The organism is Peribacillus alkalitolerans (genome assembly GCF_010882125.1).
Taxonomy (GTDB): Bacteria; Bacillota; Bacilli; order Bacillales; family DSM-1321; genus Bacillus_BN; species Bacillus_BN alkalitolerans.
In genome coordinates this window covers 57,672-115,342 of the sequence record NZ_JAAGVZ010000002.1, presented here as the reverse complement: position 1 = coordinate 115,342, position 57,671 = coordinate 57,672, and the positions used below count along the sequence as shown (strand labels likewise).

The 57,671-nt window shown below is 35.6% G+C and carries 58 protein-coding genes, 3 pseudogenes and 3 riboswitches (2 of these 64 cut by a window edge); of the genes and pseudogenes, 46 read left to right on the top strand and 15 right to left on the bottom strand.

What is annotated here, in order from left to right:
• Nucleotides 1–183, top strand: the end of a protein-coding gene (gene glsA / locus G3O09_RS03010) for a glutaminase A (RefSeq protein ID WP_205439593.1). It extends 747 nt beyond the left edge of the window; only the last 183 of its 930 coding nucleotides appear in the window; its start codon lies beyond the left edge, outside the window; it ends in the stop codon at nucleotides 181–183.
• 169 nt (nucleotides 184–352) lie between these two features.
• The gene (locus G3O09_RS03005) at nucleotides 353–877 is read left to right on the top strand and encodes a tubby C-terminal domain-like protein (protein WP_163099957.1); all 525 of its coding nucleotides are present in this window, start codon (nucleotides 353–355) and stop codon (nucleotides 875–877) included.
• A 305-nt stretch (nucleotides 878–1,182) separates the two neighbouring features.
• On the opposite strand, the pseudogene G3O09_RS22940 reads toward G3O09_RS03005, so the two are convergent.
• From G3O09_RS22940 to hpt, 4 genes and pseudogenes are all read right to left on the bottom strand, one after another.
• Nucleotides 1,183–1,356: pseudogene (locus tag G3O09_RS22940) on the bottom strand (transposase); the annotation flags it as partial.
• Between the two features lie 188 nt (nucleotides 1,357–1,544).
• The gene (locus tag G3O09_RS22935) at nucleotides 1,545–1,667 is read right to left on the bottom strand and encodes a hypothetical protein (protein WP_420850320.1); all 123 of its coding nucleotides are present in this window, start codon (nucleotides 1,665–1,667) and stop codon (nucleotides 1,545–1,547) included.
• 171 nt (nucleotides 1,668–1,838) lie between these two features.
• Nucleotides 1,839–2,666, bottom strand: coding sequence for a protein-glutamine gamma-glutamyltransferase (locus G3O09_RS02995; RefSeq protein WP_163099955.1), 828 nt, complete (start codon nucleotides 2,664–2,666; stop codon nucleotides 1,839–1,841).
• Between the two features lie 145 nt (nucleotides 2,667–2,811).
• Nucleotides 2,812–3,339: a hypoxanthine phosphoribosyltransferase gene (gene hpt / locus G3O09_RS02990; RefSeq protein WP_163099953.1), complete on the bottom strand. Its 528-nt coding sequence runs from the start codon at nucleotides 3,337–3,339 to the stop codon at nucleotides 2,812–2,814.
• A 304-nt stretch (nucleotides 3,340–3,643) separates the two neighbouring features.
• On the opposite strand from hpt, the gene purT reads away from it, so the two are divergent.
• Nucleotides 3,644–4,798: a phosphoribosylglycinamide formyltransferase 2 gene (purT, locus tag G3O09_RS02985; RefSeq protein ID WP_163099951.1), complete on the top strand. Its 1,155-nt coding sequence runs from the start codon at nucleotides 3,644–3,646 to the stop codon at nucleotides 4,796–4,798.
• Between the two features lie 47 nt (nucleotides 4,799–4,845).
• Here purT and metC read toward each other — a convergent pair whose 3' ends face one another.
• Together metC and G3O09_RS02975 are read right to left on the bottom strand one after the other, a co-directional pair.
• Entirely contained in the window at nucleotides 4,846–6,015 is a 1,170-nt protein-coding gene (gene metC, locus G3O09_RS02980; protein ID WP_163099949.1) for a cystathionine beta-lyase, read from the bottom strand.
• On the bottom strand, nucleotides 6,012–7,124 hold the full coding sequence (locus G3O09_RS02975; protein WP_163099947.1) for a methionine biosynthesis PLP-dependent protein: 1,113 nt from the start codon (nucleotides 7,122–7,124) through the stop codon (nucleotides 6,012–6,014). The genes metC and G3O09_RS02975 overlap by 4 nt, the downstream gene beginning before the upstream one ends.
• Before the next feature lie 78 nt (nucleotides 7,125–7,202).
• Nucleotides 7,203–7,316, bottom strand: a riboswitch (SAM riboswitch).
• A gap of 169 nt (nucleotides 7,317–7,485) precedes the next feature.
• On the opposite strand from G3O09_RS02975, the gene pcp reads away from it, so the two are divergent.
• The 6 genes from pcp (at nucleotide 7,486) to G3O09_RS22325 (ending at nucleotide 12,298) form a co-directional block, all read left to right on the top strand.
• Complete coding sequence (gene pcp, locus G3O09_RS02970) at nucleotides 7,486–8,133, top strand: pyroglutamyl-peptidase I (RefSeq protein WP_163099945.1); 648 nt, start codon at nucleotides 7,486–7,488, stop codon at nucleotides 8,131–8,133.
• 184 nt (nucleotides 8,134–8,317) lie between these two features.
• Complete coding sequence (locus G3O09_RS22100) at nucleotides 8,318–8,470, top strand: hypothetical protein (protein WP_205439592.1); 153 nt, start codon at nucleotides 8,318–8,320, stop codon at nucleotides 8,468–8,470.
• A 149-nt stretch (nucleotides 8,471–8,619) separates the two neighbouring features.
• Nucleotides 8,620–8,704, top strand: a riboswitch (cyclic di-GMP riboswitch).
• A gap of 70 nt (nucleotides 8,705–8,774) precedes the next feature.
• Nucleotides 8,775–10,046 (top strand): sensor domain-containing diguanylate cyclase, encoded by a 1,272-nt coding sequence (locus G3O09_RS02965; RefSeq protein WP_163099943.1) that lies wholly within the window; start codon nucleotides 8,775–8,777, stop codon nucleotides 10,044–10,046.
• A gap of 27 nt (nucleotides 10,047–10,073) precedes the next feature.
• Nucleotides 10,074–11,414, top strand: a complete 1,341-nt coding sequence (locus G3O09_RS02960) for an MFS transporter (protein ID WP_163099941.1) — start codon at nucleotides 10,074–10,076, stop codon at nucleotides 11,412–11,414.
• Nucleotides 11,415–11,520: 106 nt separating this feature from the next.
• The gene (locus tag G3O09_RS02955; RefSeq protein ID WP_163099939.1) at nucleotides 11,521–11,751 is read left to right on the top strand and encodes a hypothetical protein; all 231 of its coding nucleotides are present in this window, start codon (nucleotides 11,521–11,523) and stop codon (nucleotides 11,749–11,751) included.
• A 277-nt stretch (nucleotides 11,752–12,028) separates the two neighbouring features.
• Nucleotides 12,029–12,298 (top strand): hypothetical protein, encoded by a 270-nt coding sequence (locus tag G3O09_RS22325; protein ID WP_240338315.1) that lies wholly within the window; start codon nucleotides 12,029–12,031, stop codon nucleotides 12,296–12,298.
• Here the strand turns inward: G3O09_RS22325 and G3O09_RS02950 are convergent.
• Complete coding sequence (locus G3O09_RS02950; protein WP_163099937.1) at nucleotides 12,229–12,642, bottom strand: GNAT family N-acetyltransferase; 414 nt, start codon at nucleotides 12,640–12,642, stop codon at nucleotides 12,229–12,231. The genes G3O09_RS22325 and G3O09_RS02950 overlap by 70 nt on opposite strands.
• 123 nt (nucleotides 12,643–12,765) lie before the next feature.
• Between G3O09_RS02950 and G3O09_RS02945 the strand changes: the two genes are divergently transcribed.
• A complete protein-coding gene (locus G3O09_RS02945; RefSeq protein ID WP_163099936.1) occupies nucleotides 12,766–13,134 on the top strand; it encodes a DUF2188 domain-containing protein in 369 nt (122 codons plus the stop codon).
• A gap of 209 nt (nucleotides 13,135–13,343) precedes the next feature.
• On the opposite strand, the gene G3O09_RS02940 is transcribed toward G3O09_RS02945, so the two are convergent.
• The gene (locus tag G3O09_RS02940) at nucleotides 13,344–13,853 is read right to left on the bottom strand and encodes a PPC domain-containing DNA-binding protein (RefSeq protein ID WP_163099935.1); all 510 of its coding nucleotides are present in this window, start codon (nucleotides 13,851–13,853) and stop codon (nucleotides 13,344–13,346) included.
• A gap of 160 nt (nucleotides 13,854–14,013) precedes the next feature.
• Nucleotides 14,014–14,125: riboswitch (SAM riboswitch) on the top strand.
• 115 nt (nucleotides 14,126–14,240) lie between these two features.
• Here G3O09_RS02940 and G3O09_RS02935 point away from each other — a divergent pair.
• The 12 genes from G3O09_RS02935 (at nucleotide 14,241) to G3O09_RS02880 (ending at nucleotide 26,283) form a co-directional block, all read left to right on the top strand.
• On the top strand, nucleotides 14,241–15,068 hold the full coding sequence (locus tag G3O09_RS02935) for a MetQ/NlpA family ABC transporter substrate-binding protein (RefSeq protein ID WP_163099933.1): 828 nt from the start codon (nucleotides 14,241–14,243) through the stop codon (nucleotides 15,066–15,068).
• Nucleotides 15,069–15,140: 72 nt separating this feature from the next.
• The gene (locus G3O09_RS02930) at nucleotides 15,141–16,154 is read left to right on the top strand and encodes a methionine ABC transporter ATP-binding protein (protein ID WP_163099932.1); all 1,014 of its coding nucleotides are present in this window, start codon (nucleotides 15,141–15,143) and stop codon (nucleotides 16,152–16,154) included.
• Nucleotides 16,155–16,157: 3 nt separating this feature from the next.
• Nucleotides 16,158–16,829, top strand: a complete 672-nt coding sequence (locus G3O09_RS02925) for a methionine ABC transporter permease (RefSeq protein WP_420850319.1) — start codon at nucleotides 16,158–16,160, stop codon at nucleotides 16,827–16,829.
• Between the two features lie 18 nt (nucleotides 16,830–16,847).
• Nucleotides 16,848–17,624 (top strand): enoyl-CoA hydratase/isomerase family protein, encoded by a 777-nt coding sequence (locus G3O09_RS02920; RefSeq protein WP_163099924.1) that lies wholly within the window; start codon nucleotides 16,848–16,850, stop codon nucleotides 17,622–17,624.
• Nucleotides 17,625–17,640: 16 nt separating this feature from the next.
• Nucleotides 17,641–18,783, top strand: a complete 1,143-nt coding sequence (locus G3O09_RS02915) for an alpha-hydroxy-acid oxidizing protein (RefSeq protein ID WP_205439591.1) — start codon at nucleotides 17,641–17,643, stop codon at nucleotides 18,781–18,783.
• Nucleotides 18,784–18,813: 30 nt separating this feature from the next.
• On the top strand, nucleotides 18,814–20,028 hold the full coding sequence (locus tag G3O09_RS02910; protein WP_163099922.1) for a CaiB/BaiF CoA transferase family protein: 1,215 nt from the start codon (nucleotides 18,814–18,816) through the stop codon (nucleotides 20,026–20,028).
• Between the two features lie 86 nt (nucleotides 20,029–20,114).
• Entirely contained in the window at nucleotides 20,115–20,900 is a 786-nt protein-coding gene (locus G3O09_RS02905) for an SDR family oxidoreductase (protein ID WP_163099921.1), read from the top strand.
• Nucleotides 20,901–20,958: 58 nt separating this feature from the next.
• The gene (locus tag G3O09_RS02900; RefSeq protein WP_163099919.1) at nucleotides 20,959–21,480 is read left to right on the top strand and encodes a YbaK/EbsC family protein; all 522 of its coding nucleotides are present in this window, start codon (nucleotides 20,959–20,961) and stop codon (nucleotides 21,478–21,480) included.
• A gap of 72 nt (nucleotides 21,481–21,552) precedes the next feature.
• Nucleotides 21,553–23,424: a squalene--hopene cyclase gene (gene shc / locus G3O09_RS02895; RefSeq protein ID WP_275898293.1), complete on the top strand. Its 1,872-nt coding sequence runs from the start codon at nucleotides 21,553–21,555 to the stop codon at nucleotides 23,422–23,424.
• Nucleotides 23,425–23,972: 548 nt separating this feature from the next.
• On the top strand, nucleotides 23,973–24,254 hold the full coding sequence (locus tag G3O09_RS02890) for a hypothetical protein (protein WP_163099910.1): 282 nt from the start codon (nucleotides 23,973–23,975) through the stop codon (nucleotides 24,252–24,254).
• A gap of 230 nt (nucleotides 24,255–24,484) precedes the next feature.
• Complete coding sequence (locus G3O09_RS02885; protein ID WP_163099908.1) at nucleotides 24,485–25,606, top strand: NAD(P)/FAD-dependent oxidoreductase; 1,122 nt, start codon at nucleotides 24,485–24,487, stop codon at nucleotides 25,604–25,606.
• Nucleotides 25,607–25,923: 317 nt separating this feature from the next.
• Nucleotides 25,924–26,283, top strand: a complete 360-nt coding sequence (locus G3O09_RS02880; protein WP_163099906.1) for a hypothetical protein — start codon at nucleotides 25,924–25,926, stop codon at nucleotides 26,281–26,283.
• Nucleotides 26,284–27,072: 789 nt separating this feature from the next.
• Here G3O09_RS02880 and G3O09_RS02875 read toward each other — a convergent pair.
• The gene (locus G3O09_RS02875; protein WP_163099904.1) at nucleotides 27,073–29,754 is read right to left on the bottom strand and encodes a tetratricopeptide repeat protein; all 2,682 of its coding nucleotides are present in this window, start codon (nucleotides 29,752–29,754) and stop codon (nucleotides 27,073–27,075) included.
• Between the two features lie 391 nt (nucleotides 29,755–30,145).
• Between G3O09_RS02875 and G3O09_RS02870 the strand changes: the two genes are divergently transcribed.
• Together G3O09_RS02870 and G3O09_RS02865 are read left to right on the top strand one after the other, a co-directional pair.
• Nucleotides 30,146–30,865, top strand: coding sequence for a YebC/PmpR family DNA-binding transcriptional regulator (locus G3O09_RS02870; RefSeq protein ID WP_163099902.1), 720 nt, complete (start codon nucleotides 30,146–30,148; stop codon nucleotides 30,863–30,865).
• Nucleotides 30,866–30,948: 83 nt separating this feature from the next.
• Entirely contained in the window at nucleotides 30,949–31,257 is a 309-nt protein-coding gene (locus tag G3O09_RS02865) for an MTH1187 family thiamine-binding protein (protein WP_163099900.1), read from the top strand.
• A gap of 42 nt (nucleotides 31,258–31,299) precedes the next feature.
• Here the strand turns inward: G3O09_RS02865 and G3O09_RS02860 are convergent, their stop codons facing one another.
• Nucleotides 31,300–32,496 (bottom strand): DHH family phosphoesterase, encoded by a 1,197-nt coding sequence (locus G3O09_RS02860; RefSeq protein WP_163099898.1) that lies wholly within the window; start codon nucleotides 32,494–32,496, stop codon nucleotides 31,300–31,302.
• Between the two features lie 139 nt (nucleotides 32,497–32,635).
• Between G3O09_RS02860 and G3O09_RS02855 the strand changes: the two genes are divergently transcribed.
• On the top strand, nucleotides 32,636–32,800 hold the full coding sequence (locus tag G3O09_RS02855; protein WP_163099896.1) for a YfhD family protein: 165 nt from the start codon (nucleotides 32,636–32,638) through the stop codon (nucleotides 32,798–32,800).
• Between the two features lie 195 nt (nucleotides 32,801–32,995).
• On the top strand, nucleotides 32,996–33,430 hold the full coding sequence (locus tag G3O09_RS02850) for a DMT family transporter (RefSeq protein ID WP_163099894.1): 435 nt from the start codon (nucleotides 32,996–32,998) through the stop codon (nucleotides 33,428–33,430).
• 179 nt (nucleotides 33,431–33,609) lie between these two features.
• On the opposite strand, the gene G3O09_RS02845 is transcribed toward G3O09_RS02850, so the two are convergent.
• A complete protein-coding gene (locus tag G3O09_RS02845) occupies nucleotides 33,610–34,878 on the bottom strand; it encodes an ATP-binding protein (RefSeq protein WP_163099893.1) in 1,269 nt (422 codons plus the stop codon).
• Nucleotides 34,879–35,117: 239 nt separating this feature from the next.
• On the opposite strand from G3O09_RS02845, the gene G3O09_RS02840 reads away from it, so the two are divergent.
• Together G3O09_RS02840 and G3O09_RS02835 are read left to right on the top strand one after the other, a co-directional pair.
• Entirely contained in the window at nucleotides 35,118–35,540 is a 423-nt protein-coding gene (locus G3O09_RS02840; RefSeq protein ID WP_163099892.1) for an Lrp/AsnC family transcriptional regulator, read from the top strand.
• Between the two features lie 144 nt (nucleotides 35,541–35,684).
• Nucleotides 35,685–36,224 (top strand): cysteine hydrolase family protein, encoded by a 540-nt coding sequence (locus G3O09_RS02835; protein ID WP_163100257.1) that lies wholly within the window; start codon nucleotides 35,685–35,687, stop codon nucleotides 36,222–36,224.
• A gap of 97 nt (nucleotides 36,225–36,321) precedes the next feature.
• On the opposite strand, the gene safA is transcribed toward G3O09_RS02835, so the two are convergent.
• Nucleotides 36,322–36,933, bottom strand: a complete 612-nt coding sequence (safA, locus tag G3O09_RS02830; RefSeq protein WP_163099891.1) for a SafA/ExsA family spore coat assembly protein — start codon at nucleotides 36,931–36,933, stop codon at nucleotides 36,322–36,324.
• A 263-nt stretch (nucleotides 36,934–37,196) separates the two neighbouring features.
• Here safA and G3O09_RS02825 point away from each other — a divergent pair, with 263 nt between their 5' ends.
• On the top strand, nucleotides 37,197–37,760 hold the full coding sequence (locus G3O09_RS02825) for a maltose acetyltransferase domain-containing protein (RefSeq protein WP_163099889.1): 564 nt from the start codon (nucleotides 37,197–37,199) through the stop codon (nucleotides 37,758–37,760).
• Nucleotides 37,761–37,825: 65 nt separating this feature from the next.
• Here G3O09_RS02825 and G3O09_RS02820 read toward each other — a convergent pair whose 3' ends face one another.
• Nucleotides 37,826–38,467: a Spo0E family sporulation regulatory protein-aspartic acid phosphatase gene (locus G3O09_RS02820; RefSeq protein WP_163099887.1), complete on the bottom strand. Its 642-nt coding sequence runs from the start codon at nucleotides 38,465–38,467 to the stop codon at nucleotides 37,826–37,828.
• 445 nt (nucleotides 38,468–38,912) lie between these two features.
• On the opposite strand from G3O09_RS02820, the gene G3O09_RS22930 reads away from it, so the two are divergent.
• The 12 genes and pseudogenes from G3O09_RS22930 to G3O09_RS22925 form a co-directional block, all read left to right on the top strand.
• Entirely contained in the window at nucleotides 38,913–39,143 is a 231-nt protein-coding gene (locus G3O09_RS22930) for a hypothetical protein (protein WP_205439590.1), read from the top strand.
• Nucleotides 39,144–39,279: 136 nt separating this feature from the next.
• The gene (locus G3O09_RS02810) at nucleotides 39,280–39,795 is read left to right on the top strand and encodes a DUF3189 family protein (RefSeq protein ID WP_163099885.1); all 516 of its coding nucleotides are present in this window, start codon (nucleotides 39,280–39,282) and stop codon (nucleotides 39,793–39,795) included.
• A gap of 263 nt (nucleotides 39,796–40,058) precedes the next feature.
• Entirely contained in the window at nucleotides 40,059–41,327 is a 1,269-nt protein-coding gene (locus G3O09_RS02805) for an ATP-binding protein (protein WP_163099883.1), read from the top strand.
• 873 nt (nucleotides 41,328–42,200) lie between these two features.
• Nucleotides 42,201–43,229 carry a Bug family tripartite tricarboxylate transporter substrate binding protein gene (locus G3O09_RS02800; protein WP_205439589.1) on the top strand — a complete coding sequence of 343 codons (1,029 nt, stop codon included), beginning with the start codon at nucleotides 42,201–42,203 and terminating at the stop codon, nucleotides 43,227–43,229.
• Nucleotides 43,230–43,316: 87 nt separating this feature from the next.
• Nucleotides 43,317–43,769: a tripartite tricarboxylate transporter TctB family protein gene (locus tag G3O09_RS02795; RefSeq protein WP_163099876.1), complete on the top strand. Its 453-nt coding sequence runs from the start codon at nucleotides 43,317–43,319 to the stop codon at nucleotides 43,767–43,769.
• A gap of 24 nt (nucleotides 43,770–43,793) precedes the next feature.
• The gene (locus G3O09_RS02790) at nucleotides 43,794–45,320 is read left to right on the top strand and encodes a tripartite tricarboxylate transporter permease (protein ID WP_163099874.1); all 1,527 of its coding nucleotides are present in this window, start codon (nucleotides 43,794–43,796) and stop codon (nucleotides 45,318–45,320) included.
• 81 nt (nucleotides 45,321–45,401) lie between these two features.
• Nucleotides 45,402–46,994 carry an ATP-binding protein gene (locus G3O09_RS02785; RefSeq protein ID WP_163099872.1) on the top strand — a complete coding sequence of 531 codons (1,593 nt, stop codon included), beginning with the start codon at nucleotides 45,402–45,404 and terminating at the stop codon, nucleotides 46,992–46,994.
• The gene (locus G3O09_RS02780) at nucleotides 46,991–47,698 is read left to right on the top strand and encodes a response regulator (RefSeq protein ID WP_163099870.1); all 708 of its coding nucleotides are present in this window, start codon (nucleotides 46,991–46,993) and stop codon (nucleotides 47,696–47,698) included. Before G3O09_RS02785 ends, G3O09_RS02780 begins: the two co-directional genes overlap by 4 nt.
• Nucleotides 47,699–48,144: 446 nt before the next feature.
• Nucleotides 48,145–49,059 (top strand): SDR family oxidoreductase, encoded by a 915-nt coding sequence (locus G3O09_RS02775; RefSeq protein WP_163099868.1) that lies wholly within the window; start codon nucleotides 48,145–48,147, stop codon nucleotides 49,057–49,059.
• 95 nt (nucleotides 49,060–49,154) lie between these two features.
• Entirely contained in the window at nucleotides 49,155–49,748 is a 594-nt protein-coding gene (locus tag G3O09_RS02770) for a TetR/AcrR family transcriptional regulator (protein WP_163099866.1), read from the top strand.
• 309 nt (nucleotides 49,749–50,057) lie between these two features.
• Nucleotides 50,058–50,237 (top strand): annotated as a pseudogene (locus tag G3O09_RS02765) (transposase); the annotation flags it as partial.
• Nucleotides 50,236–50,381: pseudogene (locus G3O09_RS22925) on the top strand (transposase); the annotation flags it as partial. The pseudogenes G3O09_RS02765 and G3O09_RS22925, both read left to right, overlap by 2 nt.
• 339 nt (nucleotides 50,382–50,720) lie before the next feature.
• Here the strand turns inward: G3O09_RS22925 and bioA are convergent.
• Nucleotides 50,721–52,076, bottom strand: a complete 1,356-nt coding sequence (gene bioA / locus G3O09_RS02760) for an adenosylmethionine--8-amino-7-oxononanoate transaminase (RefSeq protein WP_163099864.1) — start codon at nucleotides 52,074–52,076, stop codon at nucleotides 50,721–50,723.
• A 117-nt stretch (nucleotides 52,077–52,193) separates the two neighbouring features.
• On the opposite strand from bioA, the gene G3O09_RS02755 reads away from it, so the two are divergent.
• The 5 genes from G3O09_RS02755 (at nucleotide 52,194) to G3O09_RS02735 (ending at nucleotide 57,067) form a co-directional block, all read left to right on the top strand.
• Complete coding sequence (locus tag G3O09_RS02755) at nucleotides 52,194–52,766, top strand: biotin transporter BioY (protein WP_163099863.1); 573 nt, start codon at nucleotides 52,194–52,196, stop codon at nucleotides 52,764–52,766.
• The gene (gene bioD, locus G3O09_RS02750) at nucleotides 52,747–53,409 is read left to right on the top strand and encodes a dethiobiotin synthase (protein ID WP_163099861.1); all 663 of its coding nucleotides are present in this window, start codon (nucleotides 52,747–52,749) and stop codon (nucleotides 53,407–53,409) included. Before G3O09_RS02755 ends, bioD begins: the two co-directional genes overlap by 20 nt.
• A gap of 58 nt (nucleotides 53,410–53,467) precedes the next feature.
• A complete protein-coding gene (gene bioB, locus G3O09_RS02745; RefSeq protein WP_163099859.1) occupies nucleotides 53,468–54,463 on the top strand; it encodes a biotin synthase BioB in 996 nt (331 codons plus the stop codon).
• Nucleotides 54,464–54,653: 190 nt separating this feature from the next.
• Nucleotides 54,654–56,195: a tetratricopeptide repeat protein gene (locus G3O09_RS02740; protein ID WP_163099857.1), complete on the top strand. Its 1,542-nt coding sequence runs from the start codon at nucleotides 54,654–54,656 to the stop codon at nucleotides 56,193–56,195.
• A 149-nt stretch (nucleotides 56,196–56,344) separates the two neighbouring features.
• A complete protein-coding gene (locus G3O09_RS02735) occupies nucleotides 56,345–57,067 on the top strand; it encodes a YwaF family protein (RefSeq protein ID WP_163099855.1) in 723 nt (240 codons plus the stop codon).
• 62 nt (nucleotides 57,068–57,129) lie between these two features.
• On the opposite strand, the gene G3O09_RS02730 is transcribed toward G3O09_RS02735, so the two are convergent.
• Nucleotides 57,130–57,671: the 3' portion of a DmpA family aminopeptidase gene (locus G3O09_RS02730; RefSeq protein WP_163099851.1), read on the bottom strand. Its footprint extends 529 nt past the window's final position; only the last 542 of its 1,071 coding nucleotides appear in the window; its start codon lies beyond the right edge, outside the window — the gene reads right to left on this strand; its stop codon occupies nucleotides 57,130–57,132.

Below are 57,671 nucleotides of genomic sequence, written 5' to 3'. Positions count from 1 at the left end.
GAGTTTGCAATAAGAGTAGGTATACCAGCGAAAAGTGGAGTGTCAGGAGGAATCATGGGTGCGATTCCCCATCGATATGGCTTAGGGATTCTCGGTCCTGCCCTTGATGAAAGAGGGAATAGCGTTGCAGGGTTGAAGCTCTTGGAGATGCTGTCATCAAAATATTCATTAAGTATGTTTTAATTCAAAAATAGGTTTCCATGTTCACTTTTCGAACATAAAAAGCAGCATGACATCTTGTAACAGATTGCCATGCTTTTTTTGTCTTATTTGGAAAATTGACCCTATTTAGTAGATTTTCCTGTATAATATATTATGTTTCTAAACAAAGAACGAGTAATAGGAGACCTATATGCAGAAATACACCTACGCACCTCCAATGTTAAAGCCTTCGATTAAGATGATTGATGTAATTGATGATCAAGGTAATGTAGTATGTAATTTCAAAAGAACGTACAAAAACTTTATGACAAAGATTGGGAATTACATATTTGACATTGATTGGTCTACTCAGATTGATGTATATACAAATGATAGAGATATAGTTTATCAGTGTAAAAAATTATCGCCGTGGTTTGGGAAGCCAAGCTATATAGTAATCAATTGTAAGACAAATGAGGATTATAAAGTAAGTTATAAATCATGGCAAAAAGTTGCACCTGAATTTCGGATTACAAATAATTCGAGTGAATTTATCGTAAAAAAGGAACTCATGGATTGGGCGAGATTTTATCATCAAGGTAAAGAAGTTGCAAGATGGAAAATGAAATCAACTGAATTGTTCAAGACATATTTAGAAATTGAAAGGGAATGCCCTATTCAAGAACCAGAGTTTTTTGTTTGTTTATTTCAATGTATTTTCTTTGTCGGAGACTAAAGTACAAATTTACATAAAAAGGAGCATTTCTCATGCTCCTTTCAGATTGTCGACAAAAGGTATCGAGAGTACGCTCTCTCGATACCTTTTGTCATTTTTGATATGTATGGTAGGCGAAAAGGTTGATTTCCGCTCCAGGCGCTTGCTTTCCAGGGGCGTTCGCCGAGCCTCCTCGTCGCTACCGCTCCTGCGGGGTCTCGCCTGTAACGCTAATCCCCCAGGAGTCAAGCGCCTTCCGCTCCAATCAACCAGTGTCCAAAAAAAATCAACTTAAAAACCTGTTCATTAAGCTTTATAAATCATCCTCAAGCAACTTTCCATGTCCAAGTTGCCAGTTTCTTTAAATTTTTGGATGTAAACGTAAGCATCGCCTGCATGGACAATATTTTCAATCCTCTTAGGGTTGTCCAACGCATACCATGCTTTTCCTACGCATCCGTAAAGACCCGTTCAATCGTTTCCTTACGCTTTGCATATATTTGGAAGAACGAGTAACATGTGATGTTCCAAAAGAAAATTCGTAATCGCTGGTGTTTTATAAGAAGCATCCGCCGCCAATGCAATAGGTTTTTGAACCTTTTCTATAATCTGTTCGACTAATGGCTTCAGGATATGACTATAGTGTATATTTCCTGGTGTCACAATCCTTCACACTACAAATCGCTTTTCATCTGTCGCTGCGTGGAACGAATACACGTTGGACTAACGGATAGATGAAGGTAAAATCAATAGCTGCATCGAGTTTTCGGACTAAGTAGTCTTGTGGAACAAGTTGTTCAATAGCCAGCATTTCTTATTGTTCACGTTCATTGATTTGATTTTTCGTCATCATCGCATATCACCTCAAAATTATGTACAATCAACTTCTTTCATTCTAAAAGAAAGAAGACTGAAGGCAAACCCGAAATCCTTCGAGTTTGTCTTCAGTCTGAAAGGAGCATTTCTCATGCTTCTTTTTATGTTATAAAAGATATATTTTTGAACCGACTTTGGAAATAATGATATCTGCAAAAATATTATATTTTCTTTTCGTAATCGGATAAAGATTTACGTTTCTTAATTGACTAATATTATATGCATCTACTCGTATAATATTTTCTGTAAGATAGGCTGATATTTTTGCATCTTTTTTTCTTTTCCTATTTAATACCCTAATCATACCCTCTTCCGTTTTTATACCTATCCCATGCCCATAGAAAAGACCTTCCTCTAATAATATTGAATTTTCACCTTTCCACTCTGGTGTTTCGGGATTATAATCGGGGTTTTTAAAATATAAAATATCCCCAGGCAAATAATCAGTCCCAACGCTATCTTTTAAAACTAAGTCTGGATCATACTGCCAATCATATAATACGAGGTTGGCAAAGTTACGATTGAAGGTGTTCGTATCTATTGTATCTAGGACTGCCTTATATAGAACGATTACGACAGCTGTTGCACATTCAAAAGCATATTTATCACTGTTTATAAAAATATCTTCGATTCCGGTCTGCGGTGTAACACCTTTTTTTAGTTCAAATGCCCCTTTTTCTGTAAGCCTCCAATATTTTTCATTACATTTTGATGTGCTGAAGCTTGCAAATTTAGCTGCACTTTTATATAAATTTGTAGCTTCAAGTACGGTATGGAGCCTAATTGCTAAGTCCCATTCTAGCTCCCACAAATATTGAAATTCATATCTCTTGTTATTTTTTGCCATCAAATGAAGGATATCGTAGGCTTCCGGCGGGAATCTTTCAAGGGAGATCTGACTTACATCGGTTTCTTTACCATTTATGAAAATCATCCTTCATCATTCCTTTTGGAAATACATGTATGATAAATAATATGTTTATTGTAAAGGAATAAAACTAAAATATATTATTGGTATCACAATTTAAGGGAAGGATACATTTCTTATTCAAAAAGTATCCTTCCCTTTATTTCATAGCCTAATATTCTTCCACCGTAGCGATATAAGGCAGATTTCTGTATTTTTGTGCATAATCAATGCCATATCCAACAATGAATTCGTCAGGAATAACAAAGCCAACAAAATCGACCATTAAGTCAACTTTTCTTCTTTCGGGCTTGTCTAAAAGAGTACAAATTTTGATTTGCTTAGGTTTATGCATCTGTAAATGGTCTCGCAAAAAATGTAAGGTTAGTCCACTGTCAATAATATCTTCAATAACTACTACATTCTGATTCGTAATATTAGCATCCAGATCCTTTAATAGTTTTACTTTACCAGAAGTTTCAGTTTGGTCGTTATAACTCGAAACTGAGATAAAATCAACTTTAATATCGCCTTGCATCTCACGGATTAAGTCAGCTGCAAATACAAACGATCCTTTTAGAACAATAATCATCACAATTTCTTCATTATTAAAAGAGGTCACAATTTCCTCTGCAATTTTCTTCACTCTTTCCTTAATTTCCGCTTCCGAAATCATTATATCTTTAACTTTGTATGCCATAAATTCAACCTTCTTTCTATTAAGGGTCTTAGTCTAATGGGTAAAGGAAATTTTTATAAAAAAAGTAAATTATTAATACCCATCTCTTAGTTTTTGTCCCAATTATGTATTCTCATTCAAACATTAGTATGGAATATCTGGTGTATCCCTAAAAAATCCGACAATCACAATTGTTCGTTTTTAAAGTGTAAATTTCCGATAATAAATATATGAAATCACGTTTATATCTGTAAAGACGATTAATTATAGTTTTTATTTATCTATAATTCGTTTATAATGGTAAAAAACCACTGAGGAGGACCCTATGTATCTCTCAAAAAAAATCTTATTACTTGGTTCAGGTGAATTAGGAAAAGAAGTGCTTTTAGAAGCTGCACGTCTTGGTGTTGAGACAGTTGCTGTGGATCGATATGAACATGCACCAGCCATGCAGGTAGCACAACGCAGTTATGTCATTGATATGCTTGATCCTAATCAAATTAGAGAAATCATTGAAAAAGAACAACCGGATTTGATTGTTCCTGAAATTGAGGCAATAGCCACTTCAGAGCTTATATTGTTGGAAGCTGAAGGATATCGAGTTATCCCTAATGCACGTGCGGCTAAGTTAACGATGGATCGTGAGGGGATTCGAAGATTAGCGTCTGAAGAACTAGGGCTACCTACAGCTAAATATCGTTTTGCTGAAACATTTGAAGACTTTACTCTTGCTGCTAAAGAAATCGGCTTCCCATGTGTGATCAAGCCTCTTATGAGTTCTTCAGGTAAAGGTCAGAGCGTATGTCGTTCAGAAGAAGAATTGGGAAGATGCTGGAATATTGCAATGGAGGGAGGAAGGGTTCAAAACGGGAGAGTCATAATAGAGGAATTCATTCAATTTGACTCAGAAATCACTCTTCTTACAGTTCGTGCAGTAAATGGGACAAAGTTCTGTGCACCAATTGGACATATTCAAAAGGATGGCGATTATATTGAATCTTGGCAACCACATAGGATGAGCGAAACTCAAACTCATGAAGCTGAAAGAATCGCAAAGACGATAACTGATGAGCTAGGTGGTTATGGCATATTTGGTGTCGAGTTATTCCTTTCTAAGGATAAAGTCTACTTCAGTGAAGTATCGCCACGTCCTCATGATACTGGGTTGGTTACTTTGGTCACACAAAACTTATCTGAGTTCGCTTTACATGTTCGCGCCATTTTAGGTTTTCCGATTACTGAAATCAATCTTCTAACCCCAGGAGCAAGTCGCCCACTTAAAACAGTTGACGAATTAAATGATTACACAATTAGTGGCGTGGAGAAAGCTTTAGCTTTTGAAAATACTCAAGTCCGTATTTTTGGGAAGCCTGTCACTAAACTTGGACGGAGAATGGCAGTTACATTGTCGACATCAGATACTACAGAAAAAGCCAGGGAAAATGCTAAACTAGCACTCAAACAAATGACCATTTCATAGTGAGATAATAAACACCGTTCAAATTTTTGAACGGTGTTCCTTTTGCTCTAAGAATAAACCGCACATTGATTAAACGCATACTCGAAGTCTTTAATCAAATCATCGACATTCTCAATGCCCACAGATAATCTCAATAACTTGTTAGAAATACCACGTTTATTTCGTTCTTCCTCACACATAGAGGCGTGTGACATCTTGGCGGGATAAGAAAGAATAGATTCAACCGCACCTAAGCTAACAGCAAAAACAGGGATTTTCAAGTGTTCAATAAAGTCTCCTATTTGTTCTTCATTATAAAGTTCAAAGGAAAGGACTGCACCTGGACCATTAGCTTGAGATTTCTGTAGATAATAACCTGGATGTGAAGGTAGACCTGGATAAAATACCTTTCTGATGAATGGGTGACTCTCAAGATAGGACGCTAGTTTTTCTGCAGATGATGTGGATTGTTTCAATCTTACATATAAGGTCTTTAACCCTCTTAATAGAAGCCAGCAATCTTGAACCCCCAATACTGCACCAAATGAATTTTGTAAAAAATAGAGCCTATCAGCAAGTTCTGGATTTTTTACAACGGCCAATCCTGCTAATACATCACTATGACCAGATAAAAATTTAGTTGCACTATGCAAAACAATATCAGCACCCAGATCTAACGGTTTCTGTAGAAGGGGAGTAAGAAATGTGTTATCGACAATCGTTAATGCGTTTTTTTCTTTCGCTATCTGACTAATTGCTTGTATGTCTATGATCTTTAATAATGGATTTGATGGTGTTTCGATGTAAAAGGCCTTTGTGTTTGGCCGTATCGCTTTTTTAACTTCTTCTAAATTCGTCATATCAACAAAGGTATGATAGATTCCAAGTCTATTAAGTACTTCTGTTACCACTCGGTATGTGCCGCCATATACATCTTCAGAAATGATGATATGATCCCATTGGGAAAATAATAAAAATGTACTTGAAATAGCTGCCATACCTGAAGAAAATGCAAACCCTCTATAGCCATTTTCAAGTAGAGCTATCTGTTCTTCTAATGCTTTCCTGGTTGGATTACCTGAACGAGAATAATCATATTCACCAAAATGATCTAATTTATTTTGATGAAAAGTCGACGATAAATGAATAGGGACATTTACCGCTCCGGTTGTTGGCTCTGTTTTGTTTGAATGATGCAATAGATTGGTTTGAAATGAAAAACAGGGACTTTCGTTCATGATAATACCTCCACTTGTACTGATTTAAGGGCATATTCTAAATCATTGATTAAATCGGTTTCATTTTCGATTCCGACAGATAAACGAAGAAGACGATTACATACCCCACGACTTATACGAATTTCCTCAGGGATATCAGCATGTGTTTGAGTGGCTGGATATGTAATGAAGCTTTCAACACCACCAAGGCTTTCAGCAAATGTAATTAGCCTAAACGATTTCAATAATTTAGGAACCCATTCCTCTTTCTTCAACCTAAAAGAGATCATGCCTCCACGACCAGGGTATAGGACATCACTAACTGCTTCATGATTTTGTAAATAAGAAACAACCTTTTTTGCGTTTTCCTCATGTTTCGCCATTCGAAGCGATAATGTTTTCATCCCCCTAATTAACAGCCATGAATCAAATGGGCTGAGCACTGCTCCAGATGCATTATGATGATAAAACAATTGTTCGCTAAGCTTCTTCCCTTTAGACACAATCAAACCTGCCAGCACATCATTATGGCCACCAAGGTATTTAGTTGCACTATGAATGACAATATCTGCCCCTAATTCAATAGGTCTTTGAAGTAAAGGTGTGTAGAAAGTGTTATCTACTATAAGTAGTAAATCATGTTTCTTAGCAATGGCTGCGATTTCTTGAATATCTGTGATCTCCATTAGTGGATTAGATGGAGTTTCCAAGAAAATTGCCTTTGTTGAGGAGGTGATAGCATTTTCTACCTCTTGGGTATTTGCTGTATTAACGTATTGGCTAGTCAATCCCCATTTACGATAGCCTTCTTCCAACAAGCGATAAGTTCCACCATATAAATCCTTTGATACAATCCATTCATCTCCTGATTGGAATAAGCACAATAGAGTAGCAATTGCGGCCATCCCCGAACTACATGCGAAGCCTTGATCACCGCCTTCTAAATTTGCAATGGCTTTTTCTAATAACCCACGAGTTGGATTTCCAGTTCTACTATAGTCAAATCCTGTTGATTCACCAATTCCTTCGTGCCTATAAGCCGTAGAAAAGTAGACTGGTGGGTTGACGGTACCAGTTGCGGTGTCACTTTTGTTCCCAATTTGTACAAGTCTTGTCTCAATTTCAAACATTAATTTTCCCCCTAAAATCATTTAGAAAAATAAAAAAGCCCTTCATAAGAAGAAGGACTTTTAAAAGCAGAGCCGTTCTCCTTATCTCCCAAGTCCGAAATGAACTTGATGGAATTAGCACCTTTTCAACTTTATAGCTGAAGGTTGCTGAGGTGTCATAGGGCCATTTCCCTCTACCTCTCTTGATAAAGAAATATTCAATTTAATTGTCGTTATTAATGTATAACAATTAGGAAAAAATTACAACAACAAATTGTTGAATCATTCAAAAAATAGTGTTAGGGTCTATTTAACATTGAAAAAGTCCATAAACCTTTTTTTATAAGATACGAAAAAGTTAATTGTTTTAGGAGGCATACCAATGGGAAATATTTTAATCACAGGCTTTGATCCATTTGGTGGGGAACAAACAAATCCATCAATAGAAGCAGTCAAGAAATTAAATGAACAAGTAATTAAACATCACACCGTAGTCGCACGTCAATTACCAACTGTATTTAATGAGTCTATAAATACATTAAAAGAATATATGGATGAACTAAAACCATTCCTGGTGATTTGTGTAGGACAAGCAGGCGGAAGACCAGATATTACCTTTGAAAGAATTGCAATCAATGTAAATGATGCTCGAATCCCAGACAATAACGGCCAACAACCTATAGATACTCCAATTATCCAGGATGGACCTGTTGGGTACTGGTCCACTCTTCCTATTAAATCGATGGTAAAAAATCTAAGAGAAAATGGGGTACCTGCCACTATATCACACACTGCAAGTACGTTTGTTTGTAATCATATTTTTTATGCACTTTTACATATCTTACATGGAAAAGGTAATGCTATCAGGGGCGGATTTATCCATATCCCTTTCCTACCTGAACAGGCTGCAAAACATCCAGGACAACCTAGCATGTCTCTTGATACCATTGTTAGAGGTCTTGAATTGGCAATTGAGGCAGCTGTAAATCATGAAAATGATATAGTTGTGGTCGGAGGACAAACACATTAGATATTAAATCAAGTACCTCAAAAGAAATTAGATAAATGATTAAAACGCAATGGCTTTTTGCTGGCCATTGCGTTTTAGTATCCAATAAAAACCTTTTGTATCAAAATGATTTATTCCAACTTTCTTTGTTATTGAATAGATGTTTATCGCAAGGAAAATAATGATGATGAAAGGAGTGTCATAAATGATGAAAAAAAAGACAAACAATGACCCTACACTTGCTGAAGGAATAAATACAGACGACGTGTTAAATGAAAGTGCTACAGAAGAGGAAATCAAACAAGGGGAATACACGCAAGTGATTACATTATCATTAGACGAAAATAATCCTAGTTAGATAGCACGTATAACAAAGGGATAATTAGCAAGGACATGGAATATATATTTAATAATATTGTAATGTTGGAAATTTTATAATTATAATTGACTATGATAAAAAAGAACTATATATTTAGTATAATATGTAAATACATAGTACTAATTAAATAAGGTTTAGGGCAAATTCATTGAAAAATGAAGACGCAAAGCTATAGGGGCTAAAGTCATATGACTATGCCAGCCAGTTACCGTAATTAATTTTGTAGTCATAGATTAATCGGTAATCGATTAATCTTTTTTTGAGTTTTTTAGGAGATAATTAAGTGGTTTTATTGACCACTACTTATGACTTACAGGATTATATTTCTTTTAAAGGAGGTATTATTGTGGGATTTACAAGCTCTGAAAACCAAAAAATCTTAAATATGATCAACCACCTGTTAAAAGATATTCAGTCCGGAAATTCTTCTTATCATTCATTCAATAAATCTTTTTTTAATAATATTGATGATAGTGAAACAAAGGGGATTCTAGAATCTATATTCGAACAACTATTTTCAATTAATGCTCAAATGGAAAACATGAGTTGGTTAAATAAGCACTACAGAATATTGCATGAGTTTGGACAAATTTGTAGCAAGACGTTAGATGAAAGTACTCTACTTCAAAATGCATATGAAATGGTTTCGAAGGTAATGCCTACAGAATCATTTTTCATTGCTTTATATAATGAGGCCGAATCTCAAATTAAAATCATATTTTTGGTTGAACATGGTGAAATTTTCCCGGAGATTACTACTGACCTTGGTGATAATTATATTTCGAAAGTAATAAGAAGTCGAAAAATCATACATCAAAATCAAGCCAGTGAATTAAAAGAGTTTGATGCTGTGATTGGAGATGAAACCTGTTCTTGTATTTTTGTTCCAGTCATTATTGACGATCATGTAAAAGGTGTGATTTCTGCTCAAAGTTTTAGAGATTTTGCCTATCGAAAGGAACATGAAGATTTACTACAAATCATTGGTACTCAAGTCATTAATTCCATTGAAACAGCTAGGCTCTATGAAAAAATTTATACCATGTCCCAGACAGATGAGCTAACTGGTTTAAAGAATCAAAGGGCCTTTCACAATGATTTAGAGAAGTTATTAGAAGATAAGAACAAGGATATCAAGCTTATCATGTTAGACTCTGACAATTTGAAGAATGTAAACGATAATTATGGTCATGATGTCGGTGATTTATATTTGAAAGTGCTAGCTGATGGAATAAATAGTATTAGTAATAATTTTGTAACTGGTTATAGATATGCTGGAGATGAATTTTTAATCATTATTAGGGGAGAGAGAGAAAGCAATATAGATCAGATTTATGAAAATTTAAATCATTATTATTTTAAAAACCCAATCAAAATTAATAATAAACAAATTTTTATTACGTTTAGTTCAGGTGTTGCATATTATCCACTACACGGTAATTCTGTAGACTCTTTAAAAAAAGCTGCTGATAAAGCTTTGTATGTTGCAAAAAAACAAGGGAAAAATCAACAGGTCATTGCAGGTGACGAGACTGATTGCGATTTCATCATTTGATACAATCCCAAAAAGGGGAATAAAGCAATGAAAATTGATGGTTTAAAGACCTTTCTTATTATTTGGTTCGGTCAATTGGTATCAGTCATAGGTTCTGGGTTAACCCATTTCGCACTAGGTGTTTGGGTACTTAAGACTACTGGCTCTGTAACGATGTTTTCTCTTATTCTATTATTTTCTACATTACCAGCAATCCTATTTTCACCATTTGCTGGTGTCATAGTCGATCGATTTGATAGAAGAAAGGTCATGATTATCAGTGACTCGATTGCTGGTGTAGGAACTTTATTAATTTTTGCTTTATTTAAGGCAAACAATTTAGAAATATGGCATCTGTATATCATCTTGTCTTTTTCTTCCATTGCGGGCTCCTTACAGTTTCCAGCCTATCAAGCTGCCATCTCTACACTTGTCCCTAAAAAGCATTTAGGTAGAGCTAGTGGGATGGTTCAGGTTGCGGAATCTATTGCAATTATTATTAGTCCTATTTTGGCTGGGTTCCTTTTTCAACTCATAGATTTACACGGCATAGTCCTCATAGATTTTTCAACATTCCTCGTTGCATTTTTATCTCTTTTGTTTGTAAGAATTCCAAGAGTCACAAGTCATGATAAAGTAGATCATAAAAAAACATCTGTCTTTACCGAAGCGATTAACGGATGGAAATATATTATTGAACGTCCAGGATTATTGTGGCTGTTGGTTTTCTTTGCTATATCGAATTTTCTATTAGGTTTTTATAATATTTTGCTCCAGCCATATGTCCTATCTTTTTCTAATGAAAAAATTCTTGGCTTCGTTATTTCTTCTCTCGGAATAGGAATGTTAATAGGCGGTCTTTTAATGGGGGCATGGGGTGGACCAAAGCAAAGGATCAAAGGTATATTAGGATTCGGTTTTCTCTCAGGATTAGCACTTACACTAGCCGGGTTAAAAGCCTCTGCTGTTATGGTGGCAATTTCTATTGGGATCATGTCTTTTTTCATGCCTCTTACAAATGGGTGCAGTCAGGTGATTTGGCAAAGTAAGGTACCGCACCATATTCAAGGTCGTGTATTCGCACTTAGGAGAATGATTGCAATGTCTTTAAGTCCCATTGCCTATATACTTGCAGGTCCACTCATAGACTTTGTATTTGAGCCTTCCATGAAAGAAAATGGATTCCTGGCTGGCACCCTTGGGCATATTTTTGGTGTAGGGGAAGGGAGGGGCATGGGAGTGTTTATAACAATAATAGGTATATGTTGGGCTATTACTGCAATACTTTTATATTTACACCCTAGAGTTAAAAATTTAGAGGCAGAATTGCCTGATAATCAAGTGGTATCACAAAGTGATGAGAATACAAAATCGGTCCAGGCGCGTTAAAAACAAGACCAATTAAACTAATTAACAAACTTCTTGAGTTTTACTGTTATCAAAGAATGGGTATATGAATAAATATAAAAATAGTCCTTAATCAGGAGGGAATTTTATGTTATTTCTAGTTGGAGCCGTATATATCCTTGGTATTATTGTAACGATTGTATTACTTAGAAAAAAATCGCTGTTTGCAATTCCAGTTATCCTAGGCTTAATCGGATTAGATATGATATTAGGAAGTTCATCCTTACATTCCCAGCTATCAAATCATACCCTTGAATATTCAGGCATTGGCTATGTTGCATTATCAGTTTTCTTGTTTTTAATGATGATTGCTATTTAACCAATAATTTTAAAAGGCAAATATGCCTTTTTTTTTTTCGAAAAAAAGGTGACTCCAAAACAAACTCATTATTACATGATATTGATTGAAAATGAGATTAGATTTATAGAGTCACCTTAAAAATTGTTTTAATTTGCACACCATTCCTCTAGATTCCAAACATGGATTACCCAATCCTTATAAAATTCAGGTTCATGGGAGACTAGTACATATTGGATGCACAAGCTACCTGTAAGGTATATAATTAATTGAGTTAGAAATTTAAGGGGTGGTTTACATGGCAAAATCAGAAGCAAAGAAAAAAAGGGAAAAGTTAAAAAGGGAAGGAAAACGAAATCCAGAGGCTGGAAGAAGCCCTTATGTCTTCACAGACATGACAACAAGAAAGACTAAAACAAAGAAGGAAAAATTATATCAAGAGAAGCATAAAGGGCGGGTATACTCTGATAATGGAGATAGCCGCTCTTATTTATTTTCTTACCTATCAAAAATCCATAAATTAAACTTTTCTCCTACATTATCTAATACCCAACCTGTTTTTCTATAGTATTCATTAAAGCCCGATTCAACAGGGCACATAGCTTGGATAGGAGCAATGTTCAGTGTCTTTAACATTTTTTCCATCAAACCATTCCCACGATAATCTTTTCTAATTGCAAATTGATAGAGAGAGATCGTCTTCGTTGATTTCTTCGGGTAAAATCGTGCAGCCCCTATTACTTCATTTTTCTCAACTACTACTAACATTTGATTTCTTCTTATTGAGGCAAGTACTCCATCAGGACAGAGAAATTCCAGATTATATAAACCAGAATGAGTAGAATCCAAATTTGATGTTAAAAAAGAAACAATTTCGTCCGAGAAAGCTGGATTGGCTAATCCTATATACATTTACGTTGTTCCTCCAAATAAGAATATACGTTCTTATTATAGCAACTTCTACTAGAAAAAGGAAAAAGTTTGTTTTCTTAAAATGAAATAGGGAAAGTGAATAGTAAAGGAGGAGGAGTATTCATGCCTTGGACAAAGAACGATTATCCAGATTCATTTAAAAATATGGAGAATCAAGTAAGGAATAAAGCGATAGAAATAGCAAACGCGCTGCTACGCGATGGATATGATGAAGGAAGAGCCATCCCAATAGCAATGGAAAAGGCCCGCGAATTTGTGGGTGGCAACAAGGATCAGGAGGTGTACACAATAGAATCTCATGAAAAAGGGTGGCAATTAAAAAAGGAGGCTGGAGAAAGGGCAATATACATTGAAGATACCAAACAATCGTTAATTAAAAAGGCAAAGCCGTATGTTAATGAGCAGAACGGAGTATTAAAAATTTATCATACTGATGGATCGTTGGAGGATACGTTATATGAATATGATTAATGAAAGAGTGCATGTTTTGCACTCTTTTTTTGTTTTACTAATGTCGTATATTGTCGTTTAGTTGATAAACCATTACTATTGGCTGATAAAACGGAGGGAATCCGCCGTTAAACTTATCATTTCGGTAGATAAACTTACATTTTCGGTCAATAAATCCATGTATTTTCTAGATAAAAAATTAAGGATGGCTTATTTGCCATCCTACATAATTAATTCTCTATAACCGTAGTATACGATTCGCCTTTTTTCACTGGATAAAACTGATTGCCACCTGTCTCTTCATCAAATTTTCGATAAAGATTCATCTCTTTTATCTCCGTAATAACCATGTCTACAGTAATAACAGGGTTTTCTCCTTTCACTAAATGACCTCCAAATACTCTGCCTTCTTTGTCACACATTGTTCCATGTACATGAAGTTCATATTGATCATCTCTTTGACAAACCACACCAGTACCATTTAATAATTCTATAGGGCCTTCAACACCTATCAAATCACTGTACCCTGCACCAATTGAGCTTTCAGGTTTCGGAACTAAATATAAAAATCCAGTACTTTGAAAACTACCAAAACAATTGGTTATAGATGCAGACTTTATACTATTTTCTCTACAAATTTCCTCAATGCCTGTTAGCAAATCCGTACCAGGCAATAGTCTAGCCGCAACGATTTTACCAGGAGATCCTGTTGCATAGTGAGCTCTAATTTTTCGTGTCATATTTTCAGTCCTTTTTCTATAAATTTGCAATATTAGCAATTGGTACATATTATATGATTGAAAAATAGATTAGTAAAATAATAAAAAAAATATTTGACATTTGAAAAAATATCCTGTAATTTTACGTTTATAAGTTTTATTCAACTTAATATTTTGAATTCTCTTATCAAGAGTAGCGGAGGGACTGGCCCGATGAAGCTCGGCAACCGTTCATGTTTTTACATGAAAAGGTGCTAAATCCTGCAAAACATTTTTGTTTTGAAAGATAAGAGAGGACGAACACATATTTGTGTTATTTAAGCCTCTCTTTCATTTTTTTGAAGGGAGGCTTTTTGTTTTACGTATTTTGGCAAAAAATATTTTACTTTTCTAGGGAGGAAGATTTTGATGAAAAAATGGGCAATTTTATTATCTTTACTATTATTAATTGGAGTATTAGCAGGTTGTGGCAGTGATAAAGCGTCTGGTGACGGAGGAAAACATTTAAACGACAAAAAACTAGTTATTGGAGTCACTGCAGGACCACATGAACAAATCGTTGAAAAGGTAAAGGAAGTAGCTGCAAAAGATGGATTGGAGCTTGAATTGAAAGTATTCTCTGATTATATCGTTCCAAATACAGCTTTAGCTGAAGGTGAATTGGATGTAAATAGTTATCAGCATAAACCTTTCTTAGATCAATTCAATAAGGACCACAACACTAATTTAGTACCGGTCGGAAAAACAATCTTAAATCCTATGGGTGTTTACTCCAATGAATTTAAAAGCCTTGATGACCTTCCAAAAGGAGCAAAAGTGGGATTACCAAACGACCCAACAAACGGATCACGTGCACTTTTCGTTTTTGAAGAAGCTGGTTTAATCAAGATTAAAGATGATAAAAGGGAAACAGCTTCCATTCACGACTTAGCAGAAAATCCAAAAGAAATCGAATTCATTGAATTAGATGCAGCACAGATTCCAAAACAATTGAGTGAATTAGACGCTGCTGCAATTAACACAAACTTTGCTTTGGAAGCAGGACTAAATCCTAAAAAAGATTCAATCATACTGGAGTCTACAGATTCACCCTATGTCAATTTCCTAGTGGTAAGAGCAGAAAATGAGAAAGATCCTGTTGTAAAAAAACTAAGAAAAGCTTATCAGTCAGAAGAAGTTAAGAAGTTTATTGAGGAAGAGTTTGGAGGTTCAGTCATTCCTAGCTGGGATAACTAACTTGAGCAGGTTGGGCCCCACTTAGGTGTTTAAGTGGGGTCAGACCCCAATCCAAGAAAGGGATGTGAAAACATGATTGAATTGAAGAATGTTTCGAAAGAATTTGGTACTAAAAAAGGGATTATACAAGCAGTAACAGATGTGAACCTTCTTGTTAAAAAAGGCGAAATTCACGGGGTAATCGGCTACAGTGGTGCAGGTAAAAGTACATTAATCCGATGCGTCAATCTTTTGGAGAAGCCTACTCAAGGAAACATTTTGATAAATGGAGTGGAAGTAACTTCTTTATCTGCACCTAAGCTAAGAGATACGAGAAAAAAAATCGGGATGATTTTCCAAGGCTTTAATCTATTAAAAACGGCGACAGTTTATGACAATATTGCCTTACCCTTAAAGTTAATAGGAATTGATAAAAATGAAATACATAATCGAGTAGTTAAGTATTTAGATATAGTTGGTCTTTCAGAAAAAGAAAAAGCATTTCCTAGTCAATTGTCTGGAGGACAAAAACAGCGTGTGGCGATTGCAAGGGCACTAGCCGGGGAACCTGAAATTTTACTAAGCGATGAAGCAACGAGCGCACTTGATCCTGAAACCACGGATTCAATCCTGGATTTATTGTTGAAAATCAATAAAGAATTAGGGATTACGATTTTATTAATCACGCATGAAATGAATGTTATCCAAAAAATCTGTGACCACGTATATGTAATGGAAAATGGTTCAATAATTGAACAAGGTTCTGCCGTTGACCTGTTTACTAGACCAAAGCAAGATACCACAAAAAAATTCTTAAACACCATCTCACAGAGAAAGCTCTCTCCTTCGTTAATCCAACAATTAAAAATCAATGGAACAGTGGTAAGGCTTACATTTGTGGGGAAATCAACTGGACAGCCACTATTATCAACAGTAAGTAAGCATTATCAAGTAAATCCCAATATTCTAACTGCCAACATTATCGAATTAAAAAATGGGATTGTGGGAAATCTTGTGATCCATCTTACAGGCGACCAAAAAGAAAATGACGCAGCGATTCGTTTCCTAGAGGAAGAGGGAGTGTCAGTAGAGGAAGTGGAGGGATAAAACATGTTGAATTCTGAAGGTTTTTTTGAACAATGGCTTCCCTTAATTGGAGAGTCGTTAATTGAAACATTCCAAATGGTAGGTATATCCTTACAGTTTTCAGTTTTGTTAGGAGTTCCACTGGGCGTTTTATTAGTATTATCTAGACCAGGCCAATCACTTGAGAACAAGTGGTTATATCAAGGATTAAATATAATCATCAATATTATTCGATCTGTACCCTTCATTATCCTATTATTTTTCATATTACCTTTTACTAAGTTTCTAGTTGGTACAACAATAGGGGTTAAGGGGGTCATTGTCCCTCTTGTAATATATACAGCTCCATATATTTCTAGATTAATGGAATCCTCCCTACTCGAAGTAGATAAAGGCGTAATTGAAGCTTACAAAGCTATGGGGATTACCAATGGGAAAATCATTTGGAATGTCATGTTAAGGGAAGCAAGGCCATCCATAATCCTAGGGTTAACCATTGCAACAGTAAGTTTGATAGGAGCCACAGCCATGGCGGGACTTGTCGGGGCAGGTGGACTAGGAGATTTAGCGTATCGTTTTGGGCATTTACGCTATGAAGTGGATGTTATGTATGCAACAGTATTAATCCTCATCATCCTTGTTCAAAGCATTCAAACGCTAGGTAATAAGCTCGCGGCACAATTGAAGAAAGACTAACCAAAGGTAGGTGCCATCATGACAACTGAGCTTTATTGGAAAAAAGATGGGGCGACTGCCTCATTAATCATTAACCGCCCACATAAAAAGAACGCTTTTTCATTAGAGATGTTTCAACAGCTTTCTATATTAATAGAAGAAATAGAAAATGATCCTACTATTAAAGTATTAATAATAAGAGGGGTGGATGATTCTGCCTTTGCAGCAGGAGCTGATATCACTGAATTTCTTGAAATCCGTTTATCCGCCCAAAAAGCTAAGGAATATAATGATATAACCCTCCATTCAATTGATAGACTGTATCGTTGTAGGATCCCAACCATTGCGCTTATTCAAAGTTTAGCCATTGGTGGTGGCCTTGAACTGGCCCTTGCTTGTGATTTCCGAATTGCTTCTAATGATAGCTTGCTTGGAATTACAGCATCAAAGCTTGGAATAGTATATAACTTAACAAGCACTAAAAGGTTGTTGGATGTAATCGGACCTTCCAAAACAAAAGAATTACTTTTTACCGGAAAATTAATAAGTGCATCTGAAGGTAAGGAAATTGGTTTAATTGACTATGTGTACAAAGCAAATGACATCCAAAGGGAAACGGAACTATTTGCACAGACAATCTCTGAAAGATCGTCCGTCTCAACAACAGGAATTAAAAAAGTAATCCAAGCTATTTTGGATGGTGAACAGGAAGAAAATGATTATATATCACAGCTCATTTTAGATTCCTTTAGTTCTGATGACTATAAAGAAGGAATCGCAGCATTCTTAGAAAAAAGAAAACCCAAATTTGTGTAAAGGAGGTTCATTACCATTGAGTACCTCAATAGTAAAAGATTCACTTCTACAAAATATTAGCTCTACGGATTATTTCCCAGTTTCATTTGAAGAGCTAGAACAACAAGCAATTCAAAAAATGTCTCAAGGCGGTTTTGGGTATGTACGGTCTGGTGCAGGAGGGGAACAAACATTACGAAAAAACCAAGAATCACTTTCTAAGCTATCTATTGTACCGAGAGTTTTAAGAGATGTTTCCAAATTGGATACTAGTATATCTTTATTTGGACGTACATACGTACAACCGTTTTTACTAGCCCCAGTCGGGATGTTGAAGCTTGCTCACGAGGAAGGAGATATTGCTGTCGCAAAAGCTGCTGCAGCTCACCAAATTCCATATGTACAAAGCACCGTCTCAAGTTTTTCTATTGAAGAGGTTGCAGAAGCTAGTCTAAACAGTCCTAAATGGTTCCAGTTGTATTGGTCTAATAATGAAGAAATCTCCTTTAGTATGGTTAAGCGAGCGGAGAAAGCTGGTTATGAGGCTATCATATTAACGGTTGATACAGTGATGCTTGGCTGGAGAGAAGAGGACATGAGGAATCGTTTTTCACCCTTAAGGCTTGGGGTAGGAAAAGCAAACTATGAAACCGATCCTGTTTTTTCAAGTTCTTTGGCTAGTCTTGATGATGAATCTGTCATTCAAGGAATCTTAGATAATGTTCATCATCCTTCTTTAAATTGGACTCATATAGCTAGATTGAAGAAGATTACGAGTCTACCCATCCTACTAAAAGGAATATTACATCCAGAAGATGCACTACTTGCTATTGAAAATGGTGTTGATGGGATCATTGTTTCAAATCATGGAGGAAGACAGCTTGATGGAGTCATCTCAGCCATTGATGCACTACCACCAATCGTACGTTCAGTTAATGGACAAATTCCTGTGTTGTTTGACAGTGGGATTCGCAGAGGCTCAGATATAGTGAAAGCATTAGCATTAGGGGCAAAAGCAGTATTTATAGGTAGACCTTATGTTTACGCGTTAGCTATTGGTGGGCAAGTGGGAGTAGAAAGAGTCATTTCAAATTATATCCAAGATACAAAAGTATCTCTATCACTAGCTGGAGTTTCAAGTGTTAAAGAACTTCCTACTATAAATATCGTTCATTCATAGTAGGAAGCTTTAAAAAGGAGTTTTATAGATATGAAGCAAGCTCTAGAAGGAATGAAGGTCATCGACCTCACTCAAATATTAGCAGGACCATATACTAGTATGGTATTAGGAGACATGGGGGCGGACGTCATTAAAATTGAAAGATTCCCCTATGGTGATGATACACGGAGAATGGGGCCATATATAGATGAAGAAAGCTATATGTATATGATGGTCAACCGTAATAAAAGAGGTATGTGCATAAACCTCCAAGAAGAAGAAGGCAGGAAGATTCTATTTGAGCTGATCAAAACCGCTGATGTCTTTATAGAAAATTATCGGCCAGGTGTCACGAAAAAGTTAGGTATAGACTTTGAAACATTAAAGGAAATCAATCCAAGCCTTATTTATTGTTCCATATCCGGTTACGGACAAACTGGCCCATATCGACATAAGGGTGGATTTGATATTATGGCCCAAGGCATGTCCGGCTTAATGGATATGACAGGGGAAAGAGATGGAAAACCAGTAAAGGTTGGGATTGCCATCCATGATATTGCAGCCGCACAAACAGCCATCCAATCTATATTATCGGCGTATATTTATCGTCTAAAAAGCGGATTAGGTCAGTACATCGACGTATCACTAGTTGATTCTGCCCTTGCATGGACAGTATGGGAAGCAGCGGCTTATTTTGGCAAAGGGGACATTCCTCAAAGGAATGGGACTGCACATAGAGTATCTGCACCTTACCAGGGATTCCAAACTCAGGATGGATTTATTTTAATTGGAGCAGCCAATCAAAAATTGTGGGAGAAATTCTGTCTACTGGTCCTACAAAAGCCTGAATGGATTCAGGACCCAAGGTATTTAACCAATAGTCTTCGTAATGAACATGTATCCCAATTAGAATCGGAAATCGAAGCAATCTTGGTGACTAACCCTTCGATATATTGGTTAGAATTATTGGAAAAACACAATATACCTTCAGGACCTATTTACTCCTACGACCAAACATTGGATGATCCACATATTAAAGCAAGAGAAATGATTCTTTCAATCGAGCACCCAGTAGCAGGGACTATTCAAACACTTGGATTTCCAGCGAAATTTTCCAAAACTCCTGGGAGTCTAGACAAACCAGCTCCATTACTGGGTCAACATAATGAAGAAATATTAAATGAAATAGGATTTTCGGCTAGTGATGTGGAACATTTAAGACAGCAGGGGATAATTAGCGGTGTTGTTAAATCGCTTAATTCGTAGAAAGAAAATAGTTTTCTACTTTATTTAGATATTACTTAAAACCCCTAGATCTTAGGGGATTTTTTCTTTGAAAAGGGGACTTTAACATGGAATTGAATTTGCAGGGGAAAACCGCATTAGTAATCGCATCAAGTCAAGGCCTAGGAAAAGCGGTTGCTCAGCAACTTGCACAAGAGGGTGTGAATATCATGCTTGCAAGTCGTGACGAAGGAAAGCTTCAGCAAACTAAGAGTGAATTACTAAGTCTTGGTGCAGGAAAAATAGCTTATCAGATAACTGATATTACAAAAATAAATGATATCCAATCTTTGGTACAATCCACTATAGATACATTCGGAAAAATAGATATTGTCATTAATAATGCTGGTGGTCCACCGGCAGGTAAATTTGAAGATATGTCAGATGAAGAATGGCAACAAGCATTTGAATTGAACCTTTTAAGTTACATACGGATTATTCGTGAAGTAATTCCTCACCTAAAGAAAGAAGGAGGAAGAATCATAAATATTGCTTCTTCATCTATAAAACAGCCAATTCCAGGACTTATACTTTCCAACACTTTTCGTTTAGGTATTGTTGGCTTGACCAAAACACTTTCAGTTGAATTGGCCCCTTACAATATTTTAATTAATACAGTCGCACCAGGGAGAATAGAAACTGACAGAACGAAACATCTTGATCAAATAAATGCTGATAAACAAGGGATTTCTCTAGAGGCTGCATCCGATCAAGCCAAGAGAGCGATCCCATTAGGACGATATGGGACACCTGAAGAATTCGCGAAAGTAGTCACTTTTCTTGTCTCAGGTGCAAGTTCATATATAACAGGAAGTTCTTTGTTAGTTGATGGTGGCATGGTTACATCGATTTAAATATTAATTTCACTAATTTATAGATTGAAAAAATAATGTAATGAAAGGATCTGAAATTATGTCAATTGAAAGCGTAAAAGCTCATTTAAAACAGTGGAATCGTGAAAAGGATATTATGGAATTTGACAGACTTAGTGCGACCGTTGAACAGGCAGCAGATATTATTGGTGTGATTCCTGCACGAATTGCAAAGACCCTCTCCTTTAGAGGCGAAGGAGAATCTGCTATATTAATCGTCGCTGCAGGAGATGCCAAGGTGGATAATAAAAAGTTTCGTGAAACATTTGGCTTCAAGGCACGTATGCTTTCTCCAGATGAAGTATTGATACAAACCGGCCATGCAATTGGTGGTGTTTGTCCCTTCGGTTTAATAAATCCTTTAGACGTTTATTTAGATGTATCGATGAAACGATTTGACACTCTATTTCCTGCTTGTGGAAGCACTAATTCAGCAATCAAACTAACGCTGGAAGAAATCCTACAATATGCAGGAGCAAGAGGATGGGTTGATGTTTGTAAAGCGTGGAATGAAGAACCGAATTTAGAGAAAGAGATCGTAATAAAACAAGGTCATTCATAAATTTCATTTCATACGGATCCTATAAAGCTGAATACATATAATTTATAGCTTTTAGGAAAAGAGGGATGACATATATCGTATGAATCATTAGTAAACAATATCCAGTTTCGAATGAGAAAATTAGAAAAGTTACAAACAAGCAACGGTTCTTGGTCATTTGTCTTCCAAGGACCCATTCTTACGGATTGTATGTTGATAATGTTGATTCGTACCTTAAAGATTAATTCAGATGATACTGTAAAAGCATTGCTAAAAAGGATTGTAAGTCAACAAAATCCAAACGGCTCGTGGAAATTATATAGTGATGAAAAGGATGGGAATGTTTCAGCAACGATTCAAGCATATACAGCGATGTTAATCTCGGGTAAGTATTCACGAGTAGATGAAGAAATGAAAAAAGCTGAAGCATTCATCATGGAACATGGGGGATTATCGAAAGCTCATTTTATTACCAAGATGATGCTAGCAGTTAATGGTTTATACCCCTATCCTTCCTATTTTTACTTTCCAATGACTTATTTTTTGCTTCCGCCTGAGCTTCCTTTTAGTATGTATCACTGCAGCAACTATGCAAGAGTCCATCTTACACCTATGATAATTTGTATGAATAAGCGGTTTTCAAAGAGCCATCCCATTGACTCAAGCTTCTTTTCGAAGCAAAAAGAAGGTTTGTGGTTTAAAGAAGACCGAGAGGCATGGCACAAATATTTTATCGATATATTCAAATCCATCGCCCTTACCCCCATTCATCTCCATAGGGCAGGATATGATGCTGCTAAAAAGTTGATGCTGAAACGAATTGAGATAAATGGAACTCTCTACAGTTATGTCACCTCTACGTTTTATATGATTTATGCATTATTAGCGCTAGGCTCCAATGAAAATTCTCCCAAAATCAAGCGAGCAATTGAAGGGATCATGGGGTATATAACAACCACTAAAGAAGGTTTACATGTTCAAAATTCACCTTCTCAAATTTGGGATACCGCCTTACTTTCCTATTCACTACAAGAAGCAGGGATGTCTGAAAGCCATCCACTCATCCAAAAAGCCAACCAATATTTATTGGAAAAACAACATGTGATACGTGGGGATTGGGCGATAAATGCACCCAACGCAACGGCAGGGGGATGGGGTTTTTCTGACACTAACACTTTCGTTCCAGATAATGATGATACGAGCGCTGCATTACGTGCATTAACTAGGCAAGGCTCTTCCAATTCCAAAGTGAAGAAAGCTTTAGACAGGGGACTTTCGTATTTACTTTCCATGCAGAACACGGATGGAGGTTGGGGGGCTTTTGAGAAAAATGCCTATCAATCGTTACTTACCTATTTGCCCATAGAAAATGCAAAAGAGGCACTCCTTGATAACTCAACGCCAGATCTTACTGGTAGAGTTCTAGAATACTTAGGAAATTTTGCTGGTTATAGTACCAGTAATCCAGCGATCAAGAAAGCGGTATCTTGGCTTTTAAAAGAGCAGAACCCAAATGGAAGCTGGTATGGCAGATGGGGTATTTGCTATATTTATGGGACCTGGGCAGCTGTCACAGGATTGCGAGCAGTTGGAATTCCTAAGGATCATCCGGCAATTATGAAAGCTGTCAGATGGTTAGAGTCAATACAAAATAATGATGGCGGATTTGGAGAATCCTGTTCAAGTGCTGAGAAAGAAAATTATATTCCTCTCCATTTTAGTACCCCTTCACAGACAGCTTGGGCATTAGGCACTTTATTGACTAGCGTTAATGTTGAGTCTGAATCTATAAAAAAAGCCGTGCATTTTCTATTAATTCAGGAGTCATCAGATGAGAGAAGTGCCACTTATCCAACTGGTCTAGGATTACCTGGGATCTTTTATATTTACTATGAAAGCTACAATGAAATCTTTCCTTTAATAGCTTTAGGGCAATATCGCAAACAGCTCCAGCCCGAAATTTGATATAGAATGTTATTAATCTTGTAGAAAATTTTTCTCCTATATTGAATATTATTTAGTCTTGCTTCAATAATGAAGTAAGGCTTTTTTGATTCAAAGGAGAAAATAGGTGGCATTTCCATGTTTTTACGAAACGATGCTATATAAAATTATTTTTTATAGATGATCACTACCTTCAAGAAGCCTATGGATCCGAGTGGATTTGGCTAAAAAAAGAAAATATATAATGGACATAGAACTCTGTTATAACGGATATTCAAATTGCTAATACTATAAGCATGAAAAAAATCTTATCAATAATTCCGTTAGTAATCATCGTTGTTCTTTGTTTAGTGGCCGGCATTTTTGGTTTTTATATTGATTTTGGAAGTAAGTTATTTAAATAGGGCCATTTATATATTAAACGAGTAGGTAATTAATAATAATATTGTTATGTAAACTAAATTCAAAAATAACTATCAAGGAATTAAGAGCAAGAACACATTCAACCTCGCACTTGCAAAACTGACAGTTAACCTGTATCTTTTATGAGGTTGAGGGAGTGAGATTGAATGTTTTTCTTATTTTTATGTTTACTATTAGGAGGGCTATTTTTTGATTTTATTCGAAAATACATCTTCCGAATTAAAGATCCAACGATTGAGGAAGTTTGGGTAGAATTGGATAAGGAAGAGTGGTATAAAACTCTTCTTCAAAATCCTAAAAATGATTCCTTTATTGAATATGAGAAAAAACATGGTTTATTAAGTGACCCATATTATGTACGGAAAATTATTGAAAATGAAGGTCATAGGGAAGGTTTTATCCATTATTTGACAGAAAAGAACAAATGATATAAAAAAGATGTGCTGTATTTAGTAGCACATCTTTTTGCATTCAATCCGTTATGGAACAGTCCCTACATTAAGAAAACCTAGTTTAATCACAAACTAAAGTTGAAATCATTTAGAAAAAAAGTATAAACTCATTTGTAATGCATTCCTATATTACAATTCGTTGTGTCTAATTTACATGTCTTATATAATAACTGAATAAATTATAAAAATAGAAAAAGGTGTATATAATGAAATCTTTCATTGTAGTCGGAGCAGGAATCCTAGGTGCATCTACTGCATACCACTTAGCAAAAAACGGTGCAAAAGTTACCCTAGTTGATCGAAAGGATAAGGGGCAAGCAACGGATGCTGCGGCGGGAATCATTTGTCCTTGGGTTTCTCAGCGCCGTAATAAAGCATGGTATCAACTGGCGAAGGGTGGAGCAAAATACTATCCAACCTTAATAAAAGAATTGGAATCTGTGGGGGAATCCGACACGGGATATGACCAGGTAGGAGCGATTTGCCTTCATTCCGAAGAAGAGAAACTAGATAAATTGGAAGAAAGAGCAAACAAACGTCGCGATGATGCACCTGAAATCGGAGAAATCACTCGTTTGTCCGCAAGTGAAACCCAGGCCTTATTTCCTCCACTATCTGATCGCTATAGCTCTGTTCATATTAGTGGGGCTGGTCGAGTAAATGGAAGAGCAGTCAGAACATCTTTGATTAGAGTGGCCATCAACTATGGGGTCCATTTGATAAATGGTGATGCAAAACTGGTTTTTACAAACAATATCGTAAATGGAATTGAGGTAAATGGAAAAATAGTTGAAGCCGATCAGGTAATTGTTACTGCAGGGGCTTGGTCTAAAGAATTATTAGAGCCTTTAGGTATCTCATTTTTGGTCACTCCGCAAAAAGCTCAAATCATTCACCTTGGATTGCCTGGTTTCGAAACAAGTAAATGGCCAGTAGTTATGCCTCCAAATGACCAATATCTTTTATCTTTTGAGGACGGTCGAGTTGTGGTGGGAGCAACCCATGAAAATGATGTTGGCTTTGATCACAGAGTGACAGCAGGAGGTGTCCTTGAAGTTCTTAAAAAGGCACTAGCAATAGCCCCTGGATTGGCCAATGGAACGCTTCTTGAAACGAGGGTAGGTTACCGCCCATTTACTCCTGGATTTCTCCCAGTGATTGGGGAATTACCAAATTTCAAAGGCATATTAGTAGCCAATGGGCTCGGAGCCTCAGGTTTGACTTGTGGTCCATATGTAGGGGCTGAACTTGCAAAACTTGTACTTGGTCATTCCACAGAGATCAATATAAATAATTACGATGTAAAAGAAGCAATTTCAACTAAATAATTACCAACAAGCAGAGAATGATACCTAACTCTGCTTGTTTTTTTCTCTATGAAAGTATAAATCGTATGGAAGAATGTGATTAGTAAAAAGCAAGGTATTAGCGCACCTAGTTATCTGTCTTCGCCCGTAAGGCTTGCCAATCGGCGAATTTACATGGTCCTGTCAATCCTTTACTACAATTATTTCAAGCACTTAATCATAATTAAAATAGAACGTAATCTAATCGAAAACCTCCTGTAATCAAAGCTCAGTATAATTAAAAAGGGGAACGAGCATACATAATGTCCTAAAATATTAGAGAGATAAGGGGAGTTTCTATGGAATCATACATAAAAAAGTCATTAGAAGAATGGAAAGAAGAAGTTTCAGAGTTATTAGGCGAAATAGACAAGGAATATCAAAAAGTAAAACAAGAACTGAAGTTATATACGTACAAGTATGGAATCACCAAACAAGTGATACAATCCACATTAAATGACGAACTGATTGAGACCATACGGGAACAGTACCATAAGCCTTTTGAGGAAAAATATCATGACTTAATGGGCGAAATAAAAGATTTAGAAGAAAAACGTAAAGTATTCCAAATGTTTGTAACAAAGATTGATGAAGTCAGTCGGAAAGAAGATTCAAAACAATCACCATACATACCTAACGTATTACAAACAAGTGGATGAAGAAAAGAGACCGTTCAATATTACGGTCTCTTCAGACTGTAGTCAAACTCGAAGAATTTCGGGTTAGCCTACAGTCCTTTTTCTTTTACAATGAAAGAAGTTATCTAAGAATTAGAGAAGTTGATTGCAGCAAAGGCCGAACGCTTTCCGCGGGCGTGGCTTGAGCCTCCTCCTTCGCTACGCTCGTGCGGGATCTCAAGTCTCACGCTTTCCCTGCAGGAGTCGTCGCCCTCCGCTCCAATCAACGGTGTTTGTATATAATTTTGTGGTGATAAGCGACAATGACGAAAAATCAAATCAATGGACGAGAACAATTAGAAATGCTGGCTATTGAACAACTTGTTCCTCAAGACCACTTAGTCCGATGCGTTGGACAACCCTAAGAGGATTAATAAAATTGTCCTTGCAGGTGATGTTTATGTTTGCATCCATGAATTTATAGAGAATGGCAACTTGGACATGGAAAGTTGCTTGAGGATGATTTATAAAGATTAATGAACAGGTTTTTAAGTTGATTTTTCAAGGACACTGGTTGATTGGAGCGGAAGGCGCTTGACTCCTGGGGGATTAGCGTTACAGGCGAGACCCCGCAGGAGCGGTAGCGACGAGGAGGCTCGGCGAACGCCCCCCGGAAAGCAAGCGCCTGGAGCGGAAATCAACCTTTTCGCCTACCATACATATCAAAAATGACAAAAGGTATCGAGAGAGCGTACTCTCGATACCTTTTGTCGACAATCTGATGAGACCGTTCAATATTACGGTCTCTTTTATTTGTATTATATGTTATTTTTAATTCGTTTCAAGCATAAACCGAGATTGGCGAAGCCTAATCTTAAATAGTGTTATCGGATCTTCAAATTGGTGGGGATTTTTTCTCATTTCGCTAAGCTGTTTTTTATTTTTTTCAATTTCTTGTTTTGCTTCTTTCTCATTCGCTATCAATACATTGGTTGGTTCTCTAAATGAAATTGAAATATCTCGTTCTAGTGATTGTTCAAAAAGTTCAAATTTTTGAAGGAACTTATTTGTAATAAGTACCGCAATATTATGATAATCTTCCGTTTCAACAAATTTTTTATACTTGTTATAAAGGACAGATTGGTTTTGGGAAATCGCACTAAAAAGCTTTCCTGCACTTTTCAAAAGGACTTGAGAAGGAGTGTGTCGAAGGAGTATCTTCACTTTTTCCATATGGACACTTGTCGTTAGTCGATCTGCATCTCTTCTCCAATCATCTAGTATTTTAAAGTCACTATTAAGCTTCAATCGGTCTTCCTTATACAGATTATTAAACCCTTCGGCCATATCATTAAGGAAATACTGGCTTCCAGTTAAATCTTCTTTTGCTCCCTCAATCCACTCATGTAATAATCGATAAGTTTCAGGTAGGATGGTCGTTTGTAAATAAAATTGAACTCGATTGTTCATTTCATCATTTAATTCTAGATGAATATTACCAAAATTACTTTCTTCCTTAATAATGTCAGAACAATCACGGATTAGTTTAGGTATCTCTTCTATCAATTTTTGTTTTATTTCATCCTTGATTGAATAATATGAAGACGAAATCCTATTAACATGGTCTTTTTCCAAATCTTTTACCTGGTTAATGGCACCGTTTAATTTACCGACCATCTCTTCATTCCATTGAATGGATTTTTCTAGGTTGTCTTCAACCACCATTCGATTCCGCACCAGTTCCTTAAGGGTATTTCCAACAACTTTGAATATCTTCAATGTGCGATATTCTTCCATCCCATCCATCGATAGGGAAGCTTGGATTGTATCACCTAAATGATGCAGCCCTTGTGTAGTTGGATGGAGTGATGAATGCTTAATAACACTTGCAGAAGGGAAAAATTCTCTCACAGTTAAGGCAGCAACCTCATTGTTCCCAACATACGTTTGTTCATGTATCGTATTAAGAACAAAATGTATTGGGAGATTAGGAGAGATTTCTTGAATCCTAACTAATAACTCATATTCTTCTTCTGTGAAAGGAGCACCTGCATCCATTACAAATAAAAGACTGTCTGCTAATTGGAATTCATCTAAGCTATCATTATCATTGGGATTATAGATAAATGAAAGATTATATCGATTCAAGAATGAATTTGGAAGTTTTACTTCCATAATGCTACGACGGTCTGAATCCTCAAATGAAGATAAAGATGTTGTACCTTTATCGTTAATTTCATGGATGGCAAATTCATCATTATCTTTAATCGTCCATCCAAGTGAATTTATGCTCTCTTTAATGAATGATTCACCAATAATTGAGTTAATGAATGCGGCCTTTGCAAATTCAGAGGTACCTGCAACTACGATACGTCGATTCTCAAGTTCTAGAAGTTCACGAACATGCCAGTTTTGCTTGAAGCTTACATTCAAATCCTGTTTTGAAGCCCATGAAACGATTGAATCAAATAACTCCAATGAGTTATCTAGCATATTAGGGAAAATACTATTAGACTCCTTAATATGAAGTGTAGCTTCCTCAATGACTGCTTCATTTAAACTTCCAGGAAATATTTCATCCCATGATAAAGCAGCCGAACTAGCAAATAGGGCCGAAATAGAATCCGAAATATGAACCCAGGCCGACAATAAATTCGGAATTACATTGGTTAGTTCTTTAATATAATAACCACCTGTGAGGAAATGGAAATATGATTCCTCATATAAGGAAGATAAGGCAGGCATGGATTTTCCTTGTATATCCTCAAGGTTGCTTAAAATCCATGCATTAAATTCTATAATCCATGCTTTATAATTCTCTTGTCCCTTATAACTATTCCACAGGGAAGTGGCCATATTTTCGAAAAGGACTTCATCTAAATGAAATAGATTCGTCAAAGCATCAGAGAAATAGGAGGGTGTAAACGAACATGTATATCCACAATCTATATAGTTCTTTAAAACCTCAAACCAATGAAGAGATTGAGTTCGTATTGCTTCTTGTAAAGCCAGATCGACTGCACTTTTCCAGTCCTCATGTTCTTCAAAAAATGCACGCGCCAATTTTGTTACATTTGGATAATCAGGGTTTGACTGGACTGCTTTTTTAATAACCCCGTCAGCAAGTTTGATTTTCTCTATGTCTATGTATAATGAGAATAACTGTAGTGCTACTTCAGAGTTTAATGTACTTGATTCTGAAGTAATCGATTTGTACAATTCCTCTGCAGTCGAAAGAAGCTCAAGCTCCATATATGCATCTGCCATATTTTTTTGTGCCCAAGAGGCAAGTTCATTGTTGATATTTTCCCATTTAAAAATCGCAGATTCATAATCCTTGAAAAGGAAGTAAATTTCCCCTTGTGCAAACCGAATTGACGAAAGCTCAGGCAGGTCATTTTGGTTTTCATCAAAATATTTTTCTCCTAGTATTTGCACTGGGTGTCGAGAATCACTTTCCTCTAATAATGTTTCATAATATCTTTTATTAATTAAATGATTATCTAAAGTCATGTCGATCCCCCGATGTTTGATTTTCACATAGTTAAGAATAGGGCTACAACAATTCTACGAATATCTTCCCGTTTCCATCCATGTATTTTAACAAAGTTCCATTATGAAGAGGATTTCAATTTACTTTCAATTTGGATACAAAATGATTACTCCTTGTAATAATAGTGGTATAGTTTTCCATATTTTTATCTGTTTTATTACTAAGAGGTACAAAATGATAGAGTCTAAAAATGTATCAACTACGGTTGAGAATCTCTATTTAGATGATTAAACACTTAACAAACTTTGTATTTGCGGTATAATATTATCGAATGTATGAATGCCATCTCCAAACTATGGGGATATTGCAATTTACATATTGTAGATATAATGTTGAAAGCGAGTGTTAATAATGGGCCGCAAATGGAACAATATTAAAGAAAAAAAAGCGTCAAAGGACGCTAATACGAGTCGTGTTTATTCTAAGTTCGCACTTGAAATTTATGTAGCAGCAAAGCAAGGTGAACCAAATCCTGAATCAAACCAGGCATTAAAATTCGTACTAGAGCGTGCTAAGACGTATAATGTACCAAGAATGATCATTGATCGCGCAATTGATAAAGCAAAAGGCGGATCCGATGAAAACTACGCTGAGCTTCGTTATGAAGGATTTGGACCGAATGGCTCCATGGTGATTGTTGATGCACTGACAAATAACGTAAACCGTACAGCGTCTAACGTTCGTGCAGCATTTGGTAAAAATGGTGGGAACATGGGAGTAAGTGGTTCTGTATCCTACATGTTCGATGCAACTGCTGTTTTTGGAATTGAAGGGAAAACAGCTGAGGAAGCCCTTGAAATTTTAATGGAAGCAGATTTAGATGTACGTGACATTCTGGAAGAAGATGAAGTAGTCATTATTTATGCAGAGCCGGAACAGTTCCATGCAGTACAAGAGGCATTTAAAAATGTCGGAATTATAGATTTTACTGTAGCAGAAATAACTATGCTTGCACAAAATGAAATTACACTTTCCGAAGATGCACAGGTTCAGTTTGAAAAATTAATTGATGCATTAGAGGATTTGGAAGATGTACAGCGTGTTTACCATAATGTCGAATTAGGTGAATAACTTTTAGAGCAGACCTATTTGTTTATAGGTCTGTTTATTTAGCCTCCATAAAGTTTTACTAATTAAAAGAAAGTGGTGCTATTATGGCAATTGTTGATATAACCATTATCCCCATTGGAACAGAGACTACAAGCGTTAGTGATTATGTAGCGGAGATTCAAAAGGTATTAAAATCATACCAGGAAGAAAAAGGAATAGAGTTTCAACTTACTCCCATGAGTACAATTATTGAAGGTGAGCTTCCTGTATTATTTGAAACAGTCCAAGCACTTCATGAAGTAGTATTTAATAAAGGAATCATGCGAATAGCAACAAATATCCGTATTGATGACCGAAGAGATAAAAAGTCCAATATGAAAAGCAAGCTTGATAGTGTATATAATAAAATGTAAGAAATAAGGGCCGGATCACGAATTGATCGGCCCTTTGCATTGTTAATGTTTAATTTGAAGTTTATTATATTCTTCATCTTCCATTAACCAAGAATTGTAATGTCTTTTCACATATATTTCTGCCTTTTCGAAAGTGGGAAAGACCTCCTTCATCCAATCTTTTTTGTGTAGAATTTTCCATTCATTATCCTTTTGAAGATGAATGCTCGTTACTTCCTTATCATGATTCATGTAAAACGTTCCATGAGGATTTACTTTCGTGTTTTGGCTGTTATCATGAGCATCTTGCTTTCGGGGCCAAATTTCAAAGGCAGGGGTAACAAAATGCTCAAACCCTTCTTTTGTCAGAGTCCCACCAGATGCTTTTGGATGTCCGCCCCCACCATACTGTTTCGCAAATAATGAAACATTTACCTGGTCATGGATGGTACGGAAACCAACTCGTTTTGTACCAATATTAATCAAAACAATTAGATCTAAGTGCGGATTATTTCGGTTTAATTCATTTCCCAATTCTGATTGGTGGTTTTCTGCATGGACGATTCCAATTCGGTATCTTCCTTTTGATTCCTTGGTGGAATACTCATGCCACGTTTCAACCATCTGCCTTTGTTTCCTCCGAATATAGGCATTTCTCCGATCTTCTTCCATTGTCAGAATTGCCGTTTCAATATCATTAAAAGCAAAATTAGGATCATTCTGCAGTCTAACTTGGATTTTATTTTCAAATTCCCCTGGTGGAAGTAGGTAAAATAAATCATTCAGTCGCTTTGCATCGATGTTATCATTTTCAAACCATTCCCACGTATCGTATTGCCTTACAAGTTCCACATATTCCTTAAGGGCACCCCTATCATTTAATACACCTTTTTCAATAAGATGCTCATATAAAAGGGAAGTTGCAGAGGTGAGTTTTCCGTCATTAGATTTGTCTATTACCTTTGCCCAATTGTAGCTATTCAAATGGAATGCGGTTGCATGATGATCAATTAAATGAATTGAATGTCCAGCAACAAAATAGGTTTCAATTTTTTTGGCTACATCGTCATTCACTGCAATGTCCGTTATGTACAAAGTATGTTCGTTATCCTTATGTTCGTCTAAAAAGTGGGAGACTCTTGGATTGATCGTGTCATGCGAACAATATGTCACTTTTACGGATTCCTCTCCATAAGCGAGTCTGCAAAGCATTCCACAAGATTGTCCATCTAAATCATTGTGAGAAAAAATGTGAATCATATCCAAACCCTCCTTGTGAGATTCCAATGGTTAGTATTTGCACTTGCATATGATTTAAGACACTTTTTATTTTTCAACATAAAAAGTGTCGAACTTAACCAATACTATTATGGAACAAATATTATAAGGAGGAGTCAATATGGGAAGAGGAAACAACCACACATCTTCAAGTAACAACAAAGGTTCTTTACCCCAAACACCAAAGAACTTAAAAATTGATCCAAACCGAGTGACAGAAGAATTTTCCAATGAATTAGCTGATCATGGTGCGGCAAGAGAAGGGCTTAATAAAAAATCGAAATAGTAAGGAAGGGAAGGGAGTTTTTACTCTTTTCCCGTTTTTTTTGTCTTGATATAAATAAAATTTGATAAATGTCAAAAATCAAGACGTTTCTTTTAATAAACAGCAAACGTTTTGAAGCTATCCAATCTATTGGAATGTTATATAATGACTTTGAGGATATATCCCAGTAGAAGATATAGAAGAGGAGCAAATCGATTGAAATTTATTTTTCCAATACTTGCATTGTTAGGTGGTTTCGCTGTTGCCTTTCAAGCTCAAATTAACGGTGGATTAGGAAAAAAAGTTGGAGCTATTGAAGGGGCATTTATTTCTTTCTTAATTGGTACAGTACTATTATTTCTTCTTGTTTTATTCTTTGGTAAAGGAAATTTCCTTGCTGTACAGTCTGTTCCTAAATGGCAACTATTAGGAGGATTACTCGGAGCCTTTTATGTGACAGTAATGGTTTTCGTTGTCCCAAAAATAGGTGTTGCCCCTACATTAATAGCAGTAATTGCTGGGCAAATTATTATTGGTGCAATTCTTGACCATTTCGGACTTTTTGGAGGAGTCAAAATCCCAATTGACGGAAAGAAACTTACTGCCATCATATTGCTTTTTGTCTCACTTTATTTATTTAATCACAAATAGAAAAGTGAATTTAAATCTAATTGAATGATAACTTTATTACACAAAATGTTATGGAAAATAGAAAAGTACATATATCAATGTCTTTATTAGTTGATGTATGTACTTATTATTTTCATTTTCTGTGTAGCTCTATATTTCTCTTTGTTGCTATTAACTATATGAATCTGATTATTCGCCCATTATTTATCAACTAAAGGTACATTTATAATGAAGCAGGTTCCTTTTCCAACTTCACTTTCTACCTTAATTTCTCCTCGCATAGCTTTGACAATACTATAGATTACCATGGTGCCAAGTCCAGTTCCTTTGTCCTTTGTAGAATAAAATGGGGTACCCAACCGCTCTATTTGTTCTTCATTCATCCCTACACCTGAATCTCTGACTATTAGTTGAGCAACTCCATTTATTTTCTTTAAAGTTATCTCAATTACTCCACCAGAATCCATTGCTTCAATGCCATTTTTTATAATATTAACCATGCATTGTTGAAGCTTTTGTTTTTCTCCAGCAACATATATATCTTCTTCGTTTTGGACTTCAAATTGAACATTGTTCATGGTTGCATATGGATTTACAATTTGAATGATATAATCCAGTTGCTTATTCATCTCAAGAATCTCAATATTTTCCAAAGTTGGTTTTGCAAATGTTAAATAATCAGAAATGATGTGTTCAGCTCGATCTAATTCACCTATAGCGAAATCTATATAACGTTTTTTCTCTTCGTCAGTTAAATTAGGATCCCTCATTAATTGAATAAATCCTTTAGTAACTGTAAGAGGATTCCTAATTTCATGTGCAATACTTGCCCCCATGTCAGTAACTGTCTTTAATTTTTCAAGTTTTCTAATCTCCCTAGCAACTGCCGCATTTGATTTAGATTTTTCTATAAAATTTACGAATAATATGATAGCTATAGATTGGACTAGGAAGAAAGGGATCAAAAAGGATAAATATCTTTGGTTAACAATATCTGAGAAAAATAAAAAAACTAAAACGACTAAAAATATTAACCCTAATAATGAGGCGAGCGTAGCCAAATAGATTCTTTTTTTCATATTTACGGTTTTATTAAAAGGGGGAATTATTAACCATAATGTTATAAGGAGGAGAATATTAACCAATAATGCCCCATAAAAACCCGAACCATCTAAATGATAACGAAATCCTATAAGGATTATAAATAAAGAAATGGCAACTCTTCTTCCCCCGTATAATGATCCAATAATAAAAGGAACTTGACGCATATCAAAGATATTACCTTCAGACAAGTGGATTGGAAAACTCATAGAAAGAAGAATAGAGGTTCCAGAAATAATAATGATTAATAGTTCATTTATTAAAGGATTCAATTTTTTTTCTATTATTTTTGTATATAAAAAGAAAAAGGTAAAAACAAAAAAAGTATTTAATAAAAATGTTTGAAAATCTTCAATGAAAATACTCATTTTTTGGTCCGCCTATCATGAAACTTAATATAGAAAAAATATACTTTTAACAACATCTAGTTATAGTATTGGTAATACAGAAAAGATTAATAAAAAAATATTTATTATCTCATTAATCCCAATATTATTGGTATAATATTCCTGATATTCAATCCCTCATTATGCAAATTACAGGTATGCCAATCATGCATACACAATAATTAAAGGAATGAAACTAAATCATGTAGGGAGATGGTAATATGGATGAGGTAGATAAGAAGATTCTTTTAGAATTGCAATTGAACGGAAGAAAAACGATGACTGAATTAGGCAAAGTCGTTGGTTTAACTGCCCCAGCAGCCACCGAACGAGTCAAAAAGTTAGAAGACCGTGGGGTCATCAAGAATTATACGATTACCGTCGATCCACATAAACTTGATAAAATAATCTCAGCCTATATTCTGTTTGATACTGAAAGATGCAAACAGTTTGTTGAATTTTGCAAAGGATACCCTGATGTTGTTGAATGTCACAGATTAGCAGGGAAGTACAGTTATTTAGTAAAGCTAGTTACTTCATCCGTTCAATCACTCGAGCAGTTTATTGACTCAACCATGCAATACGGAAAATCCTCCACGTTATTGGTCCTGTCTTCACCCATTGAATCGGCTGTCATAACATAAAAAGTTCCACAGTTATCTTTTAAAGGTGAAAATTAAAAAATAACTTGATATTAAAGGTAAGGCTTCAAAACTACCTTTGTTTCATCATTAAGTCTTCTTTTGTGGTGATGTACAATGAAATCATCCAAAGGGGGAATCAGAATGATGAATAAATTACCAAATAATACAGCCTTAATTATCATTGATGTTCAAAAATTCTTTAACGAGCCACGGTGGGGGAATAGAAATAATCCGCAAGCAGAAGAAAATATTTCTTCATTATTAGAACAATGGAGAGCGACTAATCGCCCCATATTCCACATTCAGCACGTTGAAGGCACTTACAAACCGGCGCATGATTTTAAAGATTTAGTAAAGCCATTACCTGAAGAGCCAGTCATCCGGAAAGTGGTCAATAGCTCATTTATTGGAACCAATTTAGAATGCAGTTTAAGAGAGCGTCAAATTGAAACTGTAGTAATAGTTGGATTAACCACCAATCATTGTGTTGAAACGACGACCAGAATGTCAGGAAATCTAGGATTTAATACGTATTTAGTTACAGACGCTACAGCAACATTTGATAGAAAAGGACCAGATGGAACCATTTATAGCGCAGATACCATTCATAATATGACGATGGTCAATCTGAATGAAGAATTTGCTACCATTGTTACTACCGAACAAGTTCTATTAAATTTATAAAATGAGCCATGGCTTCAAAGCAAACTCGACGAAAATATTGTTAGTTTAACAAATAGTTACAATAGAAAAAGGCAGCTAAATGCTGCCTTTTTGTTCTTTATTTACTGATGAATTGTTGTGTCCAGTAGTGGCCATATGATCCACCCTTAGCATATCCTACTCCAATGGTAGTAAAATTCTTGCTAAGAATATTTGCTTTATGACCAGGGCTGTTCATCCAGGCAGTCATTACAGCTTGAGCGGTTGTTTGTCCTGCTGCGATATTCTCACCTGCATAACTATAACTAATTCCAAATGACTTCATCATTTGAAAAGGTGTTCCGTAAGTTGGGCTATTGTGATCAAAATAATTTTTGTCTCTCATATCCTCTGATTTATAACGAGCAACTCTAGCAAGCTCCCAATCAGACTTTAATGCAGGTAGACCAACTTTTGCTCTTTCTTGGTTTACCAAGCTTACTACCTGTTGTTCAACAGTTTGGTTCGCAGTAGAAGTAGAAGGTATATTAATAGATTGACCAACATTAATCATATTCGGGTTACTAAGTTGTGGATTCGCTTTAATTAGTTCAGTAACCCCAACCTGATTCTTGACGGCAATCTTCCATAATGTATCACCGCTAACTACTTTATATGTCCCCGCACCTAATGCCATAGATGGGAATAGAAGTGTAAATGCTAAAACTGATGATAATACTATTTTCTTCATTTTTATCCTCCCTATAAAAATAGTAGTAATTAAACTAGCCTCATTTATTTTGCAATAAAATAGACTATGAGTACATGACCAATATTAGGAAGCTATTAAATGAATTATCTGTAAAGTTACAAAACTTATAAAAACTCATTGTAAAAAGTTGTTATCTTCCATAGGAGGAACTATTTACATCTGAAATAGGACCATATCAGAGAATGATAGGATAAATAGCTGAAATAATATATCATGTAATGAAAGGTATTGGAGGGTTAATCATGAGTAAAACAGAAAAAGAAAAGATGTTGCACGGGGATTTGTATAATGCTGCGGACCCTCAATTGGTCAACGATCGTGAAAACGCACGCAGATTAACAAGAATATACAATCAAACTACAGAATCAGAAATTCAGAAACGGACAGAGCTTTTGAAAGGACTCTTCGGAACAACAGGTAAAAATATATTCGTTGAACCTACATTCCGTTGTGATTATGGATACAATATCCATGTTGGAGAGAATTTCTATGCTAATTTTGATTGTGTCATATTAGATGTCTGTGAAGTTCAGATTGGGGATAATTGCTTTATAGCTCCTGGTGTACATATATATACAGCTACTCATCCTCTGCATCCAGTCGAACGAATTTCTGGTAAAGAATTTGGGAAACCCGTCACAATTGGCGATAATGTTTGGATTGGTGGAAGAGCTGTCATCAACCCTGGAGTTAAAATTGGGAACAATGTTGTTATTGCTTCTGGAGCAGTAGTGACAAAGGATGTATCCGATGATGTGGTTGTTGGTGGAAATCCTGCACGTATAATCAAGCAAATCGAAATTTGAAAATACAAAAAAAAGCCGTTGATCCTTACTCAAAGGATCAACGGCTTTTTACTTTTGAAAAAAGATTATATAACAATTTTAAAATGTCCGCCTTGTTCTATGTTCGTTATTGATAGTTTAAGGTGATTATTATACTTTTTTGCGAGGCCTTTTACAATTCCGTGATTAAAAGACGTTGGATAATGTGGAGTATGGCAAAATAATTGTATTTCATTTTTAATGATTGATTCAGGCAAATACTCTCCAATATAAACATTCGATTTATGGTTTAAATAATAGATATGATTTAAGTTAAGTATTGAATGATAGAAGGTATCAATATCATCTGGATAAATGCATTTTTCTGGAACAAATTCACCCATATGTTCAACGGCATCCCATCCATACTTTTTAGATATGGAGTCGAGTAATAAATGAACTAAATCAATTTTATACCAAGTATCGTTCTTGATAATGATCTTTTCAAGTATGTATGACAGGTCAAATTTTTCTTTAGCGGATACAGCTAATATATTTTCGATTGCGTTTGCATGAACACTTGATTTTGAATAGTCCAATTTAACATTCTTACTTGTCATTCTTGATTGAAAATTTAACAATTTATTTAGATGCTCGCTCATTAAGACCGTCTTTTGGGCACTTAAATCATTTAAATCCGATATCTCATATAATTGTGAACGAAACCTTTCAATAACCTCATTTATCATACTAAATCTTCCTTTTATTCTACTTCGTGTTTACCTTCCATTTTAGCATTAACTTACATTTTTATTAATTTTTTCTTTTAAAAAAGGGTTTTTCCGTAAACTTTGTTGCTATTTTACAATAGAGTAGATGATTTCCGTTCCAGGATAGCTGTCTGCGGGGTGGGCGGTGAGACTCCTCGGCGCTATCCGCCTGTGGGGTCTCAGCTGTCCCACTGTTCCCGAACAATCCGCGGTAAATGAGCATCTTTTATAGGGCCCTTCGCAAAAGAATACAATATTATGGCACTTTGATGCAGACCTTGCTGTCAGACATAAGTACCCAGCAGTCAATCCTATCCATTCAACATCTTCTGTATTAGAGGGTTCTCATTTAGAACAAAATCACATTTCCGTACAACAAAGAGCCCAGAAGCTGATACGTCGTTATCGAGAATTACGATCCATTGTGATTGTCAAAGGGATAACTGGTATCCCAACGAATGAGGTGCAAACCTATAAACGCGGTGAACGCTTGGAAGCATATCTTACGCAACCTTTTTATGTAGCAGAAGCTTTTACAGGGAAAAAAGGGGCATCCGTTAACTTAGCTGATACCATCAATGATATACGGAAAATATTAGATGGAGTTACAGATTCAAAAGAGGTAGAGGAATTAACTTTCATCGGGAATATTTGAAATTGATTTTGTATATAAAACTTGGCCCTATAAAAAACTGTGGTGGCCTCTTTTTTTCAGCCCATAAATACATAAAATTTCCTCATTTGGATATAGTAATAGAAAAATTTGAAACTATCTATTGATGGAGGCAACGATGATTTACATATATAATGACTTTGGCGGTACTCATACTTCTGCAATTGCAGCAGCCTACCATTTAAATCTGATAAAGCCATCTAGCAAAACAATGACAAAGGAAGAAATTTTGGCAATCCCTTATTTTAATAAATTATCGAAGAAAGATGCGGGAAAAATGATATTTCATGGGAAAGACGAAGATGATAATCCTGTATATACAATTGGAATTAGATATTCTAAGCTTGTCGTCCCAGCCCTTTCCAACTTCAGTTTAATTTTAAAGGATAGAGAACAACTGAATGAAAAGATCATCTTCTCAAGTACTTCCCCAACGGTTCCACTTGCTATGACGTTAGGGGGATTTTTCTCCAGTGGATTGAAAATAGATTTTATTGGAGTTCCTTTACTCGTTATGGGAGCAAAACAATGTTATAGACATATTTTTCAATTAGTAGATGAAACAAAACAAATTGCTAAAGAAAAATCCAATCAAAGGATAATCATTTTGGACAATAAAAAGTTTCAAGCTTAACTATGAAAAGTTTCACTATATAGTTTTTCCCCTTACATGAAATATTCGCCAATGCGAGATGGAGCAAAAATATATCTCCTACAAAAGCACCAATTTTTATAGAATACATCCTAAAACCGCGATATTCTGATAGCGGTTTCTTTTTTTGTGTTTATAGATGAATCTTTCTCTGGTAGAATTTTAAAAACAAGGGTATTACAACCAGTTAGACTAGAAAGCATTATTCTATTTCAAAATAGTTAAAATTCCAGGAGATCTTAAAAATGAAGAAGAGTAATAAATTTCTAATTTTGTATATTTTGATTAACTGTATTTTTATTTTCACTTCAGAGGCGATAATACATAAATTCATCCCACCTGACTATATCCGTTTAGGTGAATTAGGTATAGGTATCTTTCTTGTTTTGGTAACTGCCACTCTTTTCTATCTTTTATTAAAAAGAATGGAACGGATGATTCATTTTAGGAAAGATGAACAACGTTTGTCTACTCTAATTAATTCAATGGTTGATTTTGTATGTTTTAAAGATGGGGATGGTAGATGGATAGAAACGAATACATATGGATTAAGGTTATTCCAAATCGAACATGTTGATTATAAAGGGAAAACAGATGCAGATTTAGCAGAGTATACTGATTTCTATAGTGAGGCACTCCTATACTGTGTAGGATCCGATGAAGAGGCTTGGAATAACGGAACCGTAACCCGTTGCGAAGAAACCATACCGCTTCCTGGAGGTGGTACCAAAACATTTGATACGATTAAGCAACCTTTATTCAATCAGGATGGGAGCAGAAAAGGGTTAATCGTTATTGGCAGGGACATAACAGACAAAAAATTGGCTGAGGAACGATTACTACGTACCGAGAAACTTTCTGTAATCGGCGAATTAGCAGCAAGTGTGGGGCACGAAATAAGAAATCCTCTAACTTCATTAAAGGGATTTACACAATTAATGAAATCCCAAGACAGTAAAAATGAGTTCTACTATGAAATCATGTTGAATGAGTTGGATCGGATAAATGATATTGTTGGTGAACTATTAATACTGGCAAAACCTCAAGTTGTACAATTCTGCAATAAAAATATTGCCAAAACTCTTCAAGACGTTGTCTCCCTTTTAGAAATTGAAGCAAATATGCTGAACATCCAAATGAATTATGAAAATATTGGAGATTGTTTTATAGATTGTGAGGAAAACCAATTAAAGCAATTATTCATTAATATTATAAGAAATGGTATGGAAGCGGCAGGGGAAAAAGGCACTGTAAAAATTAATCTAAAAAGAAAAGATAATGCCAGAGTTTTAATCACAGTGGAGGATAATGGCCCTGGCATACCAGAAGACTTCATGGCAAGACTTGGAGAGCCATTTTACAGTTCAAAAGAAAAAGGCACTGGCCTTGGACTAACCGCAAGTTTTAAAATAGTTGAACAACATTATGGGGTAATGAAATTTGAGAGTGATCCTGATAGTGGCACAATAGTTAATATTGAATTACCAATCATGATTCAAAAGAAAATTTCGTAATAGTAGAGAGCTCATGTCAAATTTATGACATGAGCTCTTTTCTATTTGCTTTGTTAAAAGTGGATTCTTTACTCTGTAGATTGAAGTGGACGGCGCGAGACCCCTTGAAAATGCATTCGTATTTCCTTCAGACGGTGTTTATTCGAGATGCTGTTTCAATGTCTCTTCGGGAAAAGCAGGTCAAGGGAGACCCCAGGCTCGTTATGATACGAGGAGGCTACCGGACCCGCCCTCGGAAAAGGAGCGCCACTCGTTGCATTCAACAGGCTAGTTTATTAGAGCATCCCTGCTAATAAAAATTCAGACCATGGCGCATGAAAATACATGTGATGCCTTAGGTTGTTTTTAGGCTAAGCCCCAAAAAAGGAATCAACACTAGCATTTGAATGAAATTAAGAACTTTTAACTCCATTCATTACTCCGTTATACTTTTTCAACTTCATTTCTGCCTTTAAACCTAATATTCTGTATGATATTTAATTGTTTTTTAGAAGGACCCCATTTCAATTATCGAAACTGGAAAAATACATTCGAAACCAGGAAAAATACAATCGATACGGCAAAAATACATTCGAAAATCCACAAATATCGATTTTTCGACAATTCCAATCCCATCCTTAACAAGAATTCATCCATTGGTTAGATCAATTTCATCATTAGGTTATGGATGTCAGTCACTTCTAGAAGTGACTGGAATTTAATAACGGGTGCTCATCCATAATGATTAAATCTGTGTTTGTAAAATGATTAAATTCCTCCCATGAACAAAATGAACAAAATGTGTCTAAAGATTTTATTGCTCTTTAATTGAATAATCAAATAAATCTTAAAACTTTATGTACAATCAAGAAAACGCTTTCAAGGAGGATGTTCATGATTTCTATCAAAAGGTTTTCAGCAGTTTTATGTGCAGGTGCTTTGGCACTAAGCTTGGGTGCATGTAGCAGTAAAGAAACATCTGTAAACGGAACTATTAAGGAAGGTACTGGTTATCCGAAAAAAGCAATTTCAGTTATTGCTCCTTCAGGTGCAGGTGGTGGTTGGGACTTAACAGCACGTTCATTTGTAAAGGTATTAAGTGAGACAGAATTGGTGAAACAGCCGTTAACTGTTGAAAATAAACCTGGTGGCGGTGGTGCCGTTTTTATGGCAGAATATGCCACCCAACAAATTCAAAATAACGAGATGCTATTTGTAAACTCTCCACCAATCATTATCAATAACCTAAAAAAAGAAGGAAATAGCCCTTATGGTTTTAAAAATACTACACCACTGGCACAGCTAACAAAAGACTATGGTGCAATTGTAGTTACAGAAGATTCCAAGTTCAAAGACTTGAAATCAGTGTTAGATGAAGTGAAGAAAGATCCGAAAAAGCTTACTTTTGCAGGTGGATCTGCACCAGGATCTATGGATCATTTAGTATCAGTTCTCCCTTCCTACAAATATGGTGTGGACCCTACCAAAATTAAGTATGTTTCTTATGATGGCGGAGGAGAAGCGATTACCGCATTGCTAGGTGGAAATGTAGATGTAATTGGTACTGACGCATCCAGTGTAAAAGAATTTTTAAAGGCTGGAAAAGTGCGTGTTTTGGCTATTACATCCTCGGAACGATTAGCAGGAGATTTTAAGGATGTCCCTACAGCAAAAGAACAAGGAGTAGATGCTGAATTTACGATTTGGCGCGGAGTGTTCGGCCCAGAAAAAATGTCTGATGAAGCTAAAACCTATTGGGAGAAAACTATAGATAAGCTTGTTGCATCTCCTGAATGGAAAACAGAAATTGAGACTCAAGGCTGGGAAATGGAATATAAAAATGCTAGTGATTTCAAGAAATTTTTAGATGAACAAGAAAAACAAGTACAACAATTATTGGAAGCTTTAGGAATGCAGAAGTAATAGAAACGGGAAGGAGATTTCTTCTCCTCCTCAATATTTTTCGAGAATCAGGTCGCTAAGACTTCCCAAGAAAAGAGGGGATTACAGATGAACATTAATTTTGACCGCATTGCAGCTGTTTTGTTTCTCACAGTTGGGGTGTTATTTATGATAGGCAGTAAACATATTTCTAGTTCTTCCTATGGTAGTGTCGTCGGCCCGGATATTTTTCCTTTTTTTCTTGGCCTTCTTCTAATGTTATTAAGCATACGTCTATTCTATGAAACATTTGGTGGCCAGGGACAGGAAAGGAATAAAGAAAAGCTAGAGTATAAGCCTTTTCTCATCATCTTCCTATCAACATTGATTTATATTTTATCATTAGAAACGATTGGGTATGTAATTACAACTTTTATTTTCCTATTTGTATGTTTTCAAACGATGGAACGCTCTAAGTGGGTGTCATCCATGTTAATTTCAGCATGTTTTTCTGGACTCGTTTATTACCTTTTTGTAAATGTGTTAAAAGGAACGCTACCAGGTTGGCCAATCTGGTTTTAGATTCTACTGGAAGGAGGATACAAAGTGGATACACTAGAGTATTTAATGCATGGTTTTGGTACTGCATTTATTTGGTATAATTTGATTTTTGCATTCGTTGGTGTATTAATCGGAACAGCTGTTGGTGTTTTACCTGGAATTGGACCGATGAGTGGGGTAGCCTTGCTTATTCCAGTTACAGCTACTATAACAAGTGGCTTACCTCCGGAACAAGCAGCTGCCAGCGCAATTATTCTGTTGGCTGGGGTCTATTATGGGGCTATGTATGGGGGATCCACAACTTCTATCCTTTTAAATACGCCTGGAGAGTCTTCTTCAGTTGTTACAACATTGGACGGCTATCAAATGGCAAAGAAGGGTAGAGCCGGAAGCGCATTGTCAATAGCAGCTATAGGCTCATTTGTGGCAGGGATTGTAACGCTCGTTGCGTTAATATTACTTGCTGAACCACTTTCCAATGTAGCACTTAAATTCGGTCCGGCCGAATATTTTTCCTTAATGCTTTTAGGACTTGGGGCTGTCAGTGGGCTTGCGGGAAAATCAGTGACAAAAGCATTGATAATGACGGTTTGTGGTTTATTACTTGGTACGATTGGCATTGATAATGTTTCCGGTATGTCCCGTTTCACATTTAATGTTCCATGGCTTTACCAAGGAATTGAATTCCTAACCATGGCAGTTGGATTGTTCGCGTTAGGAGAGGTTTTTAAGACGATTCTGGAAAAGGAAGAGGAAGATACTGAGATTGCTAAGATCCATAACCTTCTACCTTCAAAAGAAGAACTTAAAGAATCTGTAGGACCGATTGCGCGTGGCTCAATCTTAGGTTTTTTTATTGGAATATTACCAGGAGCAGGGGCGACGCTGGCATCCTTTTTTTCTTATATTATGGAAAAAAAGATATCAAAAAATCCTTCCAAATTCGGAACAGGTACTATCGCTGGAGTAGCTGCACCTGAATCGGCCAATAATGCTGCGTCGGGTGGAGCAATGATTCCATTATTAACACTGGGGATTCCTGGATCTGGTACAACTGCAATCCTAATGGGTGCATTAATGATGTATAACGTTCAACCAGGGCCTTTATTATTTGAAGACCACCCACAAGTAGCATGGGGACTGATTGCTAGTATGTTCATAGGAAACATCATGCTATTAATCTTGAACGTACCATTAGTGAAGGTATTTGCAAAAATCATTCAAACACCTAAGAAATACTTGATTCCTATTATTATTGCAATTTCTATCTTCGGGGTATATGCTGTCCAAGTTTCTACTAATGATTTGTTATTATTACTAGTCTGCGGGGTACTTGGATATTTCTTAAGCAAAAATGACTACCCAATTGCTCCACTTGTTTTAGGACTAGTATTAGGACCGATGCTTGAAAATAATCTACGTAGAGCTTTAACCATTTCGAATGGAGATTACTATGTATTTTTCACCCGTCCAATTTCTCTTGCTTTTTTAATCATTACAATCCTATGGTTGATTGTACCAACATTGATGAAAATGAAAGGTAAAAAAGTAATCATTAATGTAGAGGGGTAAAATTTCACATTAATGACAATTGTACAAAAACTCCTTTTTAAAAGGGGTTTTTTTTACTATGATGTTACAAGAGGTGTTTTAATGCGTTTACATACTAAACTAATGCTTGGGATCTTTTTATTGATTATTTTCATGGGTGGCATTTTTGAATTTACTTTTAAAAATATTATGGAAACTAATTTAAAACATGAAAAAGGAACAAAAGCACTATCGGTGGCACAAGCCATCTCTAATATGCCTGATATTCAAGAGGCCTTTTATACTGAGAATCCTGCTTCCATTATTCAACCTATTGCAGAAAAGATTCGCAGACAGGTTGGAGCAGAATTTATTGTAATAGGAAATCGAAATGAAATAAGGTATTCCCATCCAAATCCAAAACGAATTGGACAGAAAATGGTTGGAGGAGATAATGCTAAAGTGTTTAAAGGAGAATCTCTCATATCAGAATCTACTGGAACATTAGGTCCTTCACTGAGGGGAAAAGCTCCAATAATCTACAATGGAAAAGTCATTGGTGTTGTTTCTGTGGGGTATTTGTTAACAGATATAGAAAATGAAGTTTCAAACGTAGGACGTAAAATACTATTTACTACATTAATTGTTTTAGTAGGTGGTTTAATTTCTGCACTACTAATCTCATTACATATTAAAAGAGCAATTTTTGGTCTAGAACCAAAAGAAATTGCATGGATGTATCAAGAAAAACACGCCATTTTAGAATCCATTCATGAAGGAATCATAGCAATTGATACAGACGGTAGAATCACAGTTGTAAATGAGACAGCACATAAAATATTAGATGTTCCAAATGATATTCTCCTTCGAGGAAAACGAATTGAAGAAGTGATTGATAATTCACGTCTACTTGAAGTTGTAAGTACTGGAAAAGCTGAATATGACCGAGAATTAATGATCCTTGGGGAGACTTTTGTTACCAATCGAATCCCTATATTTAATAAACAAGGAGAAGTAATAGGTGCTGTTGCAAGCTTAAGAAATAAATCTGAGCTATCACAACTTCTTCAAGAACTGTCTCATGTAAAATCTTATGCGGAGGGACTGCGCGCACAGACTCATGAATATTCAAATAGACTTTATACACTACTAGGATTGATTCAGCTTGGATCGTATAAGGAAGCCATCGACTTCATTTCAAAAGAAGTAGATGTCGCCCAAGGGTTCATTGGTTTCTTAATGAAAGAAATACCTGACCCAATTATTGCTGGATTTATTCTTGGAAAAGTCAGTTTAGCAAGTGAACTAAAAATTAATTTTTTAATAGATAGAGAAAGCAGTTTCAAGGATGTACCAGATGAAATCAGCAGAGATACCTTGGTGACAATAATAGGAAACCTTATTAATAACTCATTTGAAGCTGTAAGGGAAAATGAAAAAGAAGAGAAAATAGTCTCTCTATTTCTAACAGATTTGGGAAAAGATTTGATTATTGAAGTTGAGGATAACGGGAAAGGGATTGACCCGAATAATTTCGAACAAATCTTTTGTCATGGTTTTACAACCAAGAGCAGTGATAATAACGGGGGAATAGGACTATATTTGGTACAAGATGCCATTCATGGACTGGGAGGTTCTATGACTTTTTCAACGAACGAGATAGAGGGTACAATCTTCACGGTTTCTATACCAAAAAATCAGAGGGTGTTTAAATGAATACTGACAGAATAATAGAAGTATTAATTGTAGAAGACGATCTAAGAATTGCTGAAATACAGAAACGGTTCATTGAACAGATAGATGGTTTTCAAACAGTTGGAATTGCGGCAAGTTATGTAGAAGCGAAAAGCTATATCGATATCTTACAGCCTGATCTTCTTTTGTTAGATGTCTATTTTCCTGACATGAACGGCCTAGACTTACTAAAAGAATCCAAACAACAGAACAAACAAATGGATGTAATTATGGTCACTGCTACAAAAGAGATTCATAAAGTTCAAGAAGCCATTTCAATAGGGGTTTTTGATTATATTATCAAACCTGTCATTTTCGAGAGATTTAAACAGTCTTTACTAAGGTATAAGGAGTATTACATCAAACTATTAGAATTACGCGATGAAAACATTCATGTCACCCAGCAACAAGTAGACAAGCTATTAAGAAAAGATGTTGAAAGAACAGCGATTGAAAAAAACTTTTTACCGAAAGGAATTGATCCACTAACTCTAGAGAAGGTGTTGGAGGTCTTAAGCAAAGTTAAAAGTGGCTTAACAGCTGAGTTTGTTGCAAAAGAAATTGGAGTAAGCAGAACTACCGCTAGACGTTATCTAGAGCATTTAATGTCTGAAGAAAAGATAGACGCAGATTTAGCGTATGGTACGGTTGGACGACCAGAAAGAGTTTATATAGTTAAAAAATAAATCTACTCTAATTTTTATCAAACATTTCTATGAAGAAAATATAGAACCAAATTAAGTTCAGAATTAATATCAATAATAAGAATTAAAGCTAATAAAAACAATATCATCCGAATAAATTAAAATTATGTTCGGCTGATATTGGTTTTATTATTGTTTTATTTTTCATGACGTTTGCTTTCTCCCGATTACCGCAATCCTCCATTGCGATATTGTTGAAACAAATCGAAAGTCTTAATGAAATATAAAATAAAACGCAATGTTCAAAATCATTATTGACTTCTTAACTCATACCATTCATTAGTAAAATCCTCACCCAATCCATCACAAAAGAGACTATAAAGTTATAAAAAATGATCCAAATTTATTGTAACCAGAAAGTAAAAGCTTCCATATAATGAAACAGAAAATGAATGATTCATTCATTCATTAAAAGGAGTGTTATTGGCATGGATAATAGGAAAGACTCTAAGTGGGAAATTCAGGGTAAATATGTAGTAATAACTGGAGGAACAAGTGGCATAGGTCTTGCTGCAGCAAAGGCTCTAGCATCACAAGGGGCAAATCTTGGAATCGTTGCTCGAAATGAAGCGAAGGCGAAAGAAATCGTGAATCAAATTCTAGTATCTACAAATGGAAAATCTGTTGTTGACGTGTTTTTGGCAGATATGTCTTCTCAACATTCCATACACGAACTTGCAAAAGATATATTAGCTAGATGCCCAAGGGTAGACGTTCTAATTAACAATGCAGGGGCACTTTTTGAAGAACGTCTAATAACTGAGGATGGCGTAGAAATGACCTGGGCTCTTAACCATCTGGGACCCTTTCTCCTTACAAAGCTTCTTCTTAATCGATTGAAGGAAAGTGCACCAGCAAGAATCATTACCACCTCATCCCATGGTCACAAGATGGCTAAGACTGGTATAGACTTTAATGATCTAGGAGCATTAACTCTTTATAGACCTCTAAAGAAAATATTGGGAGGTCCAACTTTAAGGTATGGTCAAACTAAGCTCGCCAACATTTTATTTACAGCGGAATTGGGAAGACTTTTAGAAGGAACTGGTGTTACTTCCTATTGCTTTGACCCAGGTTTAGTCGCAACGAATTTCAATCAGAATAATGGTAAATTAGCTCGTGCAACTATGGCGGTAATGAAGATGTTTTCAAGGAGTCCTGAACAGGGGGCTGAAACATTAGTTTGGCTAGTTGAGTCTGATGATGTCACAAATCACAATGGGCTCTACTACTCTGATAAAAAAGTAACTATCCCTACTGAAATTGCTAGAGATAGGAATTCTGCAAGTAAGCTTTGGCAAGTTAGTGAAGAACAGACTCTGAAATTTGGACATTTCGATTAATAAACCCAACTATTGTCGCAAAATAATAGATTTCCTTGTTAGAGAATCATTGAAGAATTTTTTACCATTGCTTTAAATGGGAGAGTGTAGAATGAATGACACCTTTAAATGAAAAAAATTCGGATCAAATAAATTTGCAACGAATTGACCAGATAAAAAGAGCAGCATTAAAAGTATTTGCGCGACGAGGAATTATCGGGACAAAAATGAGTATGATTGCTACTGAAGCAGGAATCAGTCAAGGTCTTTCCTACCGTTACTTCGAATCCAAAGAAGAACTCTTCAATACGCTTATTCAGGAGGCGATGGAAGAAGCCAATGCTTCTATAGGAAGGGTCAATCTTATTCCAGGAACTCCTATGGAAAAAATCCGGGCATTAACTAAAGCTATTCTTGATGAAAGCAATAAACACTCCTTCTTACTCATTCAACAAGCAAAAATCTCAGACGAAGTTCCTGAGAAAACAAAGCAAATTATTCAACATTTTTCATCAGTCGATCCTATTGAACAATTAATTCCAATATTCATCGAAGGGCAAAAGTTAGGAGAATTTTGCGAAGGAGATCCTTATAATCTATTACATTGCTATTTTTCAGTAATTACTGGTCTAATGCTGCAAGACACACAAGAAGGTCAAAAAAACTGGATTCAAGAAGTCGATATAATAATCAAAATTTTATTGAAGTGAATGGCTAATGAAATACACTTTTATTAGCATTTCTACAAGTCACTCAATTTTGTAAATGAAAACAACTGATTTTTAGCCCGTATTTGAAAGCTCCATCTATTACTTCAATTGACCTTTTACAATGAAATAAGTTTACTACTAACTAGAGAAGTTGATTTCCTCTCCGGGCGAACGCTTTCCGCGGGCGTGGCTTGAGCCTCCTCCTTCGCTACGCTCGTGCGGGGTCTCAAGACTCACGCTTTTCCCGCAGGAGTCGTCGCCCTCCGCTCCAATCAACGGTGTTTGTACATAATTTTAAAGTGATAAGCCATGATGACTAAAAATCAAATTAATGAACGTGAACAATTAGAAATGCTGGCTATTGAACAACTTGTTCCTCAAGACCACTTAGTCCGAAAACTCGATGCAGCGATTGATTTTACCTTCATCTATCCGTTAGTCGAACACCTCTATTCTAATCAAGGACGTCCCAGTATTGATTCAGTTGTATCGTAAGGAAACGATTGAAAGGGTCTTTGCGGATGCGATGAAAAAGCATGGTATGCGTTGGACAACCCTAAGAAGATAAAAAAATTGTTCATACAGGCGATGCTTACGTTTGCATCCATGAATTTAAAGAAACTGGCAACTTAGACATGGAAAGTTGCATCAGGATGATTTATAAAGCTTAATGAACAGGTTTTTAAGTTGATTTTTTTTGGACACTGGTTGATTGGAGCGGAAGGCGCTTGACTCCTGGGGGATTAGCGTTACAGGCGAGACCCCGCAGGAGCGGTAGCGACGAGGAGGCTCGGCGAACGCCCCCCGGAAAGCAAGCGCCTGGAGCGGAAATCAACCTTTTCGGCTACCATACATATCAAAAATGTCAAAAGGTATCGAGAGAGTGTACTTTCGATACCTTTTGTCGACAATTTGAGACCTTCATATAAAAATGAAGGTCTTTTTTGTTATTTTTCACTAACAAAAGATATATTACTTATCTTCCGTTACTTCAAATATTGCTTTATATAGAATATTTATCATTTCATCTAATTCTGATTCTTTTGAAGCTAAAGGTGGCATAAAGACAATGACATTTCCAAGAGGCCGAGTCAACAGTCCAAGCTCTTTCGCCCTTTTTGAAACTTTTACACCAATACGGTCATTCCAATGGAATGGTTCTTTAGTACTTTTGGAACTTACAAGTTCTATCCCAACCATAACTCCACTTTGGCGAATATCACCGACATGCTGTAACTTATGAAACTCCTTTAATTTCTCCTTAATATAAACTGAAATCCTTTGTGTATATTGGATCAAATTATTTTTTTCAAATAGTTCCAAATTCGCCAATGCTACAGCACATCCAAGAGGATTACCCGTATAACTATGACCGTGGAAAAAGGTTTTTTGCTCCTCATATGTACCTAAAAAAGCTTCATAGATTCGATTTGTCGTCAAGGTGGCAGCAACAGGGAGATAGCCGCCTGTTAAGCCTTTGCCACAAGTTAAAATATCTGGTGTGACACCTTCGTGATCACAGGCAAACATTTTCCCAGTTCGACCAAAACCAGTTGCAACTTCATCAGCAATAAATAAAACATCATACTTTACGCACAACTCATAAAGTGCTTTTAAATACCCATCAGGCATGACGATAATCCCACTAGCACCTTGGACAATTGGTTCAATAATTAATGCTGCAATTTCGTCGGATTTCTCCTTAAATAGCTCCTCAACTTCATCTAAATAAGCTTGTGTTATCTCCTCAATAGTTCCTGCATATTTAGGTCGATACAAATTAGGGTAGGTTAGTTTTATACTAGGAAATAGTAAATCACTATAAGCCTGGTGATATAGGTCAATCGCACCTACTGAAACAGCACCGATGGTATCTCCATGATATGCTTCTTTCATTGTTACAAATAAGGATTTTTCGCTTTTCCTTATATTCCGCCAATATTGATAGGCCATTTTTATTGCTATTTCAACTGCAGTTGCACCTGAATCTGAATAAAAAACTTTCTCTAATCCATTAGGAGAAATATCTACTAGTTTTTCAGCCAAAAGGATTGAAGGGATATTCGCCATCCCAAGTATAGTTGAATGAGCAACTTGGTTTAATTGCTCTATAATGGCCTCATTCAATTCTTGGATGTTATGTCCGTGAACATTCAACCAAATAGAAGATACCCCATCAAAATATTCATTGCCTAACACATCATATAATTTACGATCTTTCCCATGTGAAATGATTAGTGGATCCTCATTTATGTAATCCTGCATTTGAGTGAAAGGATGCCATACATACTTTTTATTCTTTCTTGCTAATTCTTTATACAAATCCATAACCCTATCTCCTTAATTATATGTTAACCAAAATTCAATATTGGTTGACATATTTTTTATTTGCATGGTAATTTATTTTTAGTAGTTTGTCAATTTCAAGATTAATAGGGGGATTTTATGGAGAACAAAACTTTTTCATTAACCATCGTGTCATTATTTGCATCACTTACATCAATTGGAGCTTTTATTAAGATCCCTTTACCAGTAGTACCCTTCACACTGCAAATTTTGTTTGTTTTTTTAGCAGGAAGTCTTTTAGGTAGCAAGAAAGGGATGCTGAGTCAGCTTCTATACGTAGGAATTGGATTGATTGGAATACCGGTATTTGCTTCCGGTGGGGGCCCAGAATATATTTTCAGACCTACATTTGGTTACTTAATAGGGTTTATCGTAGCTGCTTATGTAATTGGATTAGTCATGGAAAAGGCAAAAGGAGCTATTTTCAAGAAATTACTTCTTGCCAATTTTATTGGTTTAATCGTTGTGTACGTGTTCGGAATCCTATATCTTTACATAGCTTTAAATACTTGGGTTGGAACTCCTACTTCATTTCAAGCAGTGATGATGATGGGATTTGCTTATAGCATCGTACAGGATTTATTCCTAGTGTTTTTCGCAAGTGTTTTAGCGAAACGGTTATACACTTTATTTTCCAAAGTTAGAATCAACAATGGAAGATTGGCAGCCTAATATGGGAATCGGATATTTTATTACAGGTACTGATACTAATATCGGTAAAACAATTGCTACAACACTTTTAGTAGAGTTTTTACAGCAACAAGGTTTTGATGCCATTCCATACAAGCCAATCCAAAGTGGGACAGTTTGGAAAAATAATAGAAATATAGGGGAAGATGTAGCATTTTATAAAGAAAATCTACATCTTACAGAAGAACCTTCTTATTACAATACATATACCCTTCACACGCCCGTCTCGCCACATTTGGCTTGTAAGCTAGAAAATCAAAATATGGATGAAGAGTTGATACTAAGAACTTATAAAAACTTAGAAAAGAAACATGATGTAGTTATCGTTGAGGGGGCAGGGGGAGTAGCTGTCCCCTTGAAGGATGATTTTAATACTATTAACTTAATCAAATTATTGAATATATCCGTTATTATTGTCACTACTTTAAGACTCGGGACTATCAATCATACTTTGCTAACTACCGAGTATTTAAAAAGCCATAATATCAACATTAAAGGATTTATCATAAATAGAGTTCCATTAACCTTGAATGAAATGGAAGAGGATAATTTGTTTATGATAAAAAAACTAACAGGTCTTGATGTAATCGGTTGGATCCCTGATATGGGTGAAATTAAACCATAATCCTTTTGGTTCATGAAAAATTCTATGATTAAAAAACAGGTTAAAAGGTGGTTAAACTATGAACTGGTCAGAACTAGCGTATGAAGTAATTGAAGGTAAAGAAATAACAGACGAAGAGGCTATGAATATATTAACCTGTCACGATGATGACTTACTCTTACTTTTACAAGGTGCTTTCATCATTCGAAAACACTATTATGGGAAAAAAGTAAAACTCAATATGATCATAAATGCAAAAAGTGGCTATTGTCCCGAGGATTGTGGATATTGTTCTCAATCGTCTATTTCTAGCGCACCGATTGAAAAATATCCTTTTTTATCAAAAGAAGAGATTCTAGAAGGAGCCAAACGTGCTTTTGATTTAAAAGCCGGGACTTACTGTATCGTTGCAAGTGGTCGTGGACCAACCAATCGTGATGTCAATACGGTCAGTGAAGCAGTTAAAGAAATTAAGGAACAATACGGATTAAAGGTGTGCGCTTGCTTAGGTCTAATAAAGGATAACCAGGCAAATCAACTACAAGAAGCTGGTGTTGACCGTTACAATCATAACTTAAATACTTCCCAGGAACATCATGATTACATAACTACAACGCATACGTACCAAGATCGTGTAGATACAGTTGAAAAAATTAAACAAGCAGGAATATCTCCATGTTCTGGTGCTATCATCGGCATGAAGGAAACCTTACATGATGTAATTTCTTTAGCCCGTTCCTTACGTGAATTAGATGCAGATTCTATCCCTGTAAACTTCCTTCACGCCATCAAAGGGACTAAATTGGAAGGGGTAAACGAATTGAATCCTCGGTATTGCTTAAAGGTATTAGCCTTATTCCGATTTATCAATCCTACAAAGGAAATTCGGATTTCTGGGGGACGTGAAGTAAATCTTCGTAGTTTACAGCCCCTAGGTCTGTATGCTGCAAATAGTATATTCATTGGAGATTATTTAACTACAGAGGGTCAGGAAACAAATACAGATCACGCAATGTTAGAGGATTTAGGCTTTGAAATTGAATTGGTGCAGAAACAAGAGGAGATATTTTCTTAATAAAATATTTTATGATAAAGGTCGACCTATAACAGGTTGACTTTTATTATTTATCGTAAACATCGATCAAAATGCAATTTGTAATTTCCATAAAATTACCTATTTATTTCCCTTTAAAATTAAACCTTTATCAGCTTGAATATTTAGTAAATGGCTGAATATCAATGAATCAATGAGAGGATGTGAAAACATGAAACAAAAAATCGAGCAAGGTAGAAAGTTGATTGAAAATCATATATTGATCTCCGAATTATCCAAAGAGCTCTCTAAACAGTATCTAGAAGAAGAAAAATTACGCATTGCCATCGAAAAAAGCAGAAGCAAAACATTACAATTAGAATCACTCCTGTCAGGACTGATCATGGAAAATTTGCCATACACTGATATGGAGAATTCATTAAATTCATATATTGAGGCAGCAGAAGACTTGAAAAAAACAATGCCTAATAACCCTGCCGAAATAGGATTTTTCCCTACCTTTTTATTATTATTAATGCATAAGATGACAGACAAAGAAATATTTCAAGCATTCCAATATTTCTACATAAATGATGAATTGACACGAATACTAACCTTCCATTTCTATCTACGTGATGCCCTCTCCCAAAAGATAAACCAATTCTCAGAAGAAGAAAAATTGCTCTATACAAACGAAGCAGCAGATGCCTACCAAAAGTTTACCAACACATATATCGAAAGAGGAAATACCCATTATTTCAATTCCGAATATGATAAAGCGATTGAAGACTATACTGATGCAATTGAAGCTGATGATTCTCTTGTTGGTGCCTATAATAATAGAGGAAATGCATATAGAAGCAAAGGTGAATTTCTCAATGCAATTGAAGATTACTCCAAAGCGATTGAACTCGATGACGGTTATGTAGATGCTTATAATAATAGAGGGCTTGTATATCATGATAATGGTGGTTATGACAATGCAATTGATGATTTTACGAAAGCAATTGAACTAGACAAGGATTATGGAGATGCGTATAACAATAGAGCAAATGTATATAGTGTAATAAAGGAATTTGATAAGGCAATTGAAGACTATAATATAGCCATTGAATTAAATCCCAGCCATCAATTAGGATATATTTACAATCGAGGAATAATCTATCATACCAAAGGAGATTATGACAAGGCGATTGAGGATTTTACAAGGGTAATAAAACTCGATAAAAAATATATAGATGCATATATCATTAGAGGCAATATCTATCAAGACTCTGGGAAATATGAAAAGTCAATCTCTGATTACACTAAAGCGATTGAACTGGATGATCATCATGTGGAAGCATATATTAATCGAGGGGTATCACACCATTTGAAAAAGAAGTATAAAAAAGCTATAACAGATTATTCTAAATCGTTAGAATTGGATGAAAATAATAAATTAGCCTTTTCAAATAGAGGAGATGCTTATCGAGATTTAGGTGAATACGAAAAGTCCTTATCGGATTATAGTAGAGCAATTGAACTAGGGAGTGATGCCTCTATATATTACAATAGAGGGCTAACCTATGTAAAAAAAGGGGAAATGGATTACGCCATTGCCGATTTCACCAACGCCATTAATCTTGACAAGAATTACGCCATTGCATATAAAGAACGATCTTTCGCATATCAACAAAAAGGGTTGCAAGAATTGGCGTCAAAAGACTATAACAAAGCAAAGGAGTTGGATCCCCATATATTCAACTCAGATGATAGCCTAATAAAAGAATAACAACGATCCAAAAGCCTAACTTGCAGAAATAGCATGATAGGCTTTTTTATTGTCTTTAGTAATGAATACCTCAACATAGATTAAAGAAAAAAACACCATAATAAAATATAAGAATCAAGTAGAATAATTGGTCCAATATGGAGAGAACCATGAGAGATTTATTCATCGAGGATGGAAACAAGCCTTTCATCCTTTTTTCCCTTACACACTTACTAACTTTGACAATAATCTTTGCTGTATGTATAGGTATGTACATATTTAGAAGACAGTTAAAAAGGGAAAGCACAAATAAAATTGTCAGATACTCATTAGCAACCATTTTACTTTTTTCAGAAATCAGCTTGAACTGGTGGTTAATAAGGATAGACGACTGGTCCATCCAATATTCACTACCTCTACACTTAAGCAGCCTTTCATTACTGTTATCTAGTTTATTATTAATAGTTAGAAGTAAAAAATTATTTGAATTCACTTACTTTGTGGGACTAGGAAGTGCCATTCAAGCAATGATAACACCAGATCTCCAAGAATATACCTTTCCACATTTCAGGTATGTTCATTTCTTTATTTCTCATGGGGGAATTGTGATCGCAAATATATACATGGTAGTTATTGAAGGATTTAGGCCAACATTTAAGTCCATCTTTAAAGCTCTTATTTATTTAAATGGCTATGCTTTACTCATATTTCTTCTTAATTACCTAATAGAAGGGAACTATATGTATATCATGAGGAAACCTATAAATCCCTCAGTACTTGACTATTTAGGTCCCTGGCCTTTTTATATTATCCCTTTAGAAATCATTGCATTTTTAACGTTCCTGGTATTATACGTTCCGTTTTACTTTATAAAGAATAATGTCGATGAATAGAAATTTTATGTTAAAGTTACAAACATTATAAGCAAAAATATAGTAAGGAGATATTAAATCTTTCAAATATTAGTTAAATCAATATTATATGCTTCTATTAAATCTATAAAAGCAGGTCTTTCATTTCCATCTCTTCCGACAACATGAGTCGCAGTGACTAATGAGTTTAGAACCGCCTCTTCGGTAGCCTCTCCAATTGCTCTAAATGCCAAGTCCATATCTTCTTCATGGATCATTGACACTAAATGACAATTGGATGTGTTCGTATGAGGTATCTTTGTTGCTGTCGAAAAACCAATTACTACATCGCCACTTCCATGTGAAATAATAGAACCAGTACGTGATAAGCCTGTTACGGAACGTTTAATAATTCGATTTAGCTGCCTTTCAGAAACAGGGAGATCTGTTGCAACAATGATTATTATCGATCCTTTATCTTTTTCCTCATAAGGCTTGATTAGTGAGTTTTTCAGTTTTTCACCAACAGCTTTCCCATTGACCCTCAAATCACTTAATATTCCAAAGTTTGATAACACCAGTACCCCCATTGTATAAACTCCAAGTTGTAGCTTCATAATTCTCGAGGAAGACCCAATACCACCTT

Excerpts from the sequence above, each read along its gene's own strand:
- G3O09_RS03005 (WP_163099957.1), top strand. The coding sequence starts at position 353 with ATGCAGAAATACACCTACGCACCTCCAATGTTAAAGCCTTCGATTAAG.
- G3O09_RS22935 (WP_420850320.1), bottom strand. The coding sequence starts at position 1,667 with ATGCTGGCTATTGAACAACTTGTTCCACAAGACTACTTAGTCCGAAAA.
- G3O09_RS02995 (WP_163099955.1), bottom strand. The coding sequence starts at position 2,666 with ATGATTTTCATAAATGGTAAAGAAACCGATGTAAGTCAGATCTCCCTT.
- hpt (WP_163099953.1), bottom strand. The coding sequence starts at position 3,339 with ATGGCATACAAAGTTAAAGATATAATGATTTCGGAAGCGGAAATTAAG.
- purT (WP_163099951.1), top strand. The coding sequence starts at position 3,644 with ATGTATCTCTCAAAAAAAATCTTATTACTTGGTTCAGGTGAATTAGGA.
- metC (WP_163099949.1), bottom strand. The coding sequence starts at position 6,015 with ATGAACGAAAGTCCCTGTTTTTCATTTCAAACCAATCTATTGCATCAT.
- G3O09_RS02975 (WP_163099947.1), bottom strand. The coding sequence starts at position 7,124 with ATGTTTGAAATTGAGACAAGACTTGTACAAATTGGGAACAAAAGTGAC.
- pcp (WP_163099945.1), top strand. The coding sequence starts at position 7,486 with ATGGGAAATATTTTAATCACAGGCTTTGATCCATTTGGTGGGGAACAA.
- G3O09_RS22100 (WP_205439592.1), top strand. The coding sequence starts at position 8,318 with ATGATGAAAAAAAAGACAAACAATGACCCTACACTTGCTGAAGGAATA.
- G3O09_RS02960 (WP_163099941.1), top strand. The coding sequence starts at position 10,074 with ATGAAAATTGATGGTTTAAAGACCTTTCTTATTATTTGGTTCGGTCAA.
- G3O09_RS02955 (WP_163099939.1), top strand. The coding sequence starts at position 11,521 with ATGTTATTTCTAGTTGGAGCCGTATATATCCTTGGTATTATTGTAACG.
- G3O09_RS22325 (WP_240338315.1), top strand. The coding sequence starts at position 12,029 with ATGGCAAAATCAGAAGCAAAGAAAAAAAGGGAAAAGTTAAAAAGGGAA.
- G3O09_RS02950 (WP_163099937.1), bottom strand. The coding sequence starts at position 12,642 with ATGTATATAGGATTAGCCAATCCAGCTTTCTCGGACGAAATTGTTTCT.
- G3O09_RS02945 (WP_163099936.1), top strand. The coding sequence starts at position 12,766 with ATGCCTTGGACAAAGAACGATTATCCAGATTCATTTAAAAATATGGAG.
- G3O09_RS02940 (WP_163099935.1), bottom strand. The coding sequence starts at position 13,853 with ATGACACGAAAAATTAGAGCTCACTATGCAACAGGATCTCCTGGTAAA.
- G3O09_RS02935 (WP_163099933.1), top strand. The coding sequence starts at position 14,241 with ATGAAAAAATGGGCAATTTTATTATCTTTACTATTATTAATTGGAGTA.
- G3O09_RS02930 (WP_163099932.1), top strand. The coding sequence starts at position 15,141 with ATGATTGAATTGAAGAATGTTTCGAAAGAATTTGGTACTAAAAAAGGG.
- G3O09_RS02925 (WP_420850319.1), top strand. The coding sequence starts at position 16,158 with ATGTTGAATTCTGAAGGTTTTTTTGAACAATGGCTTCCCTTAATTGGA.
- G3O09_RS02920 (WP_163099924.1), top strand. The coding sequence starts at position 16,848 with ATGACAACTGAGCTTTATTGGAAAAAAGATGGGGCGACTGCCTCATTA.
- G3O09_RS02910 (WP_163099922.1), top strand. The coding sequence starts at position 18,814 with ATGAAGCAAGCTCTAGAAGGAATGAAGGTCATCGACCTCACTCAAATA.
- G3O09_RS02905 (WP_163099921.1), top strand. The coding sequence starts at position 20,115 with ATGGAATTGAATTTGCAGGGGAAAACCGCATTAGTAATCGCATCAAGT.
- G3O09_RS02900 (WP_163099919.1), top strand. The coding sequence starts at position 20,959 with ATGTCAATTGAAAGCGTAAAAGCTCATTTAAAACAGTGGAATCGTGAA.
- G3O09_RS02890 (WP_163099910.1), top strand. The coding sequence starts at position 23,973 with ATGTTTTTCTTATTTTTATGTTTACTATTAGGAGGGCTATTTTTTGAT.
- G3O09_RS02885 (WP_163099908.1), top strand. The coding sequence starts at position 24,485 with ATGAAATCTTTCATTGTAGTCGGAGCAGGAATCCTAGGTGCATCTACT.
- G3O09_RS02880 (WP_163099906.1), top strand. The coding sequence starts at position 25,924 with ATGGAATCATACATAAAAAAGTCATTAGAAGAATGGAAAGAAGAAGTT.
- G3O09_RS02875 (WP_163099904.1), bottom strand. The coding sequence starts at position 29,754 with ATGACTTTAGATAATCATTTAATTAATAAAAGATATTATGAAACATTA.
- G3O09_RS02870 (WP_163099902.1), top strand. The coding sequence starts at position 30,146 with ATGGGCCGCAAATGGAACAATATTAAAGAAAAAAAAGCGTCAAAGGAC.
- G3O09_RS02865 (WP_163099900.1), top strand. The coding sequence starts at position 30,949 with ATGGCAATTGTTGATATAACCATTATCCCCATTGGAACAGAGACTACA.
- G3O09_RS02860 (WP_163099898.1), bottom strand. The coding sequence starts at position 32,496 with ATGATTCACATTTTTTCTCACAATGATTTAGATGGACAATCTTGTGGA.
- G3O09_RS02855 (WP_163099896.1), top strand. The coding sequence starts at position 32,636 with ATGGGAAGAGGAAACAACCACACATCTTCAAGTAACAACAAAGGTTCT.
- G3O09_RS02845 (WP_163099893.1), bottom strand. The coding sequence starts at position 34,878 with ATGAGTATTTTCATTGAAGATTTTCAAACATTTTTATTAAATACTTTT.
- G3O09_RS02840 (WP_163099892.1), top strand. The coding sequence starts at position 35,118 with ATGGATGAGGTAGATAAGAAGATTCTTTTAGAATTGCAATTGAACGGA.
- G3O09_RS02835 (WP_163100257.1), top strand. The coding sequence starts at position 35,685 with ATGAATAAATTACCAAATAATACAGCCTTAATTATCATTGATGTTCAA.
- safA (WP_163099891.1), bottom strand. The coding sequence starts at position 36,933 with ATGAAGAAAATAGTATTATCATCAGTTTTAGCATTTACACTTCTATTC.
- G3O09_RS02825 (WP_163099889.1), top strand. The coding sequence starts at position 37,197 with ATGAGTAAAACAGAAAAAGAAAAGATGTTGCACGGGGATTTGTATAAT.
- G3O09_RS02820 (WP_163099887.1), bottom strand. The coding sequence starts at position 38,467 with ATGATAAATGAGGTTATTGAAAGGTTTCGTTCACAATTATATGAGATA.
- G3O09_RS02810 (WP_163099885.1), top strand. The coding sequence starts at position 39,280 with ATGATTTACATATATAATGACTTTGGCGGTACTCATACTTCTGCAATT.
- G3O09_RS02805 (WP_163099883.1), top strand. The coding sequence starts at position 40,059 with ATGAAGAAGAGTAATAAATTTCTAATTTTGTATATTTTGATTAACTGT.
- G3O09_RS02800 (WP_205439589.1), top strand. The coding sequence starts at position 42,201 with ATGATTTCTATCAAAAGGTTTTCAGCAGTTTTATGTGCAGGTGCTTTG.
- G3O09_RS02795 (WP_163099876.1), top strand. The coding sequence starts at position 43,317 with ATGAACATTAATTTTGACCGCATTGCAGCTGTTTTGTTTCTCACAGTT.
- G3O09_RS02785 (WP_163099872.1), top strand. The coding sequence starts at position 45,402 with ATGCGTTTACATACTAAACTAATGCTTGGGATCTTTTTATTGATTATT.
- G3O09_RS02780 (WP_163099870.1), top strand. The coding sequence starts at position 46,991 with ATGAATACTGACAGAATAATAGAAGTATTAATTGTAGAAGACGATCTA.
- G3O09_RS02775 (WP_163099868.1), top strand. The coding sequence starts at position 48,145 with ATGGATAATAGGAAAGACTCTAAGTGGGAAATTCAGGGTAAATATGTA.
- G3O09_RS02770 (WP_163099866.1), top strand. The coding sequence starts at position 49,155 with ATGACACCTTTAAATGAAAAAAATTCGGATCAAATAAATTTGCAACGA.
- bioA (WP_163099864.1), bottom strand. The coding sequence starts at position 52,076 with ATGGATTTGTATAAAGAATTAGCAAGAAAGAATAAAAAGTATGTATGG.
- G3O09_RS02755 (WP_163099863.1), top strand. The coding sequence starts at position 52,194 with ATGGAGAACAAAACTTTTTCATTAACCATCGTGTCATTATTTGCATCA.
- bioD (WP_163099861.1), top strand. The coding sequence starts at position 52,747 with ATGGAAGATTGGCAGCCTAATATGGGAATCGGATATTTTATTACAGGT.
- bioB (WP_163099859.1), top strand. The coding sequence starts at position 53,468 with ATGAACTGGTCAGAACTAGCGTATGAAGTAATTGAAGGTAAAGAAATA.
- G3O09_RS02740 (WP_163099857.1), top strand. The coding sequence starts at position 54,654 with ATGAAACAAAAAATCGAGCAAGGTAGAAAGTTGATTGAAAATCATATA.
- G3O09_RS02735 (WP_163099855.1), top strand. The coding sequence starts at position 56,345 with ATGAGAGATTTATTCATCGAGGATGGAAACAAGCCTTTCATCCTTTTT.